This is a genomic window from Roseiflexus sp. (assembly GCF_057785375.1).
This window is the reverse complement of sequence record NZ_JBYNRX010000087.1, coordinates 1-57,528: the sequence shown is the minus strand read 5'-3', so window position 1 is coordinate 57,528 and position 57,528 is coordinate 1. Positions and strand designations below refer to the sequence as shown.

The 57,528-nt window shown below is 61.2% G+C and carries 56 protein-coding genes (1 of these 56 only partly in view); 42 read left to right on the top strand and 14 right to left on the bottom strand.

Going from position 1 to position 57,528, the window contains the following annotated elements:
* The 7 genes from AC3EA7_RS16645 to AC3EA7_RS16615 form a co-directional block, all read right to left on the bottom strand.
* Positions 1-424, bottom strand: partial view of an ABC transporter ATP-binding protein gene (locus tag AC3EA7_RS16645; RefSeq protein WP_488615196.1) — the 5' portion only. 410 nt of this gene lie to the left of the window's left edge; only the first 424 of its 834 coding nucleotides appear in the window; the start codon lies at positions 422-424; the stop codon falls past the left edge of the window.
* A gap of 66 nt (positions 425-490) precedes the next feature.
* Entirely contained in the window at positions 491-2,254 is a 1,764-nt protein-coding gene (locus AC3EA7_RS16640; RefSeq protein WP_488615195.1) for an efflux RND transporter periplasmic adaptor subunit, read from the bottom strand.
* 86 nt (positions 2,255-2,340) lie between these two features.
* Positions 2,341-2,961, bottom strand: a complete 621-nt coding sequence (locus AC3EA7_RS16635) for a TetR/AcrR family transcriptional regulator (RefSeq protein WP_488615194.1) — start codon at positions 2,959-2,961, stop codon at positions 2,341-2,343.
* 597 nt (positions 2,962-3,558) lie between these two features.
* Entirely contained in the window at positions 3,559-3,765 is a 207-nt protein-coding gene (locus tag AC3EA7_RS16630; RefSeq protein WP_288086917.1) for a DUF2283 domain-containing protein, read from the bottom strand.
* Positions 3,762-4,046 (bottom strand): DUF4258 domain-containing protein, encoded by a 285-nt coding sequence (locus AC3EA7_RS16625; RefSeq protein WP_011997808.1) that lies wholly within the window; start codon positions 4,044-4,046, stop codon positions 3,762-3,764. Before AC3EA7_RS16625 ends, AC3EA7_RS16630 begins: the two co-directional genes overlap by 4 nt.
* Before the next feature lie 290 nt (positions 4,047-4,336).
* Complete coding sequence (locus AC3EA7_RS16620; RefSeq protein WP_488615193.1) at positions 4,337-5,875, bottom strand: aldehyde dehydrogenase family protein; 1,539 nt, start codon at positions 5,873-5,875, stop codon at positions 4,337-4,339.
* Positions 5,876-5,974: 99 nt separating this feature from the next.
* Complete coding sequence (locus AC3EA7_RS16615; RefSeq protein ID WP_488615192.1) at positions 5,975-6,523, bottom strand: Uma2 family endonuclease; 549 nt, start codon at positions 6,521-6,523, stop codon at positions 5,975-5,977.
* 110 nt (positions 6,524-6,633) lie between these two features.
* Between AC3EA7_RS16615 and AC3EA7_RS16610 the strand changes: the two genes are divergently transcribed.
* The 5 genes from AC3EA7_RS16610 to AC3EA7_RS16590 all read left to right on the top strand — a co-directional run bounded on the left by AC3EA7_RS16610 (position 6,634) and on the right by AC3EA7_RS16590 (position 10,422).
* Entirely contained in the window at positions 6,634-7,953 is a 1,320-nt protein-coding gene (locus AC3EA7_RS16610) for an extracellular solute-binding protein (protein WP_488615191.1), read from the top strand.
* Between the two features lie 69 nt (positions 7,954-8,022).
* Positions 8,023-8,190: a hypothetical protein gene (locus AC3EA7_RS16605; protein ID WP_488615190.1), complete on the top strand. Its 168-nt coding sequence runs from the start codon at positions 8,023-8,025 to the stop codon at positions 8,188-8,190.
* A gap of 56 nt (positions 8,191-8,246) precedes the next feature.
* Entirely contained in the window at positions 8,247-8,435 is a 189-nt protein-coding gene (locus AC3EA7_RS16600) for a hypothetical protein (RefSeq protein ID WP_488615189.1), read from the top strand.
* A 72-nt stretch (positions 8,436-8,507) separates the two neighbouring features.
* Positions 8,508-8,936 (top strand): DUF6069 family protein, encoded by a 429-nt coding sequence (locus AC3EA7_RS16595; protein ID WP_488615188.1) that lies wholly within the window; start codon positions 8,508-8,510, stop codon positions 8,934-8,936.
* Positions 8,937-8,952: 16 nt separating this feature from the next.
* Entirely contained in the window at positions 8,953-10,422 is a 1,470-nt protein-coding gene (locus AC3EA7_RS16590) for a hypothetical protein (RefSeq protein WP_488615187.1), read from the top strand.
* On the opposite strand, the gene AC3EA7_RS16585 is transcribed toward AC3EA7_RS16590, so the two are convergent.
* From AC3EA7_RS16585 to AC3EA7_RS16575, 3 genes are all read right to left on the bottom strand, one after another.
* On the bottom strand, positions 10,419-11,000 hold the full coding sequence (locus AC3EA7_RS16585) for a winged helix-turn-helix domain-containing protein (protein WP_488615186.1): 582 nt from the start codon (positions 10,998-11,000) through the stop codon (positions 10,419-10,421). The two genes, AC3EA7_RS16590 and AC3EA7_RS16585, sit on opposite strands and share 4 nt — an antisense overlap.
* 364 nt (positions 11,001-11,364) lie before the next feature.
* Entirely contained in the window at positions 11,365-11,676 is a 312-nt protein-coding gene (locus tag AC3EA7_RS16580) for a hypothetical protein (RefSeq protein ID WP_488615185.1), read from the bottom strand.
* Between the two features lie 98 nt (positions 11,677-11,774).
* Positions 11,775-12,107 (bottom strand): helix-turn-helix domain-containing protein, encoded by a 333-nt coding sequence (locus AC3EA7_RS16575; protein WP_488615184.1) that lies wholly within the window; start codon positions 12,105-12,107, stop codon positions 11,775-11,777.
* A 147-nt stretch (positions 12,108-12,254) separates the two neighbouring features.
* On the opposite strand from AC3EA7_RS16575, the gene AC3EA7_RS16570 reads away from it, so the two are divergent.
* The 7 genes from AC3EA7_RS16570 (at position 12,255) to rsmA (ending at position 19,304) form a co-directional block, all read left to right on the top strand.
* Positions 12,255-12,911, top strand: a complete 657-nt coding sequence (locus AC3EA7_RS16570; protein ID WP_488615183.1) for a hypothetical protein — start codon at positions 12,255-12,257, stop codon at positions 12,909-12,911.
* 148 nt (positions 12,912-13,059) lie between these two features.
* A complete protein-coding gene (locus AC3EA7_RS16565) occupies positions 13,060-13,425 on the top strand; it encodes a TraR/DksA family transcriptional regulator (RefSeq protein ID WP_488615182.1) in 366 nt (121 codons plus the stop codon).
* A gap of 416 nt (positions 13,426-13,841) precedes the next feature.
* The gene (lspA, locus tag AC3EA7_RS16560; RefSeq protein WP_488615181.1) at positions 13,842-14,417 is read left to right on the top strand and encodes a signal peptidase II; all 576 of its coding nucleotides are present in this window, start codon (positions 13,842-13,844) and stop codon (positions 14,415-14,417) included.
* Between the two features lie 80 nt (positions 14,418-14,497).
* The gene (locus tag AC3EA7_RS16555; RefSeq protein WP_488615180.1) at positions 14,498-15,442 is read left to right on the top strand and encodes an RluA family pseudouridine synthase; all 945 of its coding nucleotides are present in this window, start codon (positions 14,498-14,500) and stop codon (positions 15,440-15,442) included.
* 197 nt (positions 15,443-15,639) lie between these two features.
* On the top strand, positions 15,640-16,569 hold the full coding sequence (mdh, locus tag AC3EA7_RS16550; RefSeq protein WP_488615179.1) for a malate dehydrogenase: 930 nt from the start codon (positions 15,640-15,642) through the stop codon (positions 16,567-16,569).
* A gap of 72 nt (positions 16,570-16,641) precedes the next feature.
* Entirely contained in the window at positions 16,642-18,417 is a 1,776-nt protein-coding gene (locus tag AC3EA7_RS16545) for a GAF domain-containing sensor histidine kinase (protein ID WP_488615178.1), read from the top strand.
* On the top strand, positions 18,414-19,304 hold the full coding sequence (gene rsmA, locus AC3EA7_RS16540) for a 16S rRNA (adenine(1518)-N(6)/adenine(1519)-N(6))-dimethyltransferase RsmA (RefSeq protein WP_488615177.1): 891 nt from the start codon (positions 18,414-18,416) through the stop codon (positions 19,302-19,304). The genes AC3EA7_RS16545 and rsmA overlap by 4 nt, the downstream gene beginning before the upstream one ends.
* On the opposite strand, the gene AC3EA7_RS16535 is transcribed toward rsmA, so the two are convergent.
* Positions 19,301-19,978: an HAD-IA family hydrolase gene (locus tag AC3EA7_RS16535; protein WP_488615176.1), complete on the bottom strand. Its 678-nt coding sequence runs from the start codon at positions 19,976-19,978 to the stop codon at positions 19,301-19,303. The genes rsmA and AC3EA7_RS16535 overlap by 4 nt on opposite strands.
* A gap of 21 nt (positions 19,979-19,999) precedes the next feature.
* Positions 20,000-21,382 (bottom strand): LCP family protein, encoded by a 1,383-nt coding sequence (locus AC3EA7_RS16530; RefSeq protein WP_488615175.1) that lies wholly within the window; start codon positions 21,380-21,382, stop codon positions 20,000-20,002.
* Between the two features lie 469 nt (positions 21,383-21,851).
* On the opposite strand from AC3EA7_RS16530, the gene AC3EA7_RS16525 reads away from it, so the two are divergent.
* The 6 genes from AC3EA7_RS16525 to AC3EA7_RS16500 all read left to right on the top strand — a co-directional run bounded on the left by AC3EA7_RS16525 (position 21,852) and on the right by AC3EA7_RS16500 (position 31,276).
* Positions 21,852-22,826 carry a metallophosphoesterase gene (locus AC3EA7_RS16525; protein WP_488615174.1) on the top strand — a complete coding sequence of 325 codons (975 nt, stop codon included), beginning with the start codon at positions 21,852-21,854 and terminating at the stop codon, positions 22,824-22,826.
* A 411-nt stretch (positions 22,827-23,237) separates the two neighbouring features.
* The gene (locus tag AC3EA7_RS16520) at positions 23,238-23,663 is read left to right on the top strand and encodes a DUF3054 domain-containing protein (RefSeq protein WP_488615173.1); all 426 of its coding nucleotides are present in this window, start codon (positions 23,238-23,240) and stop codon (positions 23,661-23,663) included.
* Positions 23,664-23,796: 133 nt separating this feature from the next.
* A complete protein-coding gene (locus AC3EA7_RS16515; RefSeq protein ID WP_488615172.1) occupies positions 23,797-24,459 on the top strand; it encodes a histidine phosphatase family protein in 663 nt (220 codons plus the stop codon).
* On the top strand, positions 24,446-25,129 hold the full coding sequence (locus tag AC3EA7_RS16510; RefSeq protein WP_488615171.1) for a Crp/Fnr family transcriptional regulator: 684 nt from the start codon (positions 24,446-24,448) through the stop codon (positions 25,127-25,129). Before AC3EA7_RS16515 ends, AC3EA7_RS16510 begins: the two co-directional genes overlap by 14 nt.
* A 186-nt stretch (positions 25,130-25,315) precedes the next feature.
* A complete protein-coding gene (locus AC3EA7_RS16505; protein ID WP_488615170.1) occupies positions 25,316-27,814 on the top strand; it encodes a flippase activity-associated protein Agl23 in 2,499 nt (832 codons plus the stop codon).
* Positions 27,815-27,838: 24 nt separating this feature from the next.
* Positions 27,839-31,276, top strand: coding sequence for a flippase activity-associated protein Agl23 (locus AC3EA7_RS16500; protein ID WP_488615169.1), 3,438 nt, complete (start codon positions 27,839-27,841; stop codon positions 31,274-31,276).
* A gap of 274 nt (positions 31,277-31,550) precedes the next feature.
* On the opposite strand, the gene AC3EA7_RS16495 is transcribed toward AC3EA7_RS16500, so the two are convergent.
* A complete protein-coding gene (locus AC3EA7_RS16495) occupies positions 31,551-31,766 on the bottom strand; it encodes a heavy-metal-associated domain-containing protein (protein WP_488615168.1) in 216 nt (71 codons plus the stop codon).
* Between the two features lie 292 nt (positions 31,767-32,058).
* On the opposite strand from AC3EA7_RS16495, the gene AC3EA7_RS16490 reads away from it, so the two are divergent.
* From AC3EA7_RS16490 to AC3EA7_RS16480, 3 genes are read left to right on the top strand one after another with little or no spacing between them, the layout of a single operon-like run.
* Positions 32,059-33,525: a leucyl aminopeptidase gene (locus AC3EA7_RS16490; protein ID WP_488615167.1), complete on the top strand. Its 1,467-nt coding sequence runs from the start codon at positions 32,059-32,061 to the stop codon at positions 33,523-33,525.
* A 37-nt stretch (positions 33,526-33,562) separates the two neighbouring features.
* Positions 33,563-34,411, top strand: coding sequence for a DUF5656 family protein (locus AC3EA7_RS16485; protein WP_488615166.1), 849 nt, complete (start codon positions 33,563-33,565; stop codon positions 34,409-34,411).
* Positions 34,412-35,209 carry a YhfC family intramembrane metalloprotease gene (locus AC3EA7_RS16480; RefSeq protein ID WP_488615165.1) on the top strand — a complete coding sequence of 266 codons (798 nt, stop codon included), beginning with the start codon at positions 34,412-34,414 and terminating at the stop codon, positions 35,207-35,209.
* Between the two features lie 6 nt (positions 35,210-35,215).
* Here AC3EA7_RS16480 and AC3EA7_RS16475 read toward each other — a convergent pair whose 3' ends face one another.
* Positions 35,216-36,211 carry an HD-GYP domain-containing protein gene (locus tag AC3EA7_RS16475; RefSeq protein WP_488615164.1) on the bottom strand — a complete coding sequence of 332 codons (996 nt, stop codon included), beginning with the start codon at positions 36,209-36,211 and terminating at the stop codon, positions 35,216-35,218.
* A 406-nt stretch (positions 36,212-36,617) separates the two neighbouring features.
* On the opposite strand from AC3EA7_RS16475, the gene AC3EA7_RS16470 reads away from it, so the two are divergent.
* The 21 genes from AC3EA7_RS16470 (at position 36,618) to AC3EA7_RS16370 (ending at position 57,175) form a co-directional block, all read left to right on the top strand.
* Positions 36,618-37,805, top strand: coding sequence for a MalY/PatB family protein (locus tag AC3EA7_RS16470; protein ID WP_488615163.1), 1,188 nt, complete (start codon positions 36,618-36,620; stop codon positions 37,803-37,805).
* 868 nt (positions 37,806-38,673) lie between these two features.
* Complete coding sequence (locus AC3EA7_RS16465) at positions 38,674-39,507, top strand: 6-carboxytetrahydropterin synthase (protein ID WP_488615162.1); 834 nt, start codon at positions 38,674-38,676, stop codon at positions 39,505-39,507.
* A 294-nt stretch (positions 39,508-39,801) separates the two neighbouring features.
* On the top strand, positions 39,802-40,470 hold the full coding sequence (folE, locus tag AC3EA7_RS16460; RefSeq protein WP_488615161.1) for a GTP cyclohydrolase I FolE: 669 nt from the start codon (positions 39,802-39,804) through the stop codon (positions 40,468-40,470).
* A 111-nt stretch (positions 40,471-40,581) separates the two neighbouring features.
* Positions 40,582-41,280: an SDR family oxidoreductase gene (locus AC3EA7_RS16455; RefSeq protein ID WP_488615160.1), complete on the top strand. Its 699-nt coding sequence runs from the start codon at positions 40,582-40,584 to the stop codon at positions 41,278-41,280.
* 98 nt (positions 41,281-41,378) lie between these two features.
* Positions 41,379-42,008 (top strand): helix-turn-helix transcriptional regulator, encoded by a 630-nt coding sequence (locus tag AC3EA7_RS16450; protein ID WP_488615159.1) that lies wholly within the window; start codon positions 41,379-41,381, stop codon positions 42,006-42,008.
* Between the two features lie 55 nt (positions 42,009-42,063).
* The gene (gene sufC, locus AC3EA7_RS16445) at positions 42,064-42,846 is read left to right on the top strand and encodes a Fe-S cluster assembly ATPase SufC (protein WP_488615158.1); all 783 of its coding nucleotides are present in this window, start codon (positions 42,064-42,066) and stop codon (positions 42,844-42,846) included.
* 2 nt (positions 42,847-42,848) lie between these two features.
* Positions 42,849-44,060 (top strand): Fe-S cluster assembly protein SufD, encoded by a 1,212-nt coding sequence (gene sufD / locus AC3EA7_RS16440; RefSeq protein WP_488615157.1) that lies wholly within the window; start codon positions 42,849-42,851, stop codon positions 44,058-44,060.
* Between the two features lie 61 nt (positions 44,061-44,121).
* Positions 44,122-45,366, top strand: a complete 1,245-nt coding sequence (locus tag AC3EA7_RS16435) for a cysteine desulfurase (RefSeq protein WP_488615156.1) — start codon at positions 44,122-44,124, stop codon at positions 45,364-45,366.
* Between the two features lie 5 nt (positions 45,367-45,371).
* The gene (sufU, locus tag AC3EA7_RS16430; protein WP_488615155.1) at positions 45,372-45,770 is read left to right on the top strand and encodes a Fe-S cluster assembly sulfur transfer protein SufU; all 399 of its coding nucleotides are present in this window, start codon (positions 45,372-45,374) and stop codon (positions 45,768-45,770) included.
* A gap of 27 nt (positions 45,771-45,797) precedes the next feature.
* Positions 45,798-47,213, top strand: a complete 1,416-nt coding sequence (gene sufB, locus AC3EA7_RS16425; RefSeq protein ID WP_488615154.1) for a Fe-S cluster assembly protein SufB — start codon at positions 45,798-45,800, stop codon at positions 47,211-47,213.
* Between the two features lie 830 nt (positions 47,214-48,043).
* Positions 48,044-48,454, top strand: coding sequence for a hypothetical protein (locus tag AC3EA7_RS16420; RefSeq protein ID WP_488615153.1), 411 nt, complete (start codon positions 48,044-48,046; stop codon positions 48,452-48,454).
* Between the two features lie 127 nt (positions 48,455-48,581).
* Positions 48,582-48,899: a non-heme iron oxygenase ferredoxin subunit gene (locus AC3EA7_RS16415; protein WP_488615152.1), complete on the top strand. Its 318-nt coding sequence runs from the start codon at positions 48,582-48,584 to the stop codon at positions 48,897-48,899.
* 89 nt (positions 48,900-48,988) lie between these two features.
* Positions 48,989-49,834 (top strand): sulfurtransferase, encoded by an 846-nt coding sequence (locus AC3EA7_RS16410; protein ID WP_488615151.1) that lies wholly within the window; start codon positions 48,989-48,991, stop codon positions 49,832-49,834.
* 5 nt (positions 49,835-49,839) lie between these two features.
* Positions 49,840-50,298: a SufE family protein gene (locus tag AC3EA7_RS16405; protein ID WP_488615150.1), complete on the top strand. Its 459-nt coding sequence runs from the start codon at positions 49,840-49,842 to the stop codon at positions 50,296-50,298.
* Positions 50,299-50,331: 33 nt separating this feature from the next.
* A complete protein-coding gene (locus AC3EA7_RS16400) occupies positions 50,332-51,450 on the top strand; it encodes a PLP-dependent cysteine synthase family protein (protein ID WP_488615149.1) in 1,119 nt (372 codons plus the stop codon).
* Positions 51,451-51,668: 218 nt separating this feature from the next.
* Entirely contained in the window at positions 51,669-52,160 is a 492-nt protein-coding gene (locus AC3EA7_RS16395; RefSeq protein WP_488615148.1) for a M67 family metallopeptidase, read from the top strand.
* Positions 52,161-52,481: 321 nt separating this feature from the next.
* Positions 52,482-52,763 (top strand): MoaD/ThiS family protein, encoded by a 282-nt coding sequence (locus AC3EA7_RS16390; protein WP_488615147.1) that lies wholly within the window; start codon positions 52,482-52,484, stop codon positions 52,761-52,763.
* Positions 52,764-52,793: 30 nt separating this feature from the next.
* A complete protein-coding gene (gene moeB / locus AC3EA7_RS16385; RefSeq protein ID WP_488615146.1) occupies positions 52,794-53,945 on the top strand; it encodes a molybdopterin-synthase adenylyltransferase MoeB in 1,152 nt (383 codons plus the stop codon).
* Between the two features lie 70 nt (positions 53,946-54,015).
* A complete protein-coding gene (gene secG, locus AC3EA7_RS16380; protein WP_011997856.1) occupies positions 54,016-54,225 on the top strand; it encodes a preprotein translocase subunit SecG in 210 nt (69 codons plus the stop codon).
* Positions 54,226-54,360: 135 nt separating this feature from the next.
* A complete protein-coding gene (locus tag AC3EA7_RS16375) occupies positions 54,361-56,031 on the top strand; it encodes a peptide ABC transporter substrate-binding protein (RefSeq protein ID WP_488615145.1) in 1,671 nt (556 codons plus the stop codon).
* 277 nt (positions 56,032-56,308) lie between these two features.
* Positions 56,309-57,175 carry a sulfurtransferase gene (locus AC3EA7_RS16370; RefSeq protein WP_488615144.1) on the top strand — a complete coding sequence of 289 codons (867 nt, stop codon included), beginning with the start codon at positions 56,309-56,311 and terminating at the stop codon, positions 57,173-57,175.
* Positions 57,176-57,528 lie beyond the last annotated feature (353 nt).

Here is a 57,528-nt window from a genome sequence, read left to right as displayed (position 1 = left end):
CGCGCTCTTCACGCTCACGCGCACTAATGCGTCCGTAGATGAGCGGCAGTTCCACATTCTTCAAGGCTGTCAGCCGTGGCAGCAGGTTGAAGTTCTGAAAGACGAACCCCAGTTTCTGGTTGCGCACCCGCGCCTGCTGCGCGCGATCCAGTTTACTCACATCCTGCCCGTCGAGCCAGTAGGAACCCGAGGTCGGCACATCGAGCAGTCCCAGGATCGTCATCAACGTGCTTTTGCCGCTGCCCGATGGACCCATAATGGCGACCATCTCGCCGCGATGAATTTCGAGCGATACGTCGTCGAGGGCGAGGAAGCGATTGCCGCCGGTGACAAATTCCTTCGTCACATGCTCGACGCGCACCACCGGTTCGGTCACATAGTCGAAGGCTTCAGTGGGAGTGATATATTCGGTTTCAGGATGCATGGCTATGTATCTCCTCTCTCCTCCCGCAGAAGCCAAACCTGCGGGAGGTCACGGTGGTGTACGATGTTATCGGGCGCCAGGCAGCAGCACCTGCTGCCCTTCCTGCAATCCGCTCACAATTTCGACCCGGTCGCCAGCGCGGATGCCAACCTCGACCGGCTGCGCCACCAGGGTGGTGCGCCCGTTGTTGGTGACAATCACATCCACGACCGTCACGCCATTCTCTTCACGGATCGCCTGAACCGGAACACTGAGCGCGTTGTCGCGCTTCGCCGTGATAATCGTGGCGCTTGCCGTCATGCCGGAGCGCACTTGACGCTCGCCAGGGGTCACTTCGAGTTCCACCTCATACGCGGTGACGTTGCGTTCGTTGGTCGCCTGCGGCGCGATACGCTGCACCACGCCGGTCAGCGGCGGCGGACCGAGGGCATCGATCAGGACTTCGACCTCCTGACCGGGCGCAACACGCGCCACATCCACTTCATCGACGGTCACAGTGACGTTGAACCGGCTTACGTCGATCAGCGTCAGCACAGGGTTCTGACCAGCCTGCTCGCCAGGCGCCACAGTGACGCGCGCCACCACGCCGGTGAACGGCGCTTTCAGGGTGGCATCGTCGAGCCGGATCTGCGCCAGGTCGAGTTGCGCCTGCGCCTGCGCCACCCGCGCCTGTGCACGTGCGAGGTCGGTCGCGCGCGGATCGGCGGTCAGGCGCGCGAGGTTGGCTTCGGCGGCGGTAAGGTTTGCCTGCTGCGCTGCAAGTGCGCCCTGGCGCTGCTCACCGAGCAAACGGGCAAGATCGGCTTCCGCCTGTGCCAGCGCCGCGCGCGCGGCAGCGATCCGGTCCGGGTTAGGGTTGAGCAAGGCGTCGAGGTTCGCCTGCGCGGTTGCAACGCGCGCTTCGGCTTCCGCCAAACCGGTGATCTCGTTCTGGCGCGCCGTCTCATAGGCAATGCGCGCCTGGTTGAGCGCCAATTCCGCATCCTGCATGGCGCGCTCCGCCTGAGCAAACGCATCGGCATAGGCGCGTTTTCCCGCATCGGTAAGCGGCGCACCGGTCAGCGGGTCCTTACCGTCCGCCTCGACGCGCGCCAGATTGTCGCGCGCAGCGGCGAATGCGGTCTGGGCATCGCGCAGACGATTGGCGCGCTCGGACACCTGGCGTTCGGCGTCGAGTTTGGCGGCGGAGAGCGCGCTGCGCTGCCGCTCCAGCGCCGACTGCGCTTCGGTGAGCGACGCGCGCGCAGCGGTCAATTGATCGTTGTTTGGCGCGCCCTGCAACGCATTCAGACGCGCGCGCGCCTCTTCGATACGAGCGCGCGCAGCGGCGATGTCGGCGCTCGTCACACTGCCAGCGGTCTGCGTCAACGCGCCGCGCGCGGCTTCGACCTGTGCACGCGCCTGAGCGATTTCTTCTGGCGTTGCGCCTTCTCGCAACTGTTGCAAATCAGCTTCCGCCTGCGCCAGCGCCACGCGCGCCGACGCGACCTGCGCCTCGGCTTCGCGGCTGTCGAGACGGATCAGCGGCGCGCCAGCCTGCACTAGATTGCCTTCGGCGACCAGGATTTCGGCGACGCGACCGGGGATGGCGAAGCCGAGCGCCGCTTCCTGGCGCGGCTCGATGCGACCGGTGGCGCTGATGCCGGCAATGAGCGTCTCACGGGTGACAGACACCGGCGTGCCGCCCTGAAGCGGATCGGCGCCGCCGCCTGCCAGACGCGGCACAACCAGGGTGGCAATCACGGCAATAATCAACACTGCGGCGATGATCACCGGCAGTGATGGACGCGGAACTCGTAAGCCAGGTTTCGCCTGCGGAACAGAAGTCACGGGTCTCTTCTCCTTTTTGAACAACATTCAATCATGCCCTTCTGCAAGAACCGCAGAAAGGACTTCAGAAAACGGCGGTATTCGATCTAACGGGCGGCAGTGCCGTAGAGGAACAGATCCACCAGCGTCTCAGCAGAGAAATGATCGGTCGAGATCGCCTGATACATATCGCTGCGCTCAGATACAACCGGCGCTGTCTGGCGCTGGAACCCCTCCATCAAGCCAAGGAACAGCATCGCCAGATCACCGGCGTCGTGTCCTTGCAGTTCGCCGCTGGCAAGCCCCTGTTGCATCACATCGCGCAATGGGTCGACCATGTAGCGTTTGAACGCCTCAGCCAGGCGACGCTGACGTTCCGGACTCAGATGTTCACGCGCCTGATGCCGCATCATGCGCGTATCGCTGTTCGGCTCGTGGAGCAACACCTGCGCCAACCCAATGAGACAACCGCGCGTATCAGGCTGATCGGCGATGGCGCGCCGCATCGTTGCGTACATTTCTGCCAGCATATGGATCGCAACCAGCACAAACAACTCTTCCTTATCGGAAAAGTGGTAGTACAGCGTCGGCTTGGTTACATCGGCGGCCTGCACAATGTCGTTGATCGACACTGCGCTGTAGCCGCGCTGCATGAACAGGCGCGTCGCCGTCATCAAAATGCGTGCTGCCGTCGGACCGTATGCTGGTTCATTGATACTATCTTGCATGGATCGTTGATTGCGCTCTTCAAAGTGAATACGGTGTGCGCACTCCTTTCCGCCTCTATTCTACCACTCTACCGAACGGTCAGGAATAGTCTACCATAGTCGCACAGGTTTTGTCAATAGTCTGCAATGGATTAATTGCAGGCGCTGTGCGACGGCAGGGCGCACGGTCGGAAAGCAGGCGCAGGCGTGTGCGAGCGTGGAAGTAATGGTTTTTGAGAAATTAATCCGGTATCGCCACGTCCAGCCCGCGCAGGCGGGCTTCGCTTCCCATAGCTCGCGACTTTAGTCGCCGGGCCACAAGGCGGATAGCGGAATAATTATTCAAAGTCCATTAAGGGCAACCGTCCTATCAGGTGTACAATGACCGGAGAACGTCTATGTACGGCGCTCAACCAGCGCGCCCATTAAAGAGGCTTTCCTGCCGAAGCGTTTATGGAGCAGAGGGGGAGGTTTTCTGGCTGAAGCGCTTGTGGAGAGACGATCTCTTCCAGCATGTCCTGAACCAGGTTGACCTCAAAGGAGCGACATGTTTCTGGAAGTTGCGGGCTGGCAATGCATGTGGATGAATTCTCTGCGCCATGTGGTAGAGCACACGACTCACGGCGTCGGAAGCGTCACCTGATATTCGATACGCTCTGGCGACGCAACTCGACGCGAAGCGTCCAGAATCTCGATGGACACCAGATTACCAGCCATATCGTAATCAAGAATCACGCCAGGCTTGTCCTCGTCGCTCTCCGCAACCAGCGTGTCAGCAAAGATGACAGTCAGCGTATCGGTTTCGCGATCATAGATGACCTTCATTCCTTCCCCCAATACTTCGCAACCTTGCTTGTACGATAAACTGTGACGACTACAGGCGGGATAACATCAACGTCGACAAAAACACGGACAAGGTAGAGTTTGGGCGGATCACCAATCTGAAAGCGTGACTGATAGACTGCGCGACCTTCCCGCACGATTTCAACCTGTTCAGGGGCTGCCAGAACGCTGGTGATCTCGCTCTCGCTGATCTGGCGACGACTCATTTCATTTCGAGCGTGCTCAGATATGCGATAGTGGGCGATGGGCTGCGCGTTTGTCATTGTTCATGTGTTGGCACGCCTGTCTCGCATGATGTGAAGTATACACCATCTCTGTTCTGAGGCGAAGGTCATCCCCAGCATGAGGCGTTGATCGGTAATCATCACTGCGGCTTGGGAAGTCGTGCAGTGGCCGCGAACGGTCGCTCAGCCAGCATGAGGCGTTGATCGGTAATCATCACTGCGGCAACTGGTCTGGCACAGCGATACGTTGCGACTGCGACAACGGAAAGAGGGCGTCGAGACGCGAACCATCGCATCTCAAACACCCTCCCCAACATTGGTTCCAACCCCTAACCCTGATCGCTCTGCGGAATGAGCACGTCCCACCAGACGCGCCCGGTGCGCTTCTGCATGAGATCGACGTGGATGTGCTTCAGTTCGGTGTATGCCATCAAGCCGTAGATGCCGTGCTCGCGCCCGATGCCGCTTTGCTTGTAGCCGCCAAACGGCGCACGCGGCAGAATGATGTGATGGTCATTGATCCAGACCGTGCCGGTGCGGATGCGCTTGGCGACCTCAATCGCGCCCTGGATGTCGCGCGACCAGATAGCGGCGCCCAGCCCGTAGCGGCTGGCGTTCGCCAGTTCGATCGCTTCCGTCACCGTGCGGTAGGGAATGACCGACAGCACCGGACCGAAGATCTCCTCCTGCGCCAGGCGCGTGCCATTCTGCACTCCGGTAAAAATCGTCGGTTCGATGAACGGACCACGCTCGAAGCCGGGGACGCGCGCGCGTTTGCCGCCGGTCACCAGGCGGGCGCCTTCGTGCTTGCCGACGTCAATGTACTCCTCAACAACCCGGCACTGCGCTTCGGAAACGAGCGGACCCAGGTCGGTTTCCAGATCGAGCGGATTGCCGATCCGCAGCGAGCGGGCGCGGGTCACCAGACGCTCAATGAACTCGTCGTGCAGGCTTTCCGGCGCCAGACAGCGGGTTCCTGCCTCGCAACTCTGCCCGCCGTTGAAGAAGACCCCAAACAGCACGCCATCGGTGGCAAGTTCGAGATCGGCGTCGGGCATCACCAGGCTCGGCGACTTGCCGCCGAGTTCGAGGGTCAGACGCTTGATCGTGTCGCTCGCCAGCCGCATGATGTGCCGCCCGGTTTCGGTCGATCCGGTGAACGAGACCTTGTCCACGCCGGGATGCCGTGCCAGTGCATCGCCGACTTCCGCTCCCGGACCGGTCACGACATTTAGCACGCCGCGCGGCAGCAACCCTGCCTCGTGGATCAACCGCGTCAGCATCAGCGCCGTCAGCGGCGTGTAGGACGCCGGTTTGAGCACCACGGTATTCCCCGCCGCCAGCGCTGGCGCGATCTTCCAGATCGTCATCAGCAGCGGATAGTTCCACGGCACAATTTGCCCGCACACGCCGATCGGCTCGCGCCAGACAAAGTTCCAGCTTACCGAGGGAATATCCGTCCAGGGCAGCGCCTCATACGGGTGGATCGTCGCCAGTTCGGCGAACACGCGCAGGTGCTCGACCGACCAGGGAATATCGACGAAGGTGGTTTTGCGCAGCGGTGCGCCAAGGTTGCGCGACTCTAGTTCGGCGAATTCGGCAGTGTGCTCTTCGATCAGATCAGCAATCGCATTGAGAATGCGGGCGCGTTCGTGGCCAGGGGTGTGGGGCCAGGGGCCGCGATCGAACGCTTCGCGCGCCGCCGCCACCGCACGATCAACGTCGGCTGCCGAGCCGCGCGCAACATACGCCATGGTCCGACCGAGAGCCGGTTCGTTGACCGGCATCAGACCGCCTTCGGCATCGCTCCAGTTGCCGTCGATATACAACCCATAACATGGGATATCGTCGTTGGTATGGTCGTCCATGACCGTCCTCCTCGAAGTATGTACACTTCATGCCGCCTTGCGTCATCATACCATGACATGGTACAGTGCGGCAATCATGGAATGGAGCGAAGGCGACGATCATCTCTGCGATGGAACGTCCAGGGTGCATCCACAGGCCAGGGACAGCGTCACCGGCGCCTGAAGGGGCGCGGGGGGATGAGCGGGACGAAAGTGGAGGATTGCGCCGCTGCGCGGATCGACAACCACAACGTTGAGCACGACGTGTTCCAGGTAGAACGGCGCACTGTCAGGCCCCAGGTCTTTGTCTTCATAGCCAGGACAGAGGATTTCGACCACTGCAACGGGAACCACGTCCAGCGCCTCGTCGCTGTCCGGCGGCTCCTCACAAAAGATGGCGAGGTCCGGTCGCTTGATCGACCGTTCGGGGTCGGGGAAACGGATGAGCACATCAGCAAGCGTGAAACAGGCGCAACCGGTCGCATCGCGCTGCGACGGGCGAACCGAGCGCTCGATCCGTTGCAGCGCTTTTCGATGCCGGCTCGACGGCGAGGCTTCCCAGCGGGTTCGCCCACGCACATATTCCAGCCGCACCGGTGCGCCGCTGGCGTCAGTTTGCAGGATCAGTTCCTCAGGTTGAGGCTGCCATAACTGCTCTCCAGGCGCCACCTCTCTTCTGATACAATATCGGACAGCAGCATCTCCGCCAGCCACGGCGCGCTCAAACCCGCACCGTGGCGTCGTCTCGCGCAGTTGGGTTAAAACGAAAGGATGGCTCTATGCACGCGCAAGTGATGGCGCCGCGGGGATGGCTGGCGGTGCTGGCTTCCCTCATCCTGGCATCGTGCGGGTTGCTCGCGCCGCCGCCGCCAACCCCAACGCCCGAGCCGCGCGTGTTGCGCGTGTATACTGTGCGCGACCCGGCCATCGAGGGGGTGATCGAGATCGTCAGCCGCGAGTTTCGCCGTCGCTATCCCGAAGTACAGATCGAACTCATCGACGGGAGCGGCGACTACAGCGAGTTGCAAGGCAGCGCCGCCGCAGGCAACGTTCCCGATGTGGTCTGGTTGATCGACATGCAGGCCGAGTCGCTGGTCGAGGCCAATCTCATTATCGATCTGGAAGAATTTGCCAGAGGCGACAGCAGCATCAACCTGGCTGACGTGCACCCCATGGCGCTGGAACTTGGACGATCCCGCAATCGCCCTGGTCTGTACATGATTCCGGTATCGCTCGAAACCATTCAGATGTACTACAACCGTTCGCTGTGGGAACGATCCGGCGCGCCGCTGCCGAGCGACGCCTGGACGTGGGACGATCTGATTGCTGCATGCAAGCGGCTGCAAGAAGCTTCTCCAGGGGTTGACTGCCTGAGTTTCACGAATGCCAGCCTGAACGGGTACGCCTGGTGGGTCTACTGGCTGCCGTGGGTGCGCGGCGCCGGCGGCGATGCGCTCAGCGCCGATGACGCCCAATCGACGTTGAGTTCACCCGAATCGCTCAAAGGGTTGCAGGAATACGTCGAGCTCTGGCTCACACACAAGATTGCTGCACAATCCGCTTCGGGCAGCGGCGATTGCTTCGTGGAACAGAAGTGCGCGGCGTTCTTCTCGTTTGCCGGCGTTGCACAGCGGTATCGCGATCAGATCGGCGACCGCTTCGCCTGGGATGTGCAACTGGTCCCGCAGCACCCGGCAGGACGATTCACCGGCATCGGGACGTATGGTTTCGCCGTCACGCGCGCCTCGCGCGACCCGCACCTGGCATGGGATTTTGTGAAGCTCTTCATCGCCCCGGAAACGCAACGCGCACTCGCCACGGCATATCTGGGCACGCCAGCGCTTCTGTCACTGAGTGACGATCCGGTGCTCACGCAACTGCCCCCGCCACCCGCAAACATGCGCGCGTTCATTGTTGGACGTGAGGCAGGCATTGCGCCGCCACGCTATCCGGTGGCCTGCGGCAGCGTCTACCAGGGACCGGTGGCATCCGCTATCGACGATGCGCTCGACGCCGCAGTGCGCGGGGTGGTGTCGGTCGAAGGCGCGTTTGCCATTGCAGACCGCAAGATACAGACATGCCTGGATGCGAATCGATAGGTGTGAGAACCGAGAACTGAGAACTGAGAACTGAGAACCGAGAACCGAGAACCGAGAACTGATACTAACTTGCGGTCAGTCCGCCCGGCAGCGGAAGCCGTGGGCTACGGGAAGCCGACCTACCCGGCGGCGGAAGCCGCGCGCTACAGTTGTGCAAAGCCCGCCTGCGCGGGCTGGAGCGGACGCTGCCCCGCAGGAGTAGCGCCGGCTGGAGCGGATGCCACCCCGCAGGAGTAGTGCGGGCTTCAGCCCGCAGCGCCCGGCATCCTGCTGCGCGCCCCGGCAGGCGTGTCGTGGACGCAGACAGCGCCCCGGCAGCGGCAGCCCCGGCAGGGCTTGCACTTGCGGTGAGCGCCGTCGAACCGCGTGCGGTGAGCATGGTCGAACTGCGTCCTCAGCGAGGGCTTCAGCCCGCAGCGAGACGGCAGTTTCTGACTGCACCCGACAATCACCTTCGTCTCGAAGCCTCGCCTGGCGTCTGATATAATGGTAGGGAGTGGCATTGCTCGTTTGCGCCCTGTTTTTGTATTGTGATCTCCAAGGGAGCCTGTAGTATGTCCGCAATTGCACAGACCCGCCTTTCAAACGCAACGCAGCTCAGAGCCGGCGGCGCAGCAGTGCTGGCGGCGGTTGTGGCAAATGTCGTCACTCGCCTGCTCCTTGGCGCAGTTGTGCCGCTGTCGCCGGATTTTATGCCATTCACGCCTGGACCGATCATCGCCTTTACGCTCCTCTTCACCTTGATCGGCGTCGGTGTGCTGGCAGTGGTCAATCGCGTCGCTGCCAACCCGCTCCGAACCTACAATACCATCGGCGTCATTGCGTTCTTCGTGTCGCTGATCCCCAATCTGGCGGGCGCCGCCAATCCGTCGGCGATGCCGATGGGAGGGAGTGGAACGGATTACCTGATCCTGATCATTTTCCACATCGTGGCGGCGGTTGCGTTCCTTGGCGTTCTGAACGTCGTGGCGCGCAGAACGTAGCCACGTGGGATGGTGCATGATCCGCCGTCTGCTTCTTCTCACCGGCGCTTCGCTCGCTGCATCCTCTATCTACATTCCCGGCTTCACCACTATTCCTCTGGCTGATGATTGGGCAGTGATTCAGCGCAACCTGGATCTGTCGCTCCACGACCTGCCGCAGTTACTCACCACTACGCACGGCGGCTGGTATCGTCCGGTGTTCGACCTCTTCATCAGTGTGTGCGCCAGACTCTTCGGCTTCGAGGCGCTTGGGTATCACGTCGTCGCCTTTGTGCTCTACCTCGCCGTTACCGTGCTGGTTGCCAATATTCTCGTCGTACTGACGCGACGTAGCGCCGCTGGCGCGCTGGCTGCCATACTCTTCGGCGTCCATGGGGCGCATGCCGAGCCGGTGCTGTGGGTCTCGGCGTCGAACGAACTGCTGGCAGGGGTGTTCGTTCTTCTCGGTCTGCGAAGTTACCTGGCATTCCGCAATTCCTCGTCGCCGGGCAGGTATTACGCGCTGACCATCGTGTGCTACGTGCTCGCCATTGGCGCGAAAGAAACCGCCATCTTCCTGCCGGTCGCGCTCGCGGTTTACGATCTGCTCGACGCTCACGCAGAAACGTGGCGAGAACGTCTCCGCCGCCTTACCCCGGTCGCGCCGCTGCTGGCGATCCAGGGCGTGTTTGTCGCCTTTCGCTTCTGGACCGGCTCGCCCTACCCGTTTGAGATCGACCCCTTCCGCATTGCCGTCAACCTGGCGTATTACCTGGCAGTCGGGCTATTCGCCCTGCCGGACAACTACGGCTATGCGACATCGCTGCCGTTGTGGCGAGAGCAGCCGGCGCTGCCGCTGATCGCGATGACGGTCGCAATGGGCGCGACGGGCATCCTGGGATGGCTGGTCTGGCAGGTTCGCGGGCGCATTCCCCGCCATCAGGTGCGCATCCTGTTGTTTGCGGCAGCGTGGAGCGTCATCGCGCTGTACCCCGTCATCCTGACGGCTACCGGTCGCACGGCATTCATGGCGACGATCGGAATTGCCTGGCTGGTCGCCGCAGGATGGGGCGCGATCTGGCACACCGCAGAGGCGCGGCGGCCGTTATGTGTTGCAGCGCTGATCCTGCTGATCGGGGCGAATGCAGGCGTCGCCTCGTATCGCGCATACTGGTGGCGCCAGGCGGGCGACGAAATGGAACGCGCTATCGCCTGGATGGACGGCGCGCTGGCGGATATTCCTGCGGGCGCAACCGTATGCGTCACCGGCTTACCGGATCATCTGCATCACGCCTATGTGTTCCGCAATGCGTTTCCCATGCTCGGTCAGGTGCGCTTTCCCGATTATGTCGTGCATGCGTTTCTCGAAGATGCGCCAACTGACAGGCATTGTGACGGCGCGTATGTCATTCACTATGCAGACGCGATGCATCCCACAATCATCTGGCTCGTATTCAGGCCGATTACAAGAAGGCGCGCAGCACCGTCTGCTGCGTGCTGTTGCTAGATGTCACCCTCTCGGAGATACCGGTATCCCTTCTCGCTGATTTCCCATACTCCTCGTGGGCTGTCACTACGTAGGAGTCCCTCCTTAACCAACGAGTTGCGCGCCCACTGGGCGGAGTTGCTCCAACGTGGCTTGTCTGGATAAGAGGCGAGAGGCTCGTAGTCTACGTCTCGTAGCACGGGCTTCATTTTCTGAAGAACACGGTTGAGAACCTGGGGCATCGGTGCTGATCCGCCAAGTTCCTGCAACGTTTCGAGGATCGGTCGATAGTAGGCCTCTTCGCGGGTACGCAACCCGCGGCGTAGACGTCCCAGGTTGCGACGCTCAGCATGGGTTTCTGTGTCTTCTTCGTCTTTCTCGCGGATGAAGAGTCTTTCCCATTCGCGTCGAAGAGCGTCTGTTCTGTCGCGGAAAGCAGTGACTTCTGCGACACGTTCAAGCGCCTCTTTCGCCTTACCATAATCGCCAGACTCAAAGGCGCGGGCGCCAAGTCGGTTCATGAACTCGATTTCAGCCTCGATCTCTTCGAGAAGTATCTCAAAGGCAGCAATGACGCCGGTCGGGTTGTTCTCGATCATCGACGACTCCTTGATATTGAGATGCCCAAACGTGGGTGTCAGCCACCCGCTGAGCACCGCGAAGCGGATCGTCTGCATGCCGTGTTGGGCGCAGCCCCGGCCTTGCGGCAGCGCTAGGCGGCAGCGCTAGAATGTCCAAATGAACTCAGAGTCAGTCCCCACATCCGGCATCGCCCGGTCTCGCCTGCGCAGCCGGGCGTCGCTGCCCAGAGCCTGCGCCGTCACGCGCCAGGCAGCCCGGCGCATAAAGGGAAAAGGTATCGGGATGCCGGTTTTGTCATGACTCCTCGCTTGCTTTTTTCGGGTCGAAGCGCGTAAAGGGAAAAAGTATCGGGATGCCGGTTTTTCCGCTCCCGTAGCGCCGTCACTTTGGGCGCCCACGCGGCGGAATGCCGAGGCGCCGCCGCCAGTTCCCAACGGTGCTGACCGAGACGTTGAGCGCATTGGCGATCCGGGTCAGCGGCAGCCGTTCCTCGAGATACAACCGGCGGAAGAGCGCCTCGTCGAACGGCCTGGCGGCGAAGCGCCCGCTGCGCAACGCTACGCCGCACTGCCGCAGACGCCGCGCAATGGTGACCGGGTTGCAGTGATATTGACGCGCCAGCGTGATGGTGGTGGCGCCCGCCTCGTACATGGCGCGGAGACGGTCGCACGGCAGGGAAAGACGACGCGGCATGGCAACTCCACACGTTTTCGTGTAAATCCAGGGGAAAAGAAGGGCGCTTCGATTGCGCCCTTCATGTTGATTTATTCTAACACGAAAACGTGTAGATGTCAAGCGCCGCTGACGCCTGCCGTATCGGCATCGACGCGCTCAGTCGTCGCTTCGCCATCGTGCTGCGCGCCATCGCCATCGGCGGAGGTTTCGGATGTTTGCGGCAAATACGGGAAACCGGCGCGTTCTGCGACCATGCTCAACGTTTTCTGGGTCGAGCGATGCGGCGTATGCAGACCGGTTTCCCACTCACTGATTGTCTGCTGCCGCACTTCCAGCAGGTCGGCCAGCTCGCGTTGAGTCATATCCATATGTTCGCGCAACGCACGGATCATTTCAGGCTTCCAGGTATACGTCGCCCGGCGGCGGCGCTTGTTTCGTTCATTGCTCATATGCTTTCTCCCCTCTGCATCACACTGCTGCCAAATAACGTCTCTGTATCAGTATTGTAACACGCCAACGGATTGTTTAAAAAGGCGCAAAAGCAGGATTTGCGGTCATTAGCGCCGCTTGTCGTATGGCACACGTGGCGGTACAATATGCAGATAGGACACCTGACACGACGAGGGATGGCGTTGATCAGTTACGAAGAACTTGCAGCGGGACTGGAAGAAGCCTGGCTGATTGCCGGACTGCACGAGCATGCCGTCGTTGAGAGCATTCAGCCGGAGACGCTGGATCGCACCTACCGCGCCGAACTCTTCCCTGAGCATCCCGAACCGATTGGCGAAGGATGGTCGCCGCCATGGGTCGAACTCAACCTGGTCTGGACAGCGGCGCACCAGTTGCATTCGGAAGGGCGCGACATCGCTCCCGGTCCGCTCGAACTGGCATGGACCTACACCGTTGATATCCGGTCGTTTGATCGCAGTGACGCCGAGTTGATACGCGCCTTCAATGGCGCCGTGCGCGCGGCGCTGCGGCGGGTGGCGCCAGACCTTCCCCCGCCGGCGGATTATATTGCGGTCGAGATACGTCGCGGGTACCGCATCGATGAGAAGCCATTGCCGGTATACGTCCAGATTGTCGGCACGAATGTCACCGATCTGAGCGATCTGTGGGAGCAGCGGAGTTCGGAGGCGCTGCGCGACGTGCTGCGCGATGAGTTGCTGATCGTGGCGACGCTGCTGCATAGCCTGGGGGAGACGTTCACGCCTGGCGGCATTGGCGGGTATCGTTCGGTGGATACAGCGTAACCGTATTCGATGTCACAACGTGGTATAATAACGGTACGACAATAGAACCATACACGGAAACGACGTGTATGAGGAGGGTGCCGGTCGCAGGTGCGGCAGAAGAGGCTGCCGAGCCTGTGTTGTTGTTGGCGAGAAAGGAGCGGCGAAGATGCCACCGACGACAGTCTTCGCAGCACAACGAGAGCGACTCGAAGCGGAGCGCGATGCGTTGCTCGCCGAGATCGCCGCGCTAGAGCGTGAACGCGCCAACCGCGAGGAGAGCGCGGGTATCGGAAACGTGGTTGCTGAAGAAATGATGGAAACGCTGGTGCGCGAACGTGATCTTGCCCTGCGCAGCAATGCGCGCGATCTTCTGGAGCAGGTCAATGCAGCGCTGCGCCGCATGGATGAAGGAACGTATGGAATCTGCGCCGATTGCGGCGAACCTATCCCGCTCGAGCGCCTGGAGGCGCTGCCGTATGCCACGCTGTGCGTCCGTTGCCAGGCGGCGCGCGAGCGCTCCCGGCGATGGTAGTGTGCGTCTCACATGGGCGCTCGCAAGCAGCCCCTTGCGGCTTCTCAGCGCCACGAGGGGCTGTCTGTTCATGGCGAGAGGTGAGAGGTGAGAGGCGAGAGGTGAGAGGTGAGAGGCGAGAGGCGAGAGGTGAGAGGCGAGAGGCGAGAGGTGAGAGGTGAGAGGCGAGAGGTGAGAGGTGAGAGGCGAGAGGTGAGAGGTGAGAGGCGAGAGGTGAGAGGTGAGAGGCGAGAGGTGAAAGGGTTGAGAGGTTGCGGTAGAGACAGTGCGTTGCGACGTCTCACGGGGTTGAACGGCACATGCTGAATGCGGGCGGGTGGCCGGGCGTAAGACTGATCAAGGGTGACAGAGAACAGGTTACCAGTTAAGTCGAGCGATCTAACCCCTAACCCGTGCACAGAAAGTGAAAGATCGCATTGACCAATACACGCCGGACAATCTGGCATGAGCTGCAGCGGTACTGGTTGCGTCCCGCTATGATTGCAGCAACCATTCTCGCCGTCGATCAGGCGACCAAGGCGTGGGTGCTCAGCACCCTGGGCACGGTTGAAGGAACCTCTCGACCATTGATCGATGACTGGCTGAGTCTGACGTTGATCCACAATACTGGCATCGCGTTCGGGATGTTCGATGTTGGCTTCTCACACTTTTTCACGGTCACATCGATCATCATCAGCCTGGGCGCCATGTATTTTTACCGCTATCATCTGCCCGGACCACATCTCCTCTCCCAGACATGCCTCGGTCTGATCGTCGGCGGCGCAGTGGGGAACATTATTGATCGGGTGCGCTTCGGCTACGTCATCGATTTTGTTCATGTGCACTGGTTCCCCGGCATCTTCAATGTCGCCGACAGTGCGATCACCATTGGCGTGGCAGCTCTGGCGCTCTTCCTGCTGTTGACCGGTGACGGGGATCGACGCCGCACCGCATCAGATGATGCGCTTTTGAGCGATCTCCTCAACCAGGATCCGCGCGGACCCGGTTCGTAGGAGGTGGAGCGCATCCGCACTGGCAAGGCTGAACGAATGAGGGGGAGAGTGTGGTCGGTTTGGGTTCGGGTGAGGGTGTTGTGAGTGCTGAACTGCTGCAACTGGTGGTCGAGGCTGTCGATGAAGGCGATCGCCTGGACAGGTATATCGCCGGGAAAGCGCCTGATCTCTCGCGCACCTATGCTCGCCATCTCATCGAAAACGCGCGCGTGCTTCTGAACAATCGCCAGGCGCGCCCCAGTTCACCGGTGCGCGCTGGCGACATCGTGACGGTGCATCTGCCCGAACCGCAACCGGTTGGACTTATCGCTGAAACAATCCCGCTCCAGATCATCTATGAGGACGACGATGTCGTTGTGATCGACAAGCCGGCGGGTATGGTCGTCCATCCCGCCCCTGGTCATGATCACGGCACTCTGGTGAATGCGTTGATTGCGCGCTACCCCGAAATGGCGATCAGCGGCGATCTGCGCCCTGGCATTGTGCATCGCCTGGACCGCGATACGTCGGGGTTGCTGGTGGCGGCGCGCAACGACCGCGCGCTGCGGGCGTTGCAGGCGCAACAACAGGCGCGCCGCATGCTGAAAATCTATCTGGTCGTCGTCGAAGGACGGATGAACGATGCAGAAGGTGTGATCGATGCGCCTGTCGCGCGTCACCCGACCGACCGCGTGCGTATGGCGGTGATTGCCGGCGGGAGACCGGCGCGCACCCATTGGCGCGTCCTCGAAGCATTGGGGGAGTATACGCTGATCGAGGCGCGCCTGGAGACTGGACGCACCCATCAGATCCGGGTGCATTTTGCATCACGTAACCGACCGGTGCTCGCCGATCCGCTCTATGGTCCGAAGCGTCCCCGGGCAACCTTCGGGTTGACACGGCAGTTTCTCCATGCGCATCGCCTGGGATTCGCGCTGCCATCGAGCGGCGCGTGGGTCGAGTTTACCTCGCCGCTGCCCGCCGACCTGGAAGCGGCGCTTGCCCGGTTGCGCCAGCGCACCGCTGCGTCGGTCCGACGATCATGAAAACGTTCGGTTCGGTTTACAGAGCATAACCATTGTTGAGGTCCGGTCACGTTATGACGATAATCGTCACCCTGTCTGTTCAGGATGCTCTGCAAACGAGTATGACTCGCAGGTGAAGTTTCAACAGTCTGACGAAGAAGCGGTTGGAATGTCCATACGGTTTCGCAGAGGTTGTAACCATTCGAAGAGGAGGAGCCATGAGACCGAAAATCTCGATCATCGGCGCGGGGTTTGTTGGTTCAACCGCCGCTCACTGGATCGCATCCAAAGAACTGGGTGACGTGGTGCTGGTCGATATCATCGAGGGCGTGCCGCAGGGAAAAGGGCTTGACCTGTTGCAGGCGGGACCCATTGAAGGGTTTGATGTGACGATTACGGGCACGAATGACTACGCTGCAACCGCCAACTCCGACATCATCGTCGTGACATCGGGCGCGCCGCGAAAACCCGGCATGAGCCGCGAGGACCTGATCCGCGTCAATGCCGACATCACCCGCGACTGCATCTCCAAGGCGGCGCCGCTCTCGCCCAATGCGGTGATCATTATGGTGAACAATCCGCTCGACACGATGACATACCTGGCGAAGCAGGTGAGCGGCTTCCCCAAGAACCGCGTCATAGGGCAGGCGGGCGTGCTCGACACCGCGCGCTACCGCACCTTCATCGCCATGGAAGCCGGGGTGTCGGTCGAGGATATTCAAGCGATGCTGATGGGCGGGCACGGCGACGAGATGGTGCCGCTGCCGCGCTTCACCACCATCAGCGGCATTCCGGTGACCGAGTTCATCAGCCAGGAACGGCTCAACGCGATTATTGAACGCACACGCAAAGGCGGCGGCGAAATCGTCAATCTGCTGAAGACCGGCAGCGCCTACTACGCGCCAAGCGCCGCCACCGTTCAGATGGTCGAGGCGATCCTGCGCGATAAGAAGCGGGTGCTGCCCTGCGCCTGCTATCTTGAAGGAGAGTATGGACTGAACGATATCTACTTCGGCGTGCCGTGCATCCTCGGCGCCGGCGGCGTCGAACGGGTGCTGGAACTGCCGTTGAACGACGAGGAGATGGCGCTGGTGAAGAAGAGCGCCGAGGCAGTCGGTTCGTCGATCGCAGTGCTCAAACAGATGTAGGTCTGGTAAAGTAATGCTCGCCTTCTCTGAGATCGTGTCATACGGCACGATCTCGGAGTAACATACCATACTATGGACGCAGCGGAGCACATCCCGCTTTCATCGAAGATTTCTCTGCAACGCCAGATGCTCGGCGGCGACCGCTTTTATAATCTGTCGCGCTGGGGCGTGATCCTCTTACTCATTGGGATTGTTCAACTGCTCTCCGGCGAATCGCTCTGGTCCCCTGCAAACGCCCAGAGTCCAATGATCATCGTCATGTGGGGGTATGCGATCTTCGCGGCGCTGGCGACGATCCTGGTGTTTATTCCGCAGGCGGTGACGTTCCTGCGGTTCAGTTTTGCGGTCGATATCCTGACGCTGCTGCTCCTGACGCTGTTCAATCCGGATCCGCGTGAGGTGCTGTATCCTCTCTTTCTGCTGCCGCTGGTCAACGCGGCATTCCGCCTGAACTCGTCGGCAAGTCTGCTTACCGGACTGATCACTGCGTTTGTGTACGTCGGCGCTTACCTGGTCGCGCGGATCGGTCCGGGCAATGGCACGATCCCGACCGATCCGCTTGGGTATGTCGGGCTGGCATTGCGTGCGCTGGCGCTGGTGTTCATTCCCTGGATCACCGGCGGCCTGGCGGAGCGCTGGAGCGCCAGCAACCGGTTGAGTGTGGCGCTGGCGGAAGAAAAGGCGGCGCAGGCGTTGCGTGAGGCGAATGCCTATCGCGATCAGACGCGCGCGCTCTACGAGGCGGCGTACACGCTGGCAACAACCAACGATTATCAGAATGTGCTCGAAGTGGCGCTGACCGAAAGTCAGAAACTGGCGCCGTATACCTCCGGCATGGTGCTCCTCGCCACCGGACAACCCAATCAACTGTTTGTCGCTGCATCGCGCGGGCTGGACGCCGACGACCGGGAACGCACGGTGACCGTTGCGAACGGCGCGATCGGTCGGGCATTACGCGAGTCGAGTCCCGTGGCACTGGATCACATTCAAGATGATCCGGAAATGATGGCGTTCACATCGCTGCGCCGATGCCGCACTGCCTGCCTGCTGCCGTTGTGCTTCGGGTTGTATATCTATGGGGTCATGGTGTTTGCCAGCGACCAGGAGCGCGCCTTTGGCGACGAGGAGGTCGAGAAACTTGCGGCGCTGGCATCCTATGCGCTGGTGGCGCTGCAGAACGCGCAACTGATCTACGACTTGCAGCAGGAACGCTCGAAACTCCTCTCGAAAGAAGAAGAGGTGCGCCATCAATTGGCGCGCGACCTGCACGACGGACCGGCGCAGGCGCTGGCGGCGATCACGATGAACGTCGAGTTCATCAAGCGGTTGCTCGAGCGCGACCCGGCGCGCGTGCTGCCTGAACTCGACAAACTGGGGCAACTCGCCAAGCGCACAACCCACGAAGTGCGCACCATGCTCTTCGAATTGCGCCCGCTGGCGCTCGAAACGCAGGGGCTCGACGTGACGCTGCAACAGTACTTCGAGCGCTTCCGCGACAATCCGACCAAAATCATCCTCGAAGCCGATAAAATCGATGCGCACCTCGATACAAAAGTCGAAGGCACGCTGTTCAACATCATTCAGGAAGCGGTCAACAATGCGCTGAAACACGCCAAAGCGCACCACATCCGGGTGCGCCTGCGCCAGACGCCAACCACGCTCGAAACCATCATCGAAGACGACGGACGCGGTTTCGATGTCGAGAAGGTGCGCGCCAGCTACGATCAGCGCGGTTCATTCGGCTTGCTGAACATCGAGGAACGCGCCTCCCTCATGGGTGGCGTCGCCGAAGTGACGTCCACACCAGGCAAGGGCACCACGTGGAAGGTGATTGTGCCACTCCAATGACGTCTGCAAATCCTTACCTCTCCCCTGCGCGCGTCCGTGCCGCGCTCCGCGCTCTGGATCTGCGCCCTTCCCGAGGTATGGGGCAAAACTTCCTGACCGACGGCGCCGCACTGACGAAGATCGTCAACGCCGCTGAATTGACTGCCGACGATACGGTGATTGAAGTCGGACCCGGTTTGGGCGTGTTGACATGGGAACTGGCACAGCGCGCCCGCACGGTGATTGCCGTCGAACTCGACCGCCGCCTGGCAGAGCGGCTGCGCGCCGAGTTCCGCGCCTTCTCGAACCTGGCGATTATTCAAGGTGATGTGTTGCACCTGCCGCCAGAAATCATGCTGGCAGAACATGCCCCCGACGTGGCCGCCGGCGCCCAACCGTACAAGGTCGTCGCAAATCTCCCCTACGCCATTACATCGGCGGCATTACGCCATTTCCTTAGCGACCCGCTGCGCCCGACGCTGATGGTCGTGCTGGTGCAGCGCGAAGTCGCCGACCGGATCTGCGCGCGCCCTGGCGATCTGAGCGTTCTGGCGCATGCCGTGCAGATCTACGCCGAACCCGAGATCATCGCGCGCATTCCGGCGTCCTGTTTCTTCCCAACACCTGAAGTCGAGTCGACTATCCTGCGGCTGCGCATTCGCCCACAGCCGGCTGTTGCGCCCGAGCAACCGGAAGCGCTGCTGCGCTTGATCAAAGCCGGCTTCCTTCACCCGCGCAAACAGTTGGGAAATGCCCTGCCGGGCGGGATGGCTGCTATGGGAATGAAAACCGATAAACAGCGGATCCTGGAAGCGCTCGCCGCTGCTGGCATCGACCCTGCCCGCCGCGCCGAAACCGTAACCCTCGACGAATGGGGAGCGGTGTACCGGGCGTTGAATGTTCCCTAACCCCTAACCCCTAACCATTCCACAAACGCCCGCAAATCAGGAACTTCGATAAATGGCGCGGGACCATCCGGCGGTAGAGGTTCTCGTTTGCGGTTAACCCACACGACCGGCAACCCCAGGCGAGCGGCAGGCACAACATCGTGGAAGTGGCTCTGCGCAACATGGAGCCAGCGCAATCCGCCGATCCGCTCGCGGGCAGCGATGAAATGACCGGTGTCCGGCTTGTACGAGCCAACCTGCTGTGCTGTGACGATCAGATCGATTGGCGCAGTAAAATGCCGGATCGTCGCCGCCAGCAGGTCATCATCCACATTCGACAGGATGCCCAGACGGTACCCGGCGGCGTGCAGCCGTTCGAGCGCCGGATTCGTGTCGTCGAACGGGGTCCACTGCGGCAGCGTCGCCGCAAAAAACCGAGCGGTATCATCGTCCATGGGCCAGCCAAGCGTTGCGGCTGCACGCTGCGCCGTCTCTGCCAGCACCTGACGATAGGGGCGGTACTCAGCCGCCTCGACCTGCGGCTCGATAGCGTGATAGGCAGTCAGCGCAGCGTCAAGGTCGATGTTCACGCCAGCGCGCTGCGCCGCAGCCGCGAATGCGCTGCGAATGCCGCCGTCCCAGTCGATCAGCGTGCCGTAGCAATCGAATGTGATCACATCATACTCACGGGTCATTGATATGCTCCTGAAGAGAAGTTACTTAACCCGATCCTGCCCCAGCACCACGACAATGTCAACCGTCGGGGCGACGCCCTCAGGCGGACCGCGACGGATCTCGGCGTCGAGCAGCGCCGCCAGGCGGCGGGCAGTGGCGGGTTTGCCGGTGACATCATACACGATGGTGCGGGGAATATCGCTGCGCGGTGCATCGGCAGCGGGCACGACGGTGAATCCTGCCGACTCTAGTTCGCCGCTGACACGCCGCGCCAGCCCGGTGACGCCGGCGCCGTTCAGCACCTGAATGCGCGCATCTTCGGTTTCGACGCCAGGTGTTGCCAGAAAGTCGCGCACCACCTCGCGCACCTCGGCCGGATCCCAGAGAATATCGGACCCGATTTCTCTGAAGTTGGGCGCGGTATCGGGCGCGATGCGGAACTGCCCGATCGTCGCCGGATCAAGCCCGGTTGCAATCCACGCCATCCCCAATAGCATATCGGGGCGCGATAGTGGCAGTGTGGCAGCAAACGCACCGTCGAGCGCCTGACCGAGCGCCGGCATCAGGAATGCTGCACCGATAGGTCCACGGGCGTGAAGTTCGTTGACAACAGCCCGCACGACCTGTTGCTGCCGCTCGGCACGCCCGAAGTCGCTATCAGCGTGGCGAGTGCGGGCGTAGATCAGCGCGCGCGCCCCATCCATCCGCTGCGGACCAGGCTCGAACTCGACGCGCACCGTGCCGAAATCGGGGGTCGGGTAGGCATCATCGACAATCCGGCGCGGCACATCGATGGTGACGCCGCCAAGCGCATCGATGACGCGCGCAAAACCGTCGAAATTGATCTGCGCCGTGTAGTGAATCGGAAGATCGAGAAATTGCTCAACAGTCTCGGCGGCCAGCGCCATCCCCCCCTGCGCCGGCGTCGTCGCCTCGCCATAGAGTTTCGCGGCAGACGCATAGCCATGCCCATAGGCGACATTGATCTTGGTTGGACCGATGTCGCGCAGGTCAACACGCGTGTCGCGCGGGATGGAGAGCAGACTGACCCGCCGACCAAAGGTGTCGAGGCGAACGACGATGAGGGTGTCGCTGCGCACCCCTTCTTCCGGGTGATCGGGACGCTCATCGACGCCGATGAGCAGGACATTGATCGGCGTGCCAGGCGGATTGAGGGGCGGGAACGGTCGTGCATCGGCGATGATCAACGGCGCCACAGCGGCGGCGAATTGCCAGTAGAACAGCGCGATAAGCGCCGTCAGCAGCACACCGATAAGTATCAGCGCGCGTCGGATGCGCCGCCGCACGTTGCGTCGAACGGGAAGCGCAGCGTTTCGCGCACGCCGGATGACGATCGTCTCGCCAGTATACGCGCGCTGCCGCGCCTGCCGATCGGTTGTGTCACTGTCATATCTGTCGCGCATATGACAGAGTATAGCGCATGCAATCAACGATCAATCTGACAGATTGATGGCATCGTATGTCAGAGAGCGATCATCAAATTGTAAACTGTGTGTGGTATGCTGTGAAAGGTGAGAGGGGCGAGGCGTGAGGCGTGAGGGGCGAGGCGTGAGGGGCGAGGCATGAGGCGTGAGGCGTGAGAGTTGAAGGTGAGAAAGTTCAGTTGAGCCTGTCGAAACCAACGCCAGCCGCTCCAGAGGCGCAGGCTCAATTGTCTGCGTTTTGGTTGATCTTCAAAATAATCCGGTATCGCCCAATGAAGCCCGCGCAGGCGGGCTTCGCAGCAGGAGCCTGCGGCTTCAGCCGCCGGGCAGACGAACGGATAGCGGAACAATTTGTCAAACTCCATATTAGTTCTCGGTTCTCGGAGTCAATCGCATGACACTACTGACCGCACCAAAATCAGCATTCATCCCAGCAAAGGAATATCACGTGCCTATCGAGATACATCCACACGAACCGCCGCTGCAGGGCGTGCGTCCGCGCAAACGGCGAGCGCTGCGCGGACGCCAGACGATCGAGGTGGCGAAACTGCACGTCAACCGTGGATGGCTTGGTCTTGGCGCAGTAGCGACCGCTGCCGGGCTTGCGGGGGTCAGTCTGTTCGGCTGGCGCGTTGCAGCGGCAGGAGGAGCGTTCGGTGCGGCAGCGCTTGGTCATATGCTGCTCGGAGAACCGGCGCGCCCGATCCTGGAGCGCATCACGCTACCCATCCCCGCGCTGCCGCCGGAACTCAACGGGTTGCGCATTGGTCATCTGACCGATAGCCACCTTGGTTTCCGCTACAGCGAGGCAAACCTGGCGTGGGGCGTTGCGCAGATGCAGCGTGAGCGCCCCGACCTGATCGTGCTCACCGGCGATATTGTCACACATCACTGGGCAATCCCCGATGTGCCGCGGTTGCTGCGCGGCTTGCATGCGCCGCTCGGCATCTATGCCGTGCCAGGCAACCACGACCATTGGGAAGGTCTGGCAGACCTGCGCGCCGCGTTGACGCTGGCAAACATTCCGCTGCTGCTGAACGAACACCGCCGGCTGTCATGGAACGGCAGCGATCTGTGGCTGATCGGCATCGACGATGTGTGGGACGGGCGGCCATCATTGCGGCAGGCGTTGCGTGGCGTGCCGACCCACGGGTTCAAACTGCTCCTCTCCCACGCGCCTGATGTCGCCGAAAGCGCAGCACACGCCGGCATCCACGTGCAACTGTCGGGTCACACGCACGGCGGCCATCTGCGTCTCCCGCTGCTCGGTCCTTTCACCCTGCCGCGCTACGGCAAGCGCTACGTCATCGGCAAGTATCAGGTCGCTGGGTTGACCCTCTATGTGTCGCGCGGGATCGGCGGCGCGCCGCTGCGCCTTCTCTGCCCGCCGGAAGCGACGATCATCACCCTGCGACGACCGTAGATTGCATGGTATACTGCCTGGGAGGGAAACATCGGCATGCTACGTTGGGTAGGCGAAGGCATGATTTCAAGCGGCGCGCCTTTTCCGGTTTACTCTGGGAAACATCGGCATGCTACGTTGGGTAGGCGAAGGCATGATTTCAAGCGGCGCGCCTTTTCCGGTTTACTCTGGGAAACATCGGCATGCTACGTTGGGTAGGCGAAGGCAATGCCTTCGCCTACCCGGTCTCTTGTAGAGCGATCAACCCCAACCTGGACAATCAAGGACGTGGAGCGGCTGATGTTGGCTGAGCCTGTCGAAGCCAACATCAGCCGCTCGACGGGCGCCACGGGCAATGATTGGGCAACATCGGGTTGTTCGCTCTATAATTAAGACAGGGCGCCAACAGGCAGACTCACAGGAAGGACGGTAATGGCGCTTCACGAACAGTCGCATTCTCCATCAACCGCCGGGCGTCGAATCATGCTGCTGGTCGTTGGCGACGCGCTGGCGCTCATGATCTTCGCAGCCATCGGGCGCGCCAGTCACGGCGAGGAGGCCGGTTTGACAGCGCTGGCGCAGGTGGCGGAAACGGCGGCGCCGTTCATGATCGGGTGGTTTGCCGTGGCGCCGCTGTTCGGCGCCTATCGCGCCGATGTCGCCGGAGCGCCGCCGCGGATGCTGGCGCACACCGCGCTGACCTGGCTTATCGCCTGGCCCATTGGTCTCGGATTGCGCGCATTGATCCGCCAGACGACCATTCCGCTCTCGTTCGCACTCGTCACATTCATCACAGTATTGACGATCATGACCCTCTGGCGCGGCGCATTTGCGTTGATCGCCGCCAGGCGAGTATAGATAACGGCGGGATACACTTGCCGAATGGCTCACAGTACGACCAGGGCTGGCCCGCGTAAGGGCGACTCGGAGCGCAGTAGCCGGCTCAGGCACGCAGAGGACCGGACGGGGGCGGCAAAAGTTCGAGGTTACAATGACAACCAACCTGTATCTGATCCGCCACGGTGAGGCGTATTCCAATGTTGAACCGATCATGGGAGGAATGCATGGCGATCGGGGGTTGACAGAACGGGGAATGGCGCAGGTTCACGCGCTGGCGCGTCGCCTGGCGCTCGGCGAGATTGCCGCCGATGTCCTGTACGCCAGCACATTGCCGCGCGCCCGTATGACCGCCGAACCTGTGGCGGAGGCGCTCAATCTGTCGATCCACTGGGACGATGAGCTTCAGGAATTGCGTCCTGGCGAAGCGGATGGGATGCACATCGACGAGGCGCGCGCCCGCTTTCCGCAGATGACGTTGTTCTTCAAAGAATATTTCACGCCTATCGCTCCCGGCGGCGAAAGCTGGGCCAGTTTTCAGTTTCGCGCCTCGGCAGCGCTCGAACGGTTGATCACCCGCCATCGCGGGCAGACGATTGTGGCCGTTTGTCACGGCGGCATCATCGAAGTGTCGTTCCTCTTTATGCTCGGGCTTGGACCTCACGCACGCGGGAGGAATGCGTTCCACGTGCAGAATACCGCCATTACCCACTGGCGCCAGACGACCAGCCGCGATGGACGGCTGGAGTGGCAGTTGATCACGCATAACGACTGCTGGCACCTTCGTGAACTGGAGTTCGAGCGTGACCGCGTCTGATCCGCCCCCGCCGGTCGATGTCATCACCGATGCCGATCTCTTTCCACAGTTGATGTCGGCGCTGCACGACATTCACGGCGAGATTGCAGCGGTTCAGCGTCCTGCCGGGTACCTGTTCTACGGCCTGGAGGATCCAGGCGCGGAGATGTACCTGCTCTACCGGGGGCGAGTTCGGTTGTACACCATTTCGCCCGAAGGACGCGCCCTGACCGTCCTGCTCCTCGACGCACCGGCGGTCTTTGGCGAGGTGACGCTGGCGGAGGGGTCACACCACGATAGTTACGCGATCAGCGTCACGCCCTGCACGGTTGGCGTTGTGCACCGTGAGACGCTGCGCCGCGCACTGCGCACTCAACCATCGCTTGCCCTGCAGTTTATGACCGTTATGAGCCGGCGGCTGCGCGCTATTGAGCGTAAACTGGCGGATATCGCCTTCAAGAGCGTGCCGCAACGTCTGGCGGCGGCGCTGCTTGGACTGTGGGCGGAACGACAGGATATGCCGCCAACTGTGCGATCGACCCATCAGCAACTCGCCGAATTGATCGGATCGCACCGCGAAACGGTCACCAAAGCAATTGGCGATTTTCGCGCCGCCGGGCTGATCCGGGTCGATGACGAAGCCATTCATCTGATCGATCTGGTGCGGCTGAGAAACCTGGCATATTCGTGACCTCTAGCGCGGTTCTCACCGGGCGATCAAGATAGTGCAATACGGGTTAACCGTCCTGCGCCAGGCGTTGGCTTCGACAAGCTCAGCCAACGCCTGGCGCCAATGATGCTGTAACTTGCGGTTCCTCTCATGTATCGTGTACAATCTCGCCGTGGCTGAATACCGGAGGTCATTGAGCTACGAACCATGTCGATTGCCGAACTTCCGCCACAGGTCACTGCACCGCCTGGCGACAGCGTATCTGCTGCGACGACGCGCCCACGCGCAGCGACCGTCTCGCTCGAACAGGCCGCCTATCTCGTCATTCTTCTGCTGGCGGTGATCTCGCGCCTGTGGGGGCTTGGCGATCGTGCGCTTCACCACGATGAGACGCTGCACGCCTACTTTTCGTGGCTGGTCTTCCGCGGCGAAGGTTACGTCCACGACCCGCTGCTGCACGGACCTTTCCTCTATTTCTTTGGCGCGCTGATCTATTTCTTCTTTAGCGTCAGCGACACCACTGCACGCCTGGGTCCGGCATTGTTTGGCATCGCCCTGGTGATGCTGCCCTACCTGTTGCGCCGCGAATTGGGGCGCAGCGCGGCGCTGCTGGCTTCGAGCTACATCCTCATCTCTCCGGCGTTCATGTATATTGCGCGCTTCATCCGCCACGATCCCTACACCATCCTGTTCGAGTTGCTGGCGCTGATCGGGGCTATGCGCTATGCAACCACCCGCCGCCCATTGTGGCTGTATGTGGTCGCCCTGGCGCTGGCGTTCATGTTCGTGACGATGGAGACGTTCTTTCTGTATATGGCGATCTTCGCGCCGCTGGTTGCGCTGGTGTTTTTCTGGAAGGTGTGGAAACCAGGCATGGCGATCCTGGCAGCACTGGGCATCGCAGTCGTGGCGCTGGTCTTCTGGCTGCCAGGGCGCCCGGAACGCCCCTTCCCGACCAGCGATACGGTCAATCGCATCGCCGGGCCGTATATCTGCCCGAGCGAACTGCAACCCTTTCCGCCACCCAACCCGATGCGCGTCGCGCGTCCCGGACCGATCTTCGGCTGGCCCCCGCTGGCGACGTTCGATAACAACTATGCGTTGTGCGTTCGCCACCAACCGGACGATAATTTCGGGTTGTATTTCATCAAACTTGGCGAGTTTGTCAGCCATCCGGCGATCCTGACCGGGCTTGCGCTGGTTCCGGCGACGCTGGCGGCGCTGTGGTGGGTCGTCTGGCGGCGACGTGATGCGACCGGTGCGACGATTTGGGAACGCGCATGCGCCAGCGGCGATGCGGCAGTAGCGACGTTCGCAAGTCTGGGGCAGGGACGCCGCCTGCTGATTGCCGGCGGGTTGTTCTTTCTTGTCTATACCCTGTTTTTCACCGCCTTCCTCACCAATACCGCCGGGGTGATCACCGGCACGACCGGCTCGCTCCTCTACTGGCTGGCGCAGCATGAAGTCGAGCGCGGCGGGCAGCCACGCCACTACTACGCTGTGCTGCTGGCGATCTACGAGCCGTTGCTCATTCTCTGGGGATTGATAGGTCTGGCGATGGCAGGGGTGCTGGGATGGCAACGGCTGATGCGCAGAAATCGTGATGCCGTCTCTCCTGCAAATGGGCGCGAATCTGGCACGGACGCAGAAACAACGTCGCGTAACGCTGATCCGTCTTCCTGGCTGCCGTTTGTGCTGGCGTGGTGGAGCATTGCGACATTCATGCTCTACTCGTGGGCGGGCGAAAAGATGCCGTGGTTGACGGTGCATCTTGCGCTGCCGCTGACGCTGCTGGGCGCGTGGGCGGCGGGGCGCACCCTGGCGTGGTGGCGACGCAGCATCAACGATGAGCAGTCGCTCGATGGCTTTTCCCTGAGCCAGATTGTGCGTCCCTTCCCGGTCTTTCTGGCGCTGCTGACGATTATCAGCGTCTACTGCCTGCTCCTGATTACGGTAGCCATTCATGTCAACACGCAACTGGCAGGACTGACGCCGTGGATTACGCCGCTCTGGATCGTGCTGACGGCGCTGCTTACGGCAGGCGCATGGATGCTGCGCGGCCGGCGCTGGGCCATCGGCGCGCTGGCTACTGGCGTGACGCTGATCGTTGCGGTGTATACGCTGCGTAGCGCCTATCAACTCAGTTTCCGCTACGGCGACATCCCGCGTGAGATGATGATCTACACCCAGACATCGCCGGATGTGAAGCGGGTGATCGACCGGCTCGACGAAGCGCTCCGCCGCCGCAGCAATGCAACGACAGCAACAGTCTGGTACGACAACGAAACGGTGTGGGACTGGTACCATATCCGCTTCGCGCGCGCCGAAGAGCAGCCGCCGCTATTGCAGCGCGCACCGGGAGATGATGTCATTGCTGTGCTCATGCTGAGCGAGAACTACGCGAATGAGCAGAACCGCCGGTTTCTGGAAGGGTTCCAGGTGCAGCGCTACCCCTTGCGCTGGTGGTTCCCGGAAGAGGAAACCTACCGCTTGCCGCGCGACTGGATGACAGCGCCGGTCGATGAACGCTCTTCGCTCCTGATGCGCATGCTGCGTCAACCATTCGACGCGCGCACCTCACAGCAATTCTGGCAGTATATCCTGTATCGCATTCCGCCGTACCCGCTTGGCTCGACCGATTTTGTCGTCGCGGTGCGCCCCGAGGCGGCGCCGGAGATGGGGCTGGGGTTCGGCGGCGAGCGGTAGCGTAAGCACGATTGGGATAGAACGATGGCGATTCTTTCACGTGATCCTCGCAGCGTCGCAGCCGCTCCCGCCGGGCTGGATCGCCCTTTGAACCTGGCGTGGCTGTCGCGCGATGTGTTGCTGTTTGCCTTGCTGGTGATCGCCAGTGTCATCGCACATCTGTACGGACTGGGGCGCATGGCGCTTCACCACGACGAGTCGATCCACGCCTGGATGAGCTGGAAGTTCTACACCGGCGCAGGCGGTTTTATCTGCTGGGGCAATCGTGTCTCGGCGACCTACTGCTACGATCCGGTGTACCATGGACCATCGCTCTACGTGCTGACCCTCTTCTCTTATTTTCTGTTCGGCGACGGCGACATGCAGGCGCGCCTGCCGCAGGCGCTCGCCGGGATTGCGCTCGTCGCCTCCGCCTGGATGCTGCGCCCCTACCTGGGAACGCGCGGCGCGTTGCTGGCGGGCGTGCTGCTGGCATTCACGCCGACGCTGCTCTATTACACCCGGTTTGCCCGCCACGACGGGTTGATGGTGCTGTGGACGCTCTGGATTGTCATTGGGTTTTTCCGCTATCTCGATACAGCACAGCCGCGCTACCTGTATCTGCTGGCGGTCGGCATCGCGCTGGCGCTGGCAACCCACGAACTCTACTACATCCTGGGGTTCATCTTCAGTTGGTTCCTGATCATCCGGGTGCTGTACGAACTGCTGCCGCGCCGGACGATGACCATTGCCCTGGGAAGCATTGCCGGCGTCGCGGCGCTGGTCGAGTTGAGCATCATCACCGGGTTGTGGTACGGTCGCCTGACGCCGACACTGCGCGCCGACGGCATTTCGCTGCTCTTCTTTACGGTCGCCAGCGGCGGGTTGATTATGTCGCGGGTGTGGGACCCGACGCCGTTGTTTGTGCCGCGCTTCGTCGCGCTCTGGCAGGAGCAGCGCACGGCGCTGTGGGTGGCGCTCGGCGTTCTTGCGTCGATCTTCGTGGTGCTCTACAGCGCATTCTTTGCCGATATGCAGAGCGTGTTCGCCGGGCTGTACGCCGGTCTGGCGTACTGGCTCGGATCACAGCAGGAATTTGCGCGCGGCGATCAACCATGGTACTACTACCTGATGCTGATGTCGCTCTACGAGCCGCTGGCGTTTTTTGGCAGCCTGGCGGCGACCATCTATCTCTTCACCCGCGGCGTGCGGCTGCACCGTAAAGAGCAGAACGCTTCGGACCAGACAGAGCAGTCGTCGAGCGACGGTAGCGAAACCATTGAGTATGCGCCGGGCAATGCAGAAACGCACATGTCATTCGTCGGGCGCCGGGCGACGGCGCTCTTTCCGCTGTTTCTCGCATTCTGGTTCCTCTGCTCGTTCGTGGCATTCTCGTGGGCAGGCGAGAAGATGCCCTGGCTCAACTCCCACATTGCGCTGCCCGCCAACCTGCTGCTGGCATGGGCGCTGGCGCGGCTGGGCGCGATCCTGAACCCATCAACGCTCGACCGCCGTGCATGGCTTGCGCCGCCGGCGCTGACATTGCTGCTCATTGCGATCGCCATTGCCTTCTGGCGCTTCGGCCAACCTGCGGTCGGGCAACAGGCACAGACGAACCTGCTCCAGGGAGCGCTGCTGCTCATGCTGGCAGGCGCACTGATCTACCTGATTGTTCGTATCACTCAATGGGCCGGGGTGCGCGCAACGCTGGCTCTCTGCGCACTGACGGTTGCCGCACTGGCAGGCGCGTATACGCTACGCTCCGCCTGGCTGGTCGTCTATGACCACCCGGATACGCCGGTCGAGCCGCTGATCTACACCCAGAGTACACCCGATACGCCGCTGATTGTTGCGCAGATCCGCGATCTGGCGATCAGCCAGACGCGCAACACGCGCGGCGTAAACGACCCGACCGGCGGCCTTTCAATGCCGGTGATCATGGATAGCGGCGACCCGGCGCAGGATGGCGAGGGCAGCCTGGCATGGCCCTATACCTGGTATTTGCGCGACCTTAAGCGTCTGGAGTTGCGCAACGCCGATCAATTCCGTTCTGCAACCACCGACACCTTTCTGGTCGATCCGCCGCAAGGCGCGGGGGAACGCATTCTGGCGCCGGTGGTGCTGGCGTCGCGTGTGAGCCTGAATACCACTGCGCAGCAGGCGCTCGAGGCGAATTATGTGCGGCTGTACGACACCAAACTGAACTGGTGGTTCCCCGAAGGCAACAAATGCGATCCGCAAAGCGCTGGCTACAAACGCTTCTACTTCGCCTATCCCGGCAGCGCGGGCGACATTGCGAAAGCCTGCCCCGGCTTACAACCACAGGACGCGCCGCCGGTCTGGGCGCCGATCTTCTGGATTTTCGACAGTTCCCATTGGGCAAACACCGGGCGGTACCTGCTCTACCGCGAATTGCCGCCGCCGCTCCGTCTCGACGGGCGCGAGATGTCGGTGTGGGTGCGGCGCGACCTGGCGCGCGTCGGCGATGCGTCTGCCGTTGCAACAACCAGCAGCGTCGTCAAACTCGTGGCGACCAGCATCTTCGGCGAATTCGGCAGTCAACCCGGGCAACTCATCCAGCCGCGCGGCGTGGCCGTCGATCCCCAGGGGAACGTCATCGTAGCGGACAGCGCCAATCACCGCCTGATCGTCTTCGACCCCTCCGGGACGCCGATCCGCACCATCGGCAGTTTCGGCAACAGCGACGGGCAGTTCTACGAACCGCGCGGCGTCGCCGTCGATGCTGCCGGGAACATCTACGTCGCCGACACCTGGAATGCGCGGGTCGTCAAACTCGACCCGCAGGGCGCATTCCTCGCCAGTTGGGGCGTCGGGAGCGAAGATTTCGGCGATGGACGGCGCGCCTCGCCAACTGGCGGCACGCAGGAACAGAACCTCGCCCGACCGCTCGACTTCTTCGGTCCGCGCGGCGTGGCCGTCGATGCCGAAGGAAACGTCTACATCGCTGACACCGGCAACAAACGGATCGTGGTGACCGACAGCGACGGCAACTACAAATACCAGTGGGGGTATGACGGCAACGCCGCCGGGCAGTTCAACGAACCGATCGGCGTCGCCGTCGATGAAAACGGCACGGTCTTCGTCGCCGATACCTGGAATAGCCGCGTGCAGGCATTTGCGCGCAGTGAAGATGGACAGGTCGATCCTTTGCCCTATGCCACCTGGCGCATTCCCGGATGGCAACCGCAAACCTACGAGGACCCCTACATCGCCGCGCAAGGCGGGCGGGTGGTCGTCAGCGTTCCTTTGCGCAATCTGCTGATGCTGACCGACGACAACGGTGTTGGATTGCTGACGTGGGGCGGAATCGGCAGCGACTTCGCATCGGTCAACCTGCCGTGCGGGATGGCATTCGCTCCCGATGGCTCGGTGGTGGTCGTGGATCGAGGAAATGCGCGGGTGCTGCGGTTCAGCCTGCCGAACGTAGCGCCGCCGGCGCCCGATGGCGCCCCGCTGCGGTAGCGCGACATGATTGAAGATGGGAAAGAGGCGAGAGGCGAGAGGTAAGAGGCAAGAGGCGAAGAGCAAGAGGCGCGAGGCGAGCGGCACGAGGCGAGCGGCACGAGGCGAGCAGCACGAGGCGAGACATCTCACGCCTCACGCCTCATTCCTCATTCCTCATTCCTCACTCCTCACCCCTCACTCCTCACCCCTCTCGCCTCACCCCTCTCGCCTCACCCCTCTCGCCTCACCCCTCTCGCCTCACCCCTCTCGCCTCACCCCTCTCGCCTCACTCCTACACCAGCACCGCCACCTCATCATACCCGGCGTCGTTGATCGCTCGGATCAGATCATCGGCAGTCACCTGCTGGTCGTGATCGACACGCACACTCTTGTCACTCAGATTGACGACGACCTGGCGCACGCCCGGCAGCGCGTTGACTGCTTTGGTGATGGCGTTGACGCAGTGCTGGCATGATATGCCCGGCACTCGAAATTGATCGGTGATCATGACTTCTCTCCGCCCTTCATGGGTCTGCACTCTTTGTGAGAAACAATCGCAGAGTAGTATATGCTCCCTGGTCATGGGTGTCAATTCCTGTCGTCCACGAAGGGCACGAAGGGACACCAATATGCCCCATGGGTATGGGCGCCAATTGAGCTGTGAAGAGCAACGGCAATATCGGAAACGCCGTCCCGTGGTATAATGCCTCTCCGTTCTCGAAACAGCGTTTGAACAATGTCAACACGCGATTCCAGGGCGTACATGCTCGCCCACTACTGATGGTCGACGGAGTTCTCTTATGCGCGTAACGGTTACTGCTGGCGATCCTCTGACCACTGCGACCGACCTGCTGGTTCTCGCTCTGTGGGAAGATGAGCCGCTCGCATCGCCCCTGGCTGATCTGATCGAGCCGGGCGACTGGTCGGGCAAGGCGAAACAGACGTTATTGATCTACCCGCGCGGCGCGCTTCCTGCGCGGCGGGTGTTGCTCATCGGCATGGGCAAACGTTCGTCGTTCGATCTCGACCAGCTGCGTGAAGTTGCGGCAATGTCAATGCAGCGCGCGCGAGAACTGAAGGTCGAGCGATTCGCGTTTGCACTACCGGTCGTGCCCGATCAGACCCCCGAGACGGTTGCTGCTGCCATTGCTGAAGGCAGTCTGCTTGGAGGATACCGCTTCCTGGAGTACAAGAGCGACCTCAAGCCGGAAGATCGCCGCGAGGTCGATGAACTGACCCTGCTAGCGCCGGGTGATGCAGCGGAGGAAGCCGCACGCGGCGTTGCGCGCGGTGGAGCGGTTGCGCGCGGCGTCAATCTGGCGCGTGACCTGGCAAACCTTCCTCCTAACGATCTGACGCCGGCGCGCCTGGCGGAACGCGCGCGTGAACTCGCTGCAGCATTCGATCTGCCTATCACGGTGTTGGGTCCGGCAGAGATGCGCGAGCAGGGGTTTGGCGGCATTCTTGCCGTTGGGCAGGGATCGACGAATGAGCCGCGCTTCATCGCCATCGACTATGGCGCGCAGTATGCCGATGGGCCCACCATCTGCCTGGTGGGGAAGGGAATGACGTTCGACTCCGGCGGGATTTCAATCAAACCTGCCGAGAATATGGACGCAATGAAAATGGATATGAGCGGCGCAGCTGCGGTGCTTGGCGCACTGCATACCACCGCGGAATTGCGCCTGCCGCTGCACGTGGTGGCGTTGATCGGCGCAGCGGAAAATATGCCGGACGGGTCGGCGTATCGCCCCGGCGACATCCTGAAGACCCTCAGCGGCAAGACGATCGAGGTGCTGAATACTGACGCCGAAGGGCGGATCGTGCTGGCGGACGTTCTGACCTATGCGCAACGCTACAATCCGTCGGCGATCATCGATCTTGCGACGCTGACCGGCGCGATCAGCGTGGCGCTCGGACCGCACGCCATTGGGCTGTTTGCGAATGACGACGCGCTGGCGCAGCGGCTGCTGCGCGCTGGCGAGGTGGCTGGCGAGCGCGCCTGGCAATTGCCGCTGTGGCAACCGTACCGCGAGATGGTCAAAAGCGAGATCGCCGATGTACGCAACTCTACCGGGCGGCAGGGGGGCGCGATCACGGCTGCCGCGTTTCTCAATGCCTTCGTCGGCGACTATCCCTGGGCGCACCTCGACATTGCCGGAACGGCATGGACCGACGCGAAACCCAAGGCGTATCAGCCGAAAGGCGCAACCGGCGTCGGTGTACGCCTGCTCCTCCAGGCGCTGCGCGACTGGACCCAGGGGTGACCGCCGCTTAATCCGGTTTGATTGAGGTCGGAACAGTATGAACCCTGCACCACGGTATGATCGGATTGTGTCGCTGGTGCTGCTGGCGCTCGTCGGGCTGGCGGTCGTCTTTTTGATCGATGTCAACCCGAATATTCTGCGCGCACGTTTCGGCGGCGACTTTCCTGCGATTACCGTCTCGTGGCTGTTGATCGCCTCGCTGGTAGTGATCGCCAGCACAGGGGCGGATATCTTCATTCGCGCGCATCCACAGATACAGACGCGATCGTTGCCGATCGTGAACCTTGGCATTGTGCACGTCGAACTGGCGCCCTCCTTCTGGATTCTGCCGTCGTTTGCGATCATCGCGTCATTTGCCTTCTTCCGCCTCTTCAGCGCAAGTATCGAGACGCTCGCGTTCGTACTGGCGCTGATCGCCGCTGGCGGGTTTCTGTTCGGCGCGCTGGTGGCGCAACACTATTCGCTCGACCGCCGGACCAGTGTGCGCCAGGGCGCGCGTCTGGCATTGCAGGCGATGGCGCTGCTGCTGGCATTCGGGGTGTTCAGCGCCATCTATTATGCCCGTATGCGCACTCTTTACTCCGCCACGCTGATCGGCGCCAGCGCCGCGCTCCTCGCGTATGCGTTGCTCTCCCAGACCTCCGCGCGCAATCTGTTCACGCTGTCGCTGCTCGTCGGTCTGACGCTGGCGGAAGCGACGTGGGCGCTCAATTATTGGGCGACGTCGTTTCTGATCGGCGGCGCTTTGCTGCTGGCATTGTTCTACATTATTACCAGCCTGTTGCAGGGATATCTTGAAGGAACGTTAACCCGTCGCGTGATGTGGGAGTATGGCGTGCTTGGCGGTGTGATGCTGCTGGCAATCGTGTATGTAACCCTGCGCTGAATGGAGCCTTCTTTTCAAATAAGCACCGGACGGGTTGCGGCAACGATTGTCGCGATCCTGTTCGAGACGCTCTTTCCACTGGCAGCAGCGTGGTTCGTCAGTCGCAGATTGCACGTTTCCTGGCGCTATTTCGCTTACGGCGCCGTCATTTTTCTTATCTTCCAGTTAATCACCCGCGTTCCGATTGTACTGGCAATCCAGGGGGCGCTGGCGCCACAGTTGCAGGCGTCACGCCCGCTGCTCTTCGGCTGGCTGGCGGCGCTGGCGCTGACCGCCGGGCTTGCAGAGGAGATTGGCCGCTACGTGGGGTATCGCTGGCTGTTTCGTGAAGAAAAAACCTGGTCGCGCGCCGTGATGTATGGTCTGGGGCATGGCGGTCTGGAGTCGATGGTGCTGGTCGCCGGTCTGACGCTTCTGGGGTTGATCAATCTTCTGGCGTTGAGCGCAGTCGATCTGGCGGCGCTGCCGCTGACGGATGAGCAACATGAATTGGCGCGCCAGCAGTTAGCCGCAGTCGCTGCACAACCCGACTGGCTGCCGCTGGTTGGGGCGTGGGAACGTCTCTGGACGCTGCCGGTGCACGTGGCGCTGTCAGTGATGGTGGTGCAGGTCTTTCGACGTGGACAGATCTGGTGGCTCTGGCTGGCAATCGCGACGCATACGCTGGTCAACCTGCTGGCTGTGGGGGTCGCGCCTGCGTTTGGGTTGCAGGGTGCGACAGCCATCCTGATACCCGAGATGATCGTCACGCTGGCAGGCATGGCAGGTCTGTGGGTCATCTGGATCACTCGTCACTGACGTGCGTCACGCCGCCGAGGTATGATGCGCAATACCAGTATCATTTGGCGCAATCAGACGTTTTTGCTCGATCAGCGCAATAAACAGCGCCGTCAGATCCGGATCCCACTGAACTCCGCTTCGTGCGCGCAACCGCTGAACGGCGCGCTCTGGCGACAGCGCCCGCCGGTATGGGCGATCCGTGGTCATGGCATCGTAGGCGTCGACGATAGCAATGATCCGTGCGCCAATCGGAATCTCCTCACCCCGCAGTCCACACGGATAGCCGCTGCCGTCCCAATGCTCGTGGTGACCGAGCACAATCGGCGACACCTCGCGCGCAAAGCGCATGGGAGCGATGATCCGCGCGCCGCACTCAGGATGCTGCTTGATCTGCGCATACTCTTCAGGAGTCAACGGCGCCGGCTTCCGCAGAATACTGTCTGCCACGCCGATCTTGCCAATGTCGTGCAACAACCCGCCCTGCCATACGGCGCGCCTCAGGTCGCGCCCCATGCCGGCGGCAGTCGCAAGTTGCTCGCCATAGTACGCCAGACGCCAGAGATGCCCCTCGGTATACATGTCTTTCGCCTCAACCGCCAGCGCCAATGCAACAATGACGCTTTCGGTGCGCTCGAGTTGATCGGTCAGGCGTTTGGTGCGCAGTTGCAACTGAATTCGGACGCGGAGCAGACGCTCATCGAACGGCTTGGTCAGAAAGTCATCGGCGCCCGCCTCGATGCCGCGCCGACGGTGCTCCGGGGCATCGAGCACGGTCAGCATGGTGATCGGTATCAGCGCAGTGCGTGGCTCCTCCTTCAGCCGACGGCACACCTCGAATCCGTCATAGTCCGGCATCGTGACGTCGAGCAGCACCAGGTCTGGCAGTTCTTTCAGCGCCAGGGTCAGCGCCTCACGCCCATTGCACGCTGCCAGCGCGACATACCCTTCCGCTTCGACAAAGCGGACAATCGCTTCACGCATGACGGGGTTGTCATCTGCTACCAGGATTTTTGCCGCCAACGTTCGCTCCTTCTCTGCTACAGGGCATTGAGCAGGATTGTACCGACGGATGTGTCCGTCCCAACTTATGGAATAACACCTGGATTACCAGGTGTTATAGTACAATAAGAATTCCCTGGATCTTTCAGGCGATGCGCACATGAGGCATTACAATGGCATCTCATGCGGACGCACCGGAGCGTGCGGCGCCCCTGACGCCCATTCCGATCCGTAGAGAGCGATCAACCAGAAGTTGCACAATGTTGCCCATGTTGACCGTCTCGCGGCTGGCGTTGGCTTCGACAGGCTCAGCCAACGCCAACCGCTCCATGTTCGTGATTGTCCAGGTTCAGGTTGATCGCTCTATGAGAAATAATCGCTGCCAACCGCCCAAAAGATACCCTGGAAGAAAGGAATCATGCCATCTATGCCACACGACTTCGATCAGGTCTTTGATCGCCGCCGCACCGGAAGCATTAAGTGGAGGTTCTATGGTGATGATGTGCTCCCTATGTGGGTGGCGGACATGGACTTCCCTGCGCCGCCGCCGATCCGTGCTGCGCTGCACGCCCGCGTCGATATGGACGATTTTGGCTACGAATTGCCATCACCCGCGCTCGGTGAATGTATCTGCGAGCGGATGCACCGTCTCTACCAATGGGACATCACACCAGAGCAGATCGTTTACATCCCCAGTCTGGTGAGCGGTCTCAACGCCGTTTGCCGCGCCATCGGCGAACCCGGTGACGGCGTGCTGGTGCAGACGCCGGTCTATCCGCCGTTCCTCACCGCTCCGACCAATCAGGGGCGCGTGGTGCAAATGGCGGAATTGGCGCCGATCCCAAATGGACGAACCTTCGCGTATCGGGTGGATTACGAGCGCATGGAAGCGGCTGTGAATGACCGCACGCGCCTCTTTATTCTGTGTAATCCGCACAATCCAACCGGCGAAGCATATAGTCGCGAAGAATTGATGCGGATGGCGACCTTTTGCGAGCAGCACGATCTGATCATCTGCTCCGATGAGATCCATTGCGATCTGTTGTTCGGCGATACGCGCCACACGCCGATTGCCACACTCGCGCCTGAGATCGCCAGCCGCACCATCACTCTGATGGCGCCCAGCAAAACCTTCAACATCCCGGGCCTCAAAGCCAGTTTTGCCATTGTGACCAACCCGAACCTGCGAAAGCGCCTGATGACCGCAATGGACGGCATCGTGCCCTGGCTCAACTCTTTTGCGCTGGCGGCAATGGAGACGGCGTACCGCGATTGCAGCGACTGGCTGAACGATCTGCTCGCTTATCTCACAGAGAATCGTAATGTTGTTACGCAGTTTGTCGCCGAACAGATGCCACAGATCAAAACGACTGTACCGCAGGCGACCTATCTGGCATGGTTCGATTGCCGTGAGGCGGGCATCAAAGGCAACCCATACGAGTTTTTCCTCCGCGAAGCAAAAGTGGCGCTGAACGACGGAACGCCGTTCGGCGCCGGCGGCGCAGGGTTCGTCCGCCTCAACTTCGGTTGCCCACGAACGCTGCTGCTGGAAGGGCTGGAACGGATGAAGTTCGCTCTGGATCGGATTCCGCCTGATAGCCTCTCACAAGGGTAACTCTTTTTCCGGCAACACACCTTGCCGGTCATTAGAACGCCGGTACAGACGAGGCAGCGTCCCACCCATCTGCCTCATTAAGCAGGGGCGGGGCTGAGACTCGCCTCTGTCTGATCTTGCGCGGGCATGAATTCGGTATAGCCTGCGCAGGCGGGCTTTGCAACCGTAGCCCGCGGCTTCAGCCGCCGGGCAGACCGAGGTTGCTCATACCAGCTGCGGTCCACGACACGCCTGCCGATGCTCGTTGACCGTTGCGCCTTGCCCAACGAACGCACGAACATGTCGTCTGACTGACCGCAAGTTGGTATTGAGTCCACGGCACACCGGCTTCACCACCAAGGGCATGAAGCGCACGAAGGGGCAGAACCATGAAGTGCATTTCCTTCGTGTCCCTTGGCGACCTTCGTGGTTGCTGCACAGAGGCTTCACCACCAAGGGCACGAAGCGCACGAAGGGGCAGAACCATGAAGTGCATTTCCTTCGTGTCCCTTGGTGACCTTCGTGGTTACCTTCGTGATTACCGCTTTTTGCAGCAATGACCTACATTAGTATCAGCTTCGTGCCCGCAGCGGCGCCGGGCGCATCATGCCTGCATTCACAACCACCATCCTTGACAAAACCCGTGCAAAGAGTGTATTGTTATACAGGTGCATAACGCGGTACACTTCGGTCATACGCCCCCGGTCTCGCCCGGCTCCCCGAACGAGAAGCAAGAGGTCGGCTTCCCTGCTGTTTCGCCCAAAAGGCGAGGCAGATACTGCGTGCGTTATGCAGATGAGACTTGTCAACCCTCTGTCGCTGAAGCCCGGTCGAGCCTGTGTGAATGCGGGCGATGTATGCGCTGAGGGTAAGGAAGGAGAACATGCTCATGGTTTACGCAACTCGTCGTTTCGAGTTTTCCGCAGCGCATCGCTACTGGCGAGCCGACTGGAGCGCTGAGGAGAACGAGCGCGTTTTTGGACCGTGCGCCAATCCGTATGGGCATGGGCACAATTATACACTCGATGTCACGATTACCGGCGATCTCGACCCACGCACCGGCATGGTCATGAATATGACCGAACTCAAAGCGCTGGTGTCGGAAGTGCTGGAAGAGTTCGATCACAAGCACCTGAATGAGGATACGCCCTACTTTCGCGATCAACTGCCGACGACCGAAAACATTGTGCGGGTGCTGTGGCGATTGATAGCGGCGCGTTTGCCGGACACAGCGCGCCTGGTGCGGTTGCGCCTGTATGAAACCGGCGATCTATGGGCGGAGTATGACGGAGCGGATGACACGACCTTTGCGCGCATGTACGCGTTCTCTGCTGCACATCGGCTGCACTCGCCGATGCTTTCCGATGAAGAGAACCTGGCAATCTACGGCAAGTGCAACAATCCGAACGGGCACGGTCATACGTATACCCTTGAGGTGAGCGTCGATGGGCCTGTTGACCCTGATACCGGCATGGTCATCGACCTGACAGCAATGGACCGCATCGTGCGCAGCGTACTCGACCGTCTCGACTACCGGCATCTCGACCGTGAAATTGCTGCGTTTGCCACACAACCCTCCACTGCCGAGAACATTGTGATCTATCTGTGGCAGGAACTCGCGCCGCGCTTCGAGGGGCGGCTGCGCCATCTGAAGTTGTGGGAAACGCGCAAAAACGTGTTTGAATATGCCGGACCGGGCGCATCGCTGCCGAACACGAGGTAAAGCCTCAGAATCTGAGGTTGCCGTTCACGAGACTGCCCAAACGCCCATATGCCACCATCACCGCGAAGTAACAAGGGATAAGGGCGGGCTTGAGATCTGCTCTAGCGTCGCCTTATTAAGGAAGATCAATCTAAACCCGGACAAACACGCTTGCGCTTGTGGAGCGGTTAGCGTTGGCTTCGACAAGCTCAGCCAACTCCGATCACGAGATTGTCTGGTATCCGGTTGATCTTCCTACTTAGACCGCCTTGAAGTACCGGGCAACCGGATTTGTAGTATCGAGGACCAACACCGATGACATACCATAATGGCCACCATGACCGTGCACTTGCAGATATCGACGAGCATGAGTACGAACCGCTCATCGTTCAGGGGCGCGGCAAACTCGAAGGCGTGAGTTATCACTCCGACCCGGCGATTGAAGACGCCGTGCGCGTCATCCTGAAACAGATCGGTGAACAACCCGAGCGCGAAGGGTTGCTGAAGACCCCGTCGCGCGTCGCCAAAATGTACGCGGAACTGACCGCCGGGTACCACATCGATCCCGATGCGCTGATCAACGAGGCGATCTTCAGCGTCGGCTATGACGAAATGGTGCTGGTCAAGAATATCGAGTTCTCCAGCCTGTGCGAGCACCATATGCTCCCCTTTATGGGACGGGTGCACGTTGCCTATATTCCCAACGGCAAAGTCGTGGGATTGAGCAAGATCCCGCGCATCGTCGAGATGTTCGCACGGCGGTTGCAGGTACAGGAACGGATGACAGTGCAAATTGCCGATTTCATCAATCAGCGGCTCGAACCGCTGGGTGTGGCGGTCGTCGCTGAGGGCGTGCACATGTGCGCGGTTATGCGCGGCGTTAAGAAGGCGGGCGCCACCATGGTCACATCGGCGATGCGCGGCGTCTTCCGCGACGATCCGAAGACGCGCAGCGAGTTTATGGCGCATATCGAGCGCGCATGATCCCGTAGGGGCTGATAGGGGGCAGGTCTCAGACCTGCCCTTACGGGTACGGGCATTGTTGAAGTAGGGCCAGGTCTCAGACCTGCCCTTACGGGTACGGGCATTTTGAAGATGAAGACCATCCTCATCACCGGCGCCAGCCGGGGCATCGGGCGAGCGACGGCGCTCGCACTCGCCGCGCCGGGTGCGTCCATGACCCTGGCGGCGCGCTCGGTTCACCTGCTGGACGATGTGGCGGCGGAAGTGCGCGCCGCCGGCGCCCTGGCGACGATTGCGCCATGCGACGTTACCGCCGAAGATGATGTCCGGCATCTGGTAGCGCAGGCAGCCGCAGCAACCGGACGGATCGATCTGATCGTCCACAGCGTCGGCGGCGCCTATGTTGCACCGGTCACGCAGATCAGCCAGGAACACTGGGAAGAGCAGGTGCGCGTTCACCTGACGAGCCTCTTCCTGGTCTGCAAACATGCAACGCCATTCATGCACAATGGCGGCTTGCTGGTGTACGTCGCTTCAGTGGCGGCACGTCAGGTCTTCCCCAACTGGTCGGCCTACTGCGCCGCCAAGCACGGCGCCCTGGGGTTGCTCGGCGCGGTGCGCGAAGAACTGCGTCCACATGGCGTGCGCGTCACGGCGGTGCTGCCGGCGGCAACCGATACCGGATTATGGGACGATCTTCCGGGCGACTGGAACCGCGCAGCGATGCTGCAACCGGCGGATGTCGCCGCTGCCATCGCTGGCCTGGCGTCCCATCCGCCGCACGTTGTGGTGGAGGAGTTGGTCGTCGGGCATGTCGCCGGCAGGTTGTAGCGCCATTATTGAGATCAATATTCACGGTTTCTTCTGTTTTTATTGACAATAGCATCACCGTCTGGTATACTGCGCACGAAGCGTGGAGGAATAATGCGATGACACTGGCGCAGTATACCGAAGATTCGCCGGCAGGGAAGATTCTGACCTACCTGCGGCGTCATGGCGAAGCGACGATCAAAGACCTGGAAGAGTTGTTGGGCATCAGCACGACGGCAGTGCGCGAGCACCTGGCACACCTGGAGGCGAAAGGGTTGCTGGCGACGCGGCAGGTGCGCGGCGGTCTGGGGCGTCCCAGGCTGGTCTACTCGCTGACATCGCGCGCTGAAGACCTGTTCCCCAAAGAGTACGATACGCTGGTGACGATGCTGATGCGTGAGATTGCCAGCCGCGAGGGGAAAGAACGCCTCAATGCACTGCTCGAAGCGGTTGGGCGCCGCATGGCGGAGGAGTATCGCGGTCATGTCGTCGGTGATGACGTGGAGGAGCGCCTGATGCGTCTCCGCGTCGTGCTCGAAGCGCGCGGCATTCCGGTTGCCGTCACGCCCGAGGGCGCCTTGCAGGTGTTCTCATGCCCATACCACGACGTGGCGCAGGAGCATGCCGGGGTATGCACAATGGAGCGCCGCATGCTCGAACAGGTGCTCGGCGAGCGGGTGGAACTCGAAGGAACCATCCGCGAAGGGCGTCGCAATTGCCATTTCCAGATTGCGCGATCTTCGGATTAGCGCGTTTCCATAGTGGTCATTCAACCGTTTGTCTATGAATACAGGAGTTCCTGCATTGAACAGCGATCTGGTCATTAACGATCTGCGCGTCAGCGTCGAGGACAAAGAGATCCTCAAAGGGGTCAATTTGACGGTCAAAGCCGGTTCGATTCATGCCATCATGGGACCGAACGGCAGTGGTAAGAGCACGCTGGCGTACACCCTGATGGGTCACCCCGGCTACACAGTAACCAGCGGCGAGGTCTGGTATCAGGGGCGCAACATTCTCGAACTTGAGCCGGACGAGCGCTCGAAACTCGGGCTGTTCCTCGCCTTCCAGTACCCGGTGGCCATTCCAGGAGTGACGGTGGCGAACTTCCTGCGCGCGGCGATCAACGCCCATCGCGCCGAGGAGGGGAAGGACCCGAAGGAAACCGCCATTCCGATGGCGCAGTTCCGCAAGCAACTGCGTGAGCAGATGGCTGCGCTTGGCATCGATGAGGGTTTTGCCCGCCGCTATCTGAACGAAGGTTTCTCCGGCGGTGAGAAGAAGCGCATCGAGATTCTCCAGATGGCGATGCTGGAACCCAGCATGGCAATTATGGACGAGACCGACTCGGGGCTTGATATCGATGCGCTGAAAATCGTTGCGCAGGGTGTGAACACCCTCTATGCGCAGCATCCCGAGATGGGCGTGCTGGTCATTACTCACTACCAGCGTTTGCTGAACTACATCAAGCCGCACTTTGTGTCGGTGCTCATGGATGGTCGGATTGTACGCGAGGGCGGACCCGAACTGGCGCTCGAACTCGAAGAGAAGGGGTACGACTTCATCCGCGAGGAGGTTGCAAGCGCGTGACTATGAAGACGTTCCCTCCACTTGGCGAAATCAGCGACGCTCTGGTAACCGAGATGTCGCAGGCTGCGGGCGAACCGGAATGGCTTACCGCGCAGCGCGTGGAAGCATGGCGTTTCTTCGCCTCGGCTGAACCGCCCTACTGGCGTCGTACCGATCTGTCGAAGTTCAGGCCGGAACAGGTGATCGTCGCCGCCGACACCGCTGCGACCAGCGTCTATTACGAAGAAGACCTGACGGAAAAAGGAGTGGTGCTGGTCACGCTGGAACAGGCGCTCCGCTCTCACGAGGCGCTCATCCGGCAGCATCTCGGCGCTGCCATCGTGTCGACGCGCCATAAGTTCCTGGCGCTCAACGCGGCGCTCTGGCGCGATGGCGTCTTCCTCTATGTGCCGAAGAACGTTACCGTCGAACTGCCACTGACGGCAGTCTTCTCGATGCCGATCCCCGGCGGGGCGATCATGCCGCGCAACCTGATCATCCTCGACGACGGCGCCAATGTGACGTTCGTTGAGGAGTATCATTCGACTGCGGCGTCCGATCAGGCGTTTGCGGCGCCGGTTACTGAAATGTTCCTGGGAAATGATGCGACGTTGCGTTTCATTGCGGTGCAAACGTGGGGCGAAGATGTGTACCACATTGGCGCCCAAAAGGCGCGTGTCGGGCGCGGGGCGACGATTGAGTGGGCAGCGGTGAACCTGGGCGCGCGCGTCCAGCATATCGAGGCGGAAACATCTCTCGAAGGGGATGGTTCGCGCGTCGAATGGGTGGCCGCCACGTTCGCCGGCGATCATCAAAATCTGTTGACGGCGCCCTGGCTCCGCCATATCGGTGCAAAAACCGAAGCGCATATGGATTTCAAAACCGTGGTGAAAGATCAGAGTTACACGACCTTTGATGGAATGATCAAGATCGAGCATCAGAGCCGCGCCACGGTTTCGCGCCTCGAAGAGCACGCGCTGCACCTGTCGCCAAAGGCGCGTAGCGACTCGATCCCTGGTTTGATGATTGATACCAACGATGTCGCCAGAGCGGGGCACGCCTCGACGAGCGGCGAGGTGGACGAGGAGCAGTTGTTCTACATGCGTTCGCGCGGCATTCCGCGGGACGACGCTATCCACCTGATCGTCACAGGGTTCTTTGAGCCGGTGCTTGATCGCATTCCTCATGATGCTCTGCGCCGGCGCATCGCAGACATGATCGAGGCGAAGATTTGATGTTCGCCGGTATGGAACGGCGCACCGTCGCCGTTCCGTCCTTTATTTGCGAAGGTGCGCAATGACCGCGAGCGCTGCTTTGAACCTGTTCGATATCATTGCACTACGGCGTGAGTTCCCGATCCTCAATCAGTCGGTGAACGGCAAAACGCTGGCGTTTCTCGACAGCGCCGCGTCGTCGCAGAAACCGCGCCGCGTGATCGATTGTCTGGAGGATTATTATCGGCGCTATAACGCCAATGTGCACCGCGGCATCTATCGCCTGAGCGAAGAGGCGACCTTCGCCTTCGAGCGGGCGCGCGGCAAGGTGGCGCGCTTCATCAATGCATCCAGCCAGCGCGAGATTGTCTTTGTGCGCAACACCACCGAGGCGATCAACCTGGTGGCGCGCAGTTGGGGCGATGCGAACCTGCGCAAGGGAGACCGCATCCTGCTCAGCATTATGGAGCACCATTCGAACCTGTTGCCCTGGCAGATGCTGGCGCAGCGCACCGGCGCAAAACTGGAGTTTCTGCCGATCGACGGTGAGGGCCGCCTGATGCTCGACAACCTGGACGCGCAACTCGCAGGGGTGCGCATAGTGGCGATCACCCAGCAGTCGAATGTGCTGGGGACGATCAATCCGGTGGCGGAGATTGCGCAACGCGCGCACGCCGTCGGCGCGCTCGTGCTGGTGGACGGCGCGCAGAGCGTGCCCCATATGCCGGTGGATGTGCAGGCGCTTGGCATCGATTTCCTGGCGTTCAGCGGGCATAAAATGTGCGGTCCGACCGGCATCGGCGTGCTGTGGGGACGACGCGCGATCCTGGAGCAGATGCCGCCGTTCCTGGGCGGCGGTTCGATGATCAAGGTGGTAGGTCTGTACGAATCGACCTATGCTGATATTCCGGCGCGCTTCGAGGCGGGTACGCCAGCAATTGCCGAGGCGATTGCGCTCGGTGAGGCGGTCGATTTCCTGCAGGAAATCGGGATGGATCGAATCTATGCCCACGAGCGCGAGTTGCTGGGGTATGCGCTCGAACGCCTGAGTGAAGTCGAAGGGCTGCGGGTGTATGGTCCAGCCACCACTGAGATGCGCGGCGGCGCAGTGAGTTTCACGCTCGATAACGTGCATCCGCATGATGTCGCGGCGGTGCTCGACAACGAGGGGATTGCCGTGCGCGCCGGGCATCACTGTGCGCAACCGCTGCACGCGCACTACGATATTCCCGCTACCACGCGCGCATCGTTCTATCTGTACAACATTCCAGAAGAGGTTGATCGATTGGTTGCCGCACTGCGCAAGGCGCGCACGCTGTTTGGATAAAGGGCATGGACGACCTGTACCGCGAACTTATTCTCGAACACTACAAACATCCGCGCCGTCGCGGTCGGCTTGAGCGCCCCGATGTCAGCGCCGAGGAACACAACCCGCTGTGCGGCGACCGGGTGCGGATCGATCTGCAGATCGAGAATGGCGTCATTACCGATGCGCGCTTCGATGGGCGCGGCTGCGCGATCAGTCAGGCGTCCGCCTCGATGCTGACCGATGAAATCATCGGGATGCCGGTTGAGCAGGCAAAGCAGTTCAGTAAGGAACAACTCCTGGCGCTGATCGGTATTCCGTTGAATCATAATCCGGTGCGCATCAAATGCGCACTGCTTCCGCTCAAAACACTGAAGGCAGGGTTGTATGGCGTGGGTCATGCGCCCGATGACGACGAGTTGTAACCATCTTTCGGGAGAGGAGTGCAATCAATGGCGGTCACAGCAACAAACCTGGATTTCGATTACACGAAGTACGCGTTCCGCAACGAAGAGCGATATATTTTCAAGTCTGAAAAAGGCTTGAATGAAAAGGTCGTTCGCGAACTGTCGGGCATGAAGGGCGAGCCGGAGTGGATGCTCAAGCGCCGGTTGCAGGCGCTCGAAATCTTCCGCAAGAAGCCGACGCCGCTGACCGGCATGTGGGCGAACCCGGAACTGGCGGAATTGAACTACGACGAGATCCACTACTTCGTGCGCGCCGGCGAGCGCCCGCAGACCGACTGGGACGCCGTGCCGGCAGAGATCAAGCAGACCTTCGAGCGGCTGGGCATTCCTGAAGCAGAGCGCAAGTTCCTCGCTGGCGTCGGCGCACAGTACGAGTCGGAAGTCGTCTACCACTCACTGCGCGAGGAGTGGGCAAAGCAGGGGGTGATCTTCCTCGACACCGACACCGGCCTGAAGGAGTACCCGGAGATATTCAAGCAGTACTTCGGCACAGTGGTTCCGGCAGCGGACAACAAGTACGCCGCGTTGAACACGGCGGTCTGGTCGGGCGGGTCGTTCGTCTATGTGCCAAAAGGAGTGCATGTCGATATTCCGCTCCAGGCGTACTTCCGCATCAATGCGGAGAACATGGGGCAGTTCGAGCGCACCCTGATCATCGTCGAGGAAGGCGCCTCGGTGCACTACATCGAGGGATGCACGGCGCCGATCTACAGCACCAACTCACTGCACTCGGCGGTCGTCGAGATTATTGTGATGAAGGGCGGCAAGTGCCGCTACACGACCATCCAGAACTGGGCGAACAATATCTTCAATCTGGTGACCAAGCGCGCCATAGCCTACGAAGAGGCGAGCATGGAGTGGGTCGATGGCAACATTGGTTCACGCCTGACCATGAAGTATCCATCAGTCTACCTGATGGGGCGCGGCGCGCGCGGCGAGGTGCTCTCAGTGGCATATGCCGGCAAAGGGCAGCACCAGGACGCCGGCGCCAAAATGGTGCACATTGCGCCGGATACGACCAGCCGCATTACGAATAAGTCGGTCTCGAAGAACGGCGGTAAGACGACCTACCGTGGTCTGGCGAAGGTGGCGCCTGGCGCGACTGGGGCGAAAATCAATGTGAACTGCGACGCGCTCATCCTCGATGAGAAGTCGGCATCGGACACGATCCCGTACATCGAAATCGAGGAAGATCGCTGCACCCTGGCGCACGAGGCGACTGTCGGGCGTATCGGCGAGGAGCAACTATTCTACCTGATGAGCCGTGGCATCGGCGAGGCGGATGCGCTGTCGATGATCGTGCTCGGCTTCATGGAGCCGTTCACACGCGAACTGCCGATGGAGTACGCCGTCGAACTCAACCGCCTGATCCAGCTCGAAATGGAGGGATCGGTCGGATAGCAGGCAAGAGCAAGATATGTCTCTGCTGCTGATCGATGTCTGCAATGGAACGGCGCCAGCGGCATCATCCTTGCGTCCCGCTGGCGCATGGCTCGACCTCAAGTGTCTTAGGAAAAGGCATCGTTGGGGCGCCCTGTGTGGGCGCCCCAACTATTTGCCCATCGAACGCATCACCACCCTTTCCCAGGTTCATGATAGGCGCGCGGGCGCACCGGCGTCTCGCCTTGGGAGCGCCGGCGTCTCGCCCGCATGGCCAATAATGCCGAATACTGGAACGCCTGTGCGATGATTGGGACCGGGGACAGTGTGCGTCTGATCAACAGTCGCGCAGCGGACCTCATACTAATGCGCAGTCATTTAGACAATCATGGTTGTTAAGCACATCATCCGGCATCGCCTGGTGAAGCCCGCGCAGGCGGGCCTGGCGCCCGTAGCCCGCGGCTTCAGCCGCCGGGCGGACGAGCGGATAGCGGAATACGTATTCAACAACCATGATTGCCGGAGCGCTGCGGGCGAACGCCTCCGCTGAGGACGCGAAAGCCCCGCCGGGGTTGCTCATGCCAACTGCGGTCCACGACACGCCTGCCGGCGCGCGTTGACCGTTGCGCCGTGCCCAACGAACGCGCGAACATCTTGTCTGACCGACGGCGATTAGTATCAGAACGAGAACCGGCGGCAACAAAACGACATATTTCCGTCATTCTCCCCAGAGCCGCACACCCGCCCCTAATCCCTAACCCTCCTAAAACCGTTGCTCCAACAATAATTACGACGTGGTACAATAATACCGTCTATACGACAGGTCGCCACTCGTTGGAGGTGCTGCACCGATGCAACCGATAGCCCTAACCCCTGAACTCGTCGCCCGCGCGGGCAAACATATTGCAGCAGCGTTGCGGCGCAATCCAGGAATCGACGCAGCAGCGCTCTGCGCTTTGAACGGTCAGGTGCTGTGGGCAAGCGACCCGGCATTCGAGCGCGCTGCCCCTTCGATTGCTCGAATCGGGATTATGTCGCTCAAACTGTGGGTCAAGGTGCGCTCGGGTAAACTGGATCGGATTGGACTGGTGACGGGGCAGGGCACGGTTGATATCATTTTCGTCCCTCCTATCGGTTCGGTGCTGGTTGCCAGCGGGCGCGATGCGGGAAGCGGTTGGCTGGAGAATGAACCGCTGGCGTTACTCGAAGCGCTTGGACTACCGGCGCGATCCCCGCTCGTCTCGCCGAATGGACGTCCGTGATCCGCAGTTCGGTTCCGGCGCTATCAGGCGCATTCGCATCCTGATCTGACAGTCGGATCCGCGCCCGATTCGCTTTTGACCTCTGGCAGCCCGCCATACTTCGTTGTTTTCTGAGGACCTCGCAATCATGGCTGATTTCGTCAAACTTGCCACTATTCACGATCTGCCCGACGGCGGCATGCGCGCCGTTGAGCATCATGGTCGGCGCATCGCTCTGTTTCGCGTCGGTGACACCGTCTATGCCACCGACGATATCTGCTCGCATGACTACGCGGAACTGAGCGATGGGTTCTTCGACTCCGACGACTGCGTCGTCGAGTGCCCGCTGCACGGCTCGCGCTTCGATGTGCGGACGGGACGCGCACTGACCCTCCCGGCATTCAAACCGATTGATGTCTTCGAGGTGCAACGCCAGGGTGATGATGTGCTGGTGCGGGTCGGCTGAGTGGACGCTTGACTCTTTCCCCCTCTGGGCGTACAATATAGTTGAATAAATTGAGTGGTCTACTTCAGAATATTAGAGGGGAGGTCCTGATGAGTGGCTACGCTCACCCCGAGGCGCTGGTTGATACCGCATGGGTCGCCGATCACCTGGACGACCCGAAGGTGCGGATTGCCGAGTGTGATGAAGATATTCTGCTCTACGATCAGGGGCATATTCCTGGCGCCGTCAAGATCAATTGGGTCGGCGAACTCAACGATCCGATCGTGCGTGATTACCTGGATCGTGAACGGTTCGAGCAGTTGATGGTCTCGAAAGGGATCAGCAACGACACGACGGTGGTGTTCTACGGCGACAAGCATAACTGGTGGGCTACATATGCGCTGTGGGTGTTCAAACTGTTTGGTCATCCTGATGTGCGGATCATGAATGGCGGACGCGCCAAATGGATTGCCGAAGGGCGACCGCTGACGCGCACGGTTCCGTCCTACCCGCCAGGCGAGTACCATGCTCCCGAGCGGAACGATGCGGCCATTCGCGCGTTCCGCGACCAGGTGCTGGCGCATATCCGCCAGCTCGGTACGGCGCTGGTCGATGTGCGCAGTCCGCAGGAATACATCGGCGAGCGTCTGCACATGCCGGAGTATCCGCAGGAAGGCGCGCTGCGCGGCGGACATATCCCCACGGCGGTCAATATCCCGTGGGCAAGCGCCGTGCGTGAGGATAGCACCTTCAAGAGCGCCGACGAACTACGCGAACTGTACGTCAGCAAGGGTATTACGCCAGACGAGGATGTGATCGCATACTGCCGCATTGGTGAACGGTCCAGTCATACCTGGTTTGTGCTGACCTACCTGCTTGGATATCCGAAAGTGCGCAACTATGATGGCAGCTGGACTGAGTGGGGCAATGCGGTTGGTCTGCCAATCGAGAAATAATCCGTATGCCTGCATCAGAAATCCCGCCCGGTTTGCCGCCGCGCCTCCGCGCGATTGTCGAAGAGTTCCGCGCGGCAGACCGGGCAGAAAAACTGGAATTGCTCCTCGACTACTCCGACCGCCTGCCGCCGTTGCCGGAGGAGTGGCGTAGCAATCGCGCCGCCATGGAGCAGGTGCACGAGTGTGCCACGCCGGTGTACGCGACGGTGGAGTCACGCGAGGAAAGCCTGACGTTCCACATCGACGTCGCCGAAGAGTCGCCGACGGTGCGCGGGTATGCTGCGCTGCTGCGCGAAGGGCTGGAAGGCGCCACGCCAGAGATGGTGCTCGCCATTCCGGGCGATTTCTTCTACGCGATGGGCTTGCAGCACGTGCTATCGCCGCAGCGTTTGAATGGCATCAGTTACCTGCTCGCGTATCTAAAGCGACTCGCAGCGCGCGAATTGGCAAAACAGAGTCCATGAAGGATGATCCATCCCCTGGCAGGCGGCGCCATCATGAGCGAGCGTTCCATTGGTGCAACGTTCGCGGCGGTTGAGACAATGACTCCGGAGGAGATGATCGATCTCCCCGGTCGTGAGCAGTCGCAACGCGGCTGCGCTGCGGATGTGGCAGGCGGCGATTGTGACCTATTGGACAGGAACAGTACCGTGATCTCCGGGATGCTTGATGAACGCATTGATCGCCGTAGCACGCTGGTCGATCTGGTCGGGAATACGCCGCTTCTGCGCCTGATCCGGCTCGATCCCGATCTGTCGCCTGAGGTTGCGGTGTATGCCAAGGCGGAGTGGTACAACCCCGGCGGTTCGGTCAAGGATCGCCCGGCGCTGTGGATGATCCGCGACGGCGAACGACGCGGTCTGCTGCGTCCTGGCATGCGCATCGCCGACGCCACAAGCGGCAATACCGGCATCGCCTATGCCACACTTGGCGCTGCGCTTGGTTATCAGGTAACGCTGGCGCTGCCCGCCAATGCAAGCCCGGAACGGCTGCGCATCCTCCGCTCTCTCGGCGCCGAACTCGTGCTCACCGATCCACTTGAGGGGATGGATGCGGCGATCCGCAAGATTCGCGCGCTGGTGCAGGAACATCCGGAACGCTTCTTCTACCCCGATCAGTACAACAATCCGGCCAACCCGCGCGCTCACGAGAAGAGCACCGGTCCCGAAATCTGGGCGCAGACCGGCGGACAGGTGACGCACTTTGTTGCAGCCCTGGGCACCAGTGGCACATTTATGGGAGTAGGACGCTTCCTGCGCGCGCAGAACCCGGAGGTGCGACTGTTCGCCGTCCAGCCCGACGGACCCTACCACGCGCTCGAAGGCGTCAAGCATATGGCATCGACGGCGCTGGTTCCGGGTGTCTACGACCCATCGCTTGCCGATGGCATCATTGAAGTCCGCAGTGAAGAAGCCTTTGCGATGGCGCGACGTCTGGCGCGCACCGAAGGACTGATGGTCGGCGTCTCCGCTGCCGCCAATGTCGTCGCTGCCCTGCGCGTCGCGCGCGAGCTGCGCCGGGGAGTTGTGGTGACCATTCTGTGTGATGGGGCTGCCAAATATCTCAGCGATCAGTTCTGGGACGACGGCGATGGACGGGATGGCGAGGGCATCTGAGCGTTGCACGCGGGAGGGCGTATCCGACCTGGAAGTGTTTCACGTGAAACACGCATGTTGAATGTTGCACGTGGGAAGGCGCATCCGACCCTTGAGGTCTTCGCCGCTGATCAATGACTGCCGTGGAACCACGCCGGTAGAAGAGTCTTTGCTCCCTGCCAGCCCGTCTCCTGACCGCAAGAGTCTTGGAGGGGAATTCTCGACCGGAAAATGCCCGAATGATGATCGTTCTTCCTGACCACGTTCGTGTCGCTATCGCGCGGCATGCCGAAGAAACCTATCCCAATGAGTGCGTCGGGTTGCTGCTGGGACGGCTCGATGGGGTGCGCACTGAGGCGGAGGAAGTCTTTCCTGTTCCCAATCGCTGGACGGTTGAGGTGGGGCTTACGCCAACCGACGCGGAACATTCGCTGCGCGACCGCTTCTACCTCGATCCGCGCGACTACCTGCGCGCCGAGCGCACCGCGCGCGAACGCGGCCTCGACGTGGTCGGGTGTTACCATTCGCATCCCGACCATCCGGCAGTCCCATCGCCGCGCGATCTGACCGGCGCCCAGGGCATCGGCGGCGGTTCGCGGTTTGCGTTCCTCATTCAGAGCGTGCGCGAAGGACGCGCTGTCGAACTGACCGCCTGGACGCTGAACGATGGCGGCACGCGCTTTGTGGCAGAGGAGACGATCAGGGGTGAGGACGGGGAGGTTGAAGCGTAGAGACGTTGCGCTGCAATGTCTCCACACGGAATCGCAAAGTACGAAGGTTTGGTCGGTGTGAAAAGACGTGGAGCAGCGGACGTTGGCTTCGACAGGCTCAGCCAACGTCCGCTGCTCGATGGTCGCCACGGGCAAGCATTGGGCAACATCTGGTTGTTTGCTCTATTAGTTCTTACACCAGGCGGCGGTCAGTCAGACAAGATGTTCGAGCGCCCGAATTCACGTAGAACAACGCGCAATGTTCATCAGGAGTATTGCACGAATGCCCGCACATTGGCATTCGTTCTTAGTTCTCGGTTCTTGGTTCTGCGAGAGGTCACAATGGCAATTACCGTAACGATCCCAACCGCACTGCGCCAGTACGCTGGCGGGAATGCCAGCATCACGCTGGCGGCTGGTTCTGTGGGGCAGGTTCTGACAGCATTGATTGAACAGCACCCGCAACTCGGCAAACATCTCTACAACGAGCAGGGAGCGCTGCGCAGCTTCGTCAACATTTATGTTGGCGACGAGGATATTCGCCACCTCCAGGGAATCGAAACCCTGGTTCCCGACGGCGAAACCGTCAGCATCATCCCGGCAATCGCCGGCGGCGTTCGGTAGTGTTCAGTCATGTTTGTGGAGCGGAGCGCCATGGTTTTAGCTTCTCTGTCGAATGAAGAGATCCGTCGGTATTCGCGGCATCTGATCCTGCCTGAGTTTGGTATGGAAGGGCAGCGCAAACTCAAGCAGGGCAGCGTGCTCCTGATCGGAACCGGCGGGCTTGGCTCGCCGCTGGCGCTGTACCTCGCCGCTGCCGGCGTGGGGCATATTGGCCTGGTTGATTTCGACATCGTCGACGAAAGCAACCTGCAGCGCCAGATTATTCACGGCACATCCACTCTGGGCATCCGTAAAACCGAGTCGGCGAAAATGCGGCTGCGTGACCTCAATCCACATATCGACATTGCCACCTACGAGACGCAGATCACATCCGAGAACGCATTCGACCTGATTCGCCCGTATGATGTGGTTGTCGATGGCACAGACAACTTTCCAACCCGCTATCTGACAAACGATGCCTGTGTCATGCTTGGTAAACCCAATGTCTACGGATCAATCTTCCGCTTTGAAGGGCAGGCGACGGTCTTCTCACCGAAGCATGGCGGTCCATGCTACCGCTGCCTCTATCCCGAGCCGCCGCCGCCGGGTCTGGTGCCGAGCTGCGCCGAAGGCGGCGTGCTCGGCGTGCTGCCCGGCGTCATCGGGACAATCCAGGCGACCGAAGCGATCAAACTGCTCACCGGCATCGGCGAGCCTCTGATTGGCCGGTTGCTGCTCTACGACGCTCTGTCGATGCGCTTCCGCGAATTGAAACTGCGTCGTAACCCCGATTGCCCGGTGTGCGGCGATCATCCGACCGTGACGGAACTGATCGACTACCAGCAATTCTGCGGCATCTCATCCGAAGAAGCACACCGCGACTCAACCATCGACATCATGCCAATCGAAGTCGCGGAATGGTTGCGGAGCGACCATCCGCCCTTCCTGCTCGACGTGCGCGAGGCGAATGAGTGGGAGATCTGCCACCTGCCCGGCGCCGTCCGCATTTCGGTCAACGAACTCGCAGAACGGATGAACGAACTCGACAGCGCCGTCGAAATGGTCGTCTACTGTCGCAGCGGCGTGCGCAGCGCACGCGCCGTGGACCTGCTGCGACAGGCGGGCTTCCGCAAGGTGAAGAACCTGGCCGGCGGCATCCTGCGCTGGGCAGACGAGGTAGACCCCAGTATGCCGAAATACTGAGGTTGGCATTCCGCCGCGCTGATGTTATAATACCGCCCTGTAATCGGAAGTTGAAAAGCAGGACGAAAACGTGGAAATCGCTCTGTATACCGCTCTTATTATCGTCAGCGCGGCATTGACCTTTCTCGTCGTTGTGCAGGGGCGCACCGCCGGTCTGCAACAGCGCGATACCATCTACCGCACGAAACGCGGCATCGAAAAGACAATGCATCAGGCAACGATTGCACTGGCAGTCGTGTTTCTGCTGCTGGCGCTGATTGCCAGCCTGCCAATCTGGTGATATCGATACTTCGCCGCAAGGACAGGTTCCCTATCGACAGAACCGCGCGAGCGTCAGCCTGCAGGCGCTCGCGCCTCACAGTCGCGGCTGCGCCTGCCGTTCAGGGCGTGTGCTGTCGCTCTCCTTGCTAAGCCCATGGCACGCCGCATTCGCTGGCAAATCCTGATAGCAGCAATCAGTACGCTCACGGTGCTCCTGCTTATGAGTTACCTGGCGCTGACCCGCGCATCGGTCGCGCGCCCCATGGCAGGCGGCGATTATGTCGAAGGGGTTGTCGGCGCACCGCTGCATCTCAATCCACTGCTGGTCGATCCTGCCGCTGATCCTATCGCTGCCGATCTCCATCGCCTGATCTTCGAAGGATTGACGCGCCCCGGTCCAGATGGACTTCCTATGCCGGCGCTCGCGGAATCCTGGACGGTCGATGACAGCGGGACGGTGTATACCTTTACCCTGCGCAGTGGCGTCGCCTGGCACGACGGCGCACCTGTGACCGTCGATGATGTGCTGTTTACCTTCCGCGCAGTACAGGGACCGGCATTTGCCGGTGATCAGAACGTCGCCGCCTTCTGGCGCACCGTGCTGGTTGATCGCGCCGGAGAGCGCAGCGTCAGTTTTCGGCTAGAGACCCCCTTTGCACCCTTTCTACGGCTGACCGGCCTCCCGATTCTGCCAGCGCACCTGTTGCGCGATGTGCCGCCGGAACAGTGGGAGGTGACCGCCTTCAACCGAATGCCGGTTGGCGCCGGTCCGTACCAATTGATCGAAGTGGATGATCAGCATGCGTTGTTGCGCGCCAATCCTTTCTACTTTGGATCACCGCCGTTCATCGACACGATTGAACTGCGTTTTTTTCGCACCGAACAGGAAGCGCTTGCAGCCCTGACACGCGGCGAGATCCAGGGGCTGGCATTCCTCAGCACAAGTGCATTGGCGGACGTGACCCTGCCGCGTGGCGTGGTGCGGCGCCGGGCGCTGTTGGATGCATGCACTGTTCTGACCTTCAACCTGCGTGACGGCTCGCTTGCGGAGATCGGGGTGCGCCGCGCTCTGGCGATCGCGCTCGACAAAGACGCACTAATTGCTGGAGTGTTGAATAATCAGGTCAAGCGTCTCGACACACCGATCCTGCACGGGTGGTGGGCTGAGTCGCCGGACGTGGGGTGGTACGAACCCGATCCTGCACGGGCGGCATCTGCGCTCGAGGCGCTGGGATACGCGGTTGGCGCCGATGGCGTTCGCGCGCGAGACGGTCAACCGCTCGTCTTCAACCTGCTGACCGACAATTCGCCAAAACGGCGCGCCGTGGCGGAAGAGATCGCTCGTCAGTGGAGCGCCATCGGCGTGCGCACCGTGATCGAACAGATCGAGTCTGGCGATTTACAGCGCCGGCTGGAAACGCACAACTTCACCATGGCGCTGCATGGCTGGCAGCGGCTCGGTTCCGACCCCGACGTCTTTGAACTCTGGCATTCGAGCCAGGCGGAGCGTGGACGGAACTATGCCGGGCTTGCAGACGCCGATATTGACGAACTCCTTTACACCGCGCGCACGATCTACGACATTGCCGACCGCGCCACGCTCTACGGCGCATTTCAGCAACGCTGGGTCGATCTCGCGCCGGGGATCATGCTCTATCAGCCGTTCCTTATTCACGCTACCGTCGCTGACCTTGGCGACACAATCGCCCTCGCGCCCGACGAAACGGTTGCGCTGCGCATGATTATTGGACGCGAGGGGCGCTTCGCCAATGTCAATCGCTGGTATTTGCGCAGTGACCGTGAGATCCGCGGCGACCTGCGGTGAACGGTATGAGGCGAGAGGCAAGGGGCGAGAGGTGTGAGGCGAGAGGCAAGGGGCGAGAGGTGTGAGGCGAGAGGCGAGAGGTGTGAGGCGAGAGGCGAGAGGTGTGAGGCGAGAGGCGAGAGGTGTGAGGCGAGAGGTGTGAGGCAGGAGGGTTGCAGGTGAGAATATACCCGACCCTTGAAGTCTTCGCCGTTAATCGATTGCTGCGGCCGAACCTCATTAGGGGGCGCTTCTGGCTCTCGGTCCGAACGTATGCCGACCTCGAGGGACTTCAAGTATGACTACTGACCTCCTCGTCTCTCCCGCATGGCTCGCGGATGGCCTGAATGATCCGCATATCCGCATCGCCGATCTGCGCTGGTATCTGCTGGAGCCGGGGCGTGGACGCACGGAGTATCTGAAGGCGCACATTCCCAGAGCCGTTTATCTGGATATCGACACCGATCTTGCGGCTCCGCCGTTCCAGGGACCGGGACGCCATCCCATCCCGTCGCCAGAAGCGTTTGCCGCTGTCGCATCGCGCGCCGGGATTGGTCCTGCAACCCACGTTATCGCCTACGACAGCGTTGGAGGCGCGTATGCGGCGCGTCTCTGGTGGTTGCTGCGCTACTTCGGGCATGAGCGCGTATCGCTCCTCGACGGCGGCTGGCCTGCATGGGTTGCTGCCGGTTTGCCGGTTGAAGCAGGCGAAGTGATGCCGCCGCCAGCCGTATTCATCCCGCGCCCGAATCCGGCGATGGTGGCGGATGCTGATGCGGTTGATGCGCTGCGCCGCGATCCGCGCGCACTGATCCTCGATGTGCGCGCTACGGAACGCTACCGGGGAATCGCCGAACCGCTCGACCCGCGCGCAGGTCATATTCCGGGAGCAGTGTCTGCGCCGTACACCGACAATGTCGATGCTGAAGGGCGAATGCTTCCGGTAGAGACGCTGAGAGTGCGCTACGCCGCGCTTGGCGCTGATCACGCCGAAACCATTGTGTGCTACTGCGGCTCCGGCGTTACCGCCGCGCACACTATCCTGGCGCTCGAACGCGCAGGCTGGAAGAACACGCGCCTCTACGAAGGCTCCTGGAGCGACTGGTCACGCGACCCGTCCCGTCCTGCCGCCACCGGACCGGAACCCGGAGGGGTTGAAGGTTGAAGGTGGGAAGGTAGGAGCAAGCGGTCCGCTTACCCGCGCCCGTCCGACCCTTGAGGTCTCCGCCGGTGATCAATTCCAGTCGTGGAACCCCGCTTGCGGAAGAGTCCCCGCCCTCTGCTGGCGCCCGTCCAGACCTCAAGGGTCTTTACCGCCGGACGCCTCCCGGCTTCCTGGTGCATCTCCCTAGCGCGGCGCTCCTATCGGAACAGACAGGACATGCGCGCGGTGACGGTCGCCGGAGGCTGGCGCGCCACACGCGTGTGCGCTAACCCGCAGTGGCAGGCGGATGTGACCGTCACCGCCGGACGCCTCCCGGCTTCCTGGTGCATCTCTCCGGCGCGGCGCTCCTATCG

Coding starts and splice junctions, on each gene's coding strand:
- AC3EA7_RS16635 (WP_488615194.1), bottom strand. CDS start 2,961: ATGCAAGATAGTATCAATGAACCAGCATACGGTCCGACGGCAGCACGC.
- AC3EA7_RS16630 (WP_288086917.1), bottom strand. CDS start 3,765: ATGAAGGTCATCTATGATCGCGAAACCGATACGCTGACTGTCATCTTT.
- AC3EA7_RS16625 (WP_011997808.1), bottom strand. CDS start 4,046: ATGACAAACGCGCAGCCCATCGCCCACTATCGCATATCTGAGCACGCT.
- AC3EA7_RS16620 (WP_488615193.1), bottom strand. CDS start 5,875: ATGGACGACCATACCAACGACGATATCCCATGTTATGGGTTGTATATC.
- AC3EA7_RS16610 (WP_488615191.1), top strand. CDS start 6,634: ATGCACGCGCAAGTGATGGCGCCGCGGGGATGGCTGGCGGTGCTGGCT.
- AC3EA7_RS16595 (WP_488615188.1), top strand. CDS start 8,508: ATGTCCGCAATTGCACAGACCCGCCTTTCAAACGCAACGCAGCTCAGA.
- AC3EA7_RS16590 (WP_488615187.1), top strand. CDS start 8,953: ATGATCCGCCGTCTGCTTCTTCTCACCGGCGCTTCGCTCGCTGCATCC.
- AC3EA7_RS16585 (WP_488615186.1), bottom strand. CDS start 11,000: ATGATCGAGAACAACCCGACCGGCGTCATTGCTGCCTTTGAGATACTT.
- AC3EA7_RS16580 (WP_488615185.1), bottom strand. CDS start 11,676: ATGCCGCGTCGTCTTTCCCTGCCGTGCGACCGTCTCCGCGCCATGTAC.
- AC3EA7_RS16575 (WP_488615184.1), bottom strand. CDS start 12,107: ATGAGCAATGAACGAAACAAGCGCCGCCGCCGGGCGACGTATACCTGG.
- AC3EA7_RS16570 (WP_488615183.1), top strand. CDS start 12,255: ATGCAGATAGGACACCTGACACGACGAGGGATGGCGTTGATCAGTTAC.
- AC3EA7_RS16565 (WP_488615182.1), top strand. CDS start 13,060: ATGCCACCGACGACAGTCTTCGCAGCACAACGAGAGCGACTCGAAGCG.
- mdh (WP_488615179.1), top strand. CDS start 15,640: ATGAGACCGAAAATCTCGATCATCGGCGCGGGGTTTGTTGGTTCAACC.
- AC3EA7_RS16545 (WP_488615178.1), top strand. CDS start 16,642: ATGGACGCAGCGGAGCACATCCCGCTTTCATCGAAGATTTCTCTGCAA.
- rsmA (WP_488615177.1), top strand. CDS start 18,414: ATGACGTCTGCAAATCCTTACCTCTCCCCTGCGCGCGTCCGTGCCGCG.
- AC3EA7_RS16535 (WP_488615176.1), bottom strand. CDS start 19,978: ATGACCCGTGAGTATGATGTGATCACATTCGATTGCTACGGCACGCTG.
- AC3EA7_RS16530 (WP_488615175.1), bottom strand. CDS start 21,382: ATGCGCGACAGATATGACAGTGACACAACCGATCGGCAGGCGCGGCAG.
- AC3EA7_RS16520 (WP_488615173.1), top strand. CDS start 23,238: ATGGCGCTTCACGAACAGTCGCATTCTCCATCAACCGCCGGGCGTCGA.
- AC3EA7_RS16515 (WP_488615172.1), top strand. CDS start 23,797: ATGACAACCAACCTGTATCTGATCCGCCACGGTGAGGCGTATTCCAAT.
- AC3EA7_RS16505 (WP_488615170.1), top strand. CDS start 25,316: ATGTCGATTGCCGAACTTCCGCCACAGGTCACTGCACCGCCTGGCGAC.
- AC3EA7_RS16500 (WP_488615169.1), top strand. CDS start 27,839: ATGGCGATTCTTTCACGTGATCCTCGCAGCGTCGCAGCCGCTCCCGCC.
- AC3EA7_RS16495 (WP_488615168.1), bottom strand. CDS start 31,766: ATGATCACCGATCAATTTCGAGTGCCGGGCATATCATGCCAGCACTGC.
- AC3EA7_RS16490 (WP_488615167.1), top strand. CDS start 32,059: ATGCGCGTAACGGTTACTGCTGGCGATCCTCTGACCACTGCGACCGAC.
- AC3EA7_RS16485 (WP_488615166.1), top strand. CDS start 33,563: ATGAACCCTGCACCACGGTATGATCGGATTGTGTCGCTGGTGCTGCTG.
- AC3EA7_RS16480 (WP_488615165.1), top strand. CDS start 34,412: ATGGAGCCTTCTTTTCAAATAAGCACCGGACGGGTTGCGGCAACGATT.
- AC3EA7_RS16470 (WP_488615163.1), top strand. CDS start 36,618: ATGCCACACGACTTCGATCAGGTCTTTGATCGCCGCCGCACCGGAAGC.
- AC3EA7_RS16465 (WP_488615162.1), top strand. CDS start 38,674: ATGGTTTACGCAACTCGTCGTTTCGAGTTTTCCGCAGCGCATCGCTAC.
- folE (WP_488615161.1), top strand. CDS start 39,802: ATGACATACCATAATGGCCACCATGACCGTGCACTTGCAGATATCGAC.
- AC3EA7_RS16455 (WP_488615160.1), top strand. CDS start 40,582: ATGAAGACCATCCTCATCACCGGCGCCAGCCGGGGCATCGGGCGAGCG.
- AC3EA7_RS16450 (WP_488615159.1), top strand. CDS start 41,379: ATGACACTGGCGCAGTATACCGAAGATTCGCCGGCAGGGAAGATTCTG.
- sufD (WP_488615157.1), top strand. CDS start 42,849: ATGAAGACGTTCCCTCCACTTGGCGAAATCAGCGACGCTCTGGTAACC.
- AC3EA7_RS16435 (WP_488615156.1), top strand. CDS start 44,122: ATGACCGCGAGCGCTGCTTTGAACCTGTTCGATATCATTGCACTACGG.
- sufU (WP_488615155.1), top strand. CDS start 45,372: ATGGACGACCTGTACCGCGAACTTATTCTCGAACACTACAAACATCCG.
- sufB (WP_488615154.1), top strand. CDS start 45,798: ATGGCGGTCACAGCAACAAACCTGGATTTCGATTACACGAAGTACGCG.
- AC3EA7_RS16420 (WP_488615153.1), top strand. CDS start 48,044: ATGCAACCGATAGCCCTAACCCCTGAACTCGTCGCCCGCGCGGGCAAA.
- AC3EA7_RS16415 (WP_488615152.1), top strand. CDS start 48,582: ATGGCTGATTTCGTCAAACTTGCCACTATTCACGATCTGCCCGACGGC.
- AC3EA7_RS16410 (WP_488615151.1), top strand. CDS start 48,989: ATGAGTGGCTACGCTCACCCCGAGGCGCTGGTTGATACCGCATGGGTC.
- AC3EA7_RS16405 (WP_488615150.1), top strand. CDS start 49,840: ATGCCTGCATCAGAAATCCCGCCCGGTTTGCCGCCGCGCCTCCGCGCG.
- AC3EA7_RS16400 (WP_488615149.1), top strand. CDS start 50,332: ATGAGCGAGCGTTCCATTGGTGCAACGTTCGCGGCGGTTGAGACAATG.
- AC3EA7_RS16395 (WP_488615148.1), top strand. CDS start 51,669: ATGATGATCGTTCTTCCTGACCACGTTCGTGTCGCTATCGCGCGGCAT.
- AC3EA7_RS16390 (WP_488615147.1), top strand. CDS start 52,482: ATGGCAATTACCGTAACGATCCCAACCGCACTGCGCCAGTACGCTGGC.
- moeB (WP_488615146.1), top strand. CDS start 52,794: ATGGTTTTAGCTTCTCTGTCGAATGAAGAGATCCGTCGGTATTCGCGG.
- AC3EA7_RS16375 (WP_488615145.1), top strand. CDS start 54,361: ATGGCACGCCGCATTCGCTGGCAAATCCTGATAGCAGCAATCAGTACG.
- AC3EA7_RS16370 (WP_488615144.1), top strand. CDS start 56,309: ATGACTACTGACCTCCTCGTCTCTCCCGCATGGCTCGCGGATGGCCTG.